The sequence below is a fragment of the Methanolobus vulcani genome (assembly GCF_900100715.1).
In the GTDB taxonomy this organism is placed as follows: domain Archaea; phylum Halobacteriota; class Methanosarcinia; order Methanosarcinales; family Methanosarcinaceae; genus Methanolobus; species Methanolobus vulcani.
In genome coordinates this window covers 57,672-115,342 of record NZ_FNCA01000007.1, presented here as the reverse complement: position 1 = coordinate 115,342, position 57,671 = coordinate 57,672, and the positions used below count along the sequence as shown (strand labels likewise).

63 protein-coding genes (2 of these 63 cut by a window edge) are annotated in these 57,671 nt (G+C 41.4%); 25 read left to right on the top strand and 38 right to left on the bottom strand.

From position 1 onward, the window contains the following. The 7 genes from BLP52_RS10890 to BLP52_RS10860 all read right to left on the bottom strand — a co-directional run. Positions 1–261, bottom strand: the beginning of a protein-coding gene (locus BLP52_RS10890) for a methanogenesis marker 17 protein (protein ID WP_091710507.1). Its footprint begins 336 nt before the window's first position; only the first 261 of its 597 coding nucleotides appear in the window; it begins with the start codon at positions 259–261; its stop codon lies off the left edge, out of view. 4 nt (positions 262–265) lie between these two features. Continuing rightward, complete coding sequence (locus tag BLP52_RS10885) at positions 266–1,507, bottom strand: methanogenesis marker 15 protein (RefSeq protein WP_091710506.1); 1,242 nt, start codon at positions 1,505–1,507, stop codon at positions 266–268. After that, a complete protein-coding gene (locus tag BLP52_RS10880) occupies positions 1,504–1,974 on the bottom strand; it encodes a methanogenesis marker 5 protein (RefSeq protein ID WP_091710505.1) in 471 nt (156 codons plus the stop codon). Before BLP52_RS10880 ends, BLP52_RS10885 begins: the two co-directional genes overlap by 4 nt. A gap of 9 nt (positions 1,975–1,983) precedes the next feature. Further along, entirely contained in the window at positions 1,984–2,418 is a 435-nt protein-coding gene (locus BLP52_RS10875; protein ID WP_091710504.1) for a methanogenesis marker 6 protein, read from the bottom strand. Positions 2,419–2,420: 2 nt separating this feature from the next. After that, positions 2,421–3,929, bottom strand: a complete 1,509-nt coding sequence (mmp3, locus tag BLP52_RS10870; protein ID WP_338011380.1) for a methyl-coenzyme M reductase-associated protein Mmp3 — start codon at positions 3,927–3,929, stop codon at positions 2,421–2,423. Between the two features lie 68 nt (positions 3,930–3,997). Continuing rightward, positions 3,998–5,611: a methyl coenzyme M reductase system, component A2 gene (gene atwA / locus BLP52_RS10865; protein WP_091710502.1), complete on the bottom strand. Its 1,614-nt coding sequence runs from the start codon at positions 5,609–5,611 to the stop codon at positions 3,998–4,000. 249 nt (positions 5,612–5,860) lie between these two features. Further along, a complete protein-coding gene (locus tag BLP52_RS10860; RefSeq protein ID WP_091710501.1) occupies positions 5,861–6,679 on the bottom strand; it encodes an HAD family hydrolase in 819 nt (272 codons plus the stop codon). Positions 6,680–6,788: 109 nt separating this feature from the next. Here BLP52_RS10860 and BLP52_RS10855 point away from each other — a divergent pair, with 109 nt between their 5' ends. The 6 genes from BLP52_RS10855 to BLP52_RS10830 all read left to right on the top strand — a co-directional run bounded on the left by BLP52_RS10855 (position 6,789) and on the right by BLP52_RS10830 (position 11,710). Then, positions 6,789–7,514, top strand: coding sequence for a matrixin family metalloprotease (locus BLP52_RS10855; RefSeq protein WP_091710500.1), 726 nt, complete (start codon positions 6,789–6,791; stop codon positions 7,512–7,514). Further along, entirely contained in the window at positions 7,507–7,872 is a 366-nt protein-coding gene (locus tag BLP52_RS10850) for a methylated-DNA--[protein]-cysteine S-methyltransferase (RefSeq protein WP_091710499.1), read from the top strand. Before BLP52_RS10855 ends, BLP52_RS10850 begins: the two co-directional genes overlap by 8 nt. Before the next feature lie 61 nt (positions 7,873–7,933). After that, positions 7,934–9,667, top strand: a complete 1,734-nt coding sequence (locus BLP52_RS10845; protein WP_091710498.1) for an aldehyde ferredoxin oxidoreductase family protein — start codon at positions 7,934–7,936, stop codon at positions 9,665–9,667. Positions 9,668–9,816: 149 nt separating this feature from the next. Next, a complete protein-coding gene (locus tag BLP52_RS10840; protein ID WP_091710497.1) occupies positions 9,817–10,200 on the top strand; it encodes a translation initiation factor IF-5A in 384 nt (127 codons plus the stop codon). Between the two features lie 42 nt (positions 10,201–10,242). Then, positions 10,243–11,112 carry an agmatinase gene (speB, locus tag BLP52_RS10835; protein ID WP_091710496.1) on the top strand — a complete coding sequence of 290 codons (870 nt, stop codon included), beginning with the start codon at positions 10,243–10,245 and terminating at the stop codon, positions 11,110–11,112. 67 nt (positions 11,113–11,179) lie between these two features. Beyond that, positions 11,180–11,710: a GNAT family N-acetyltransferase gene (locus tag BLP52_RS10830; protein ID WP_238380804.1), complete on the top strand. Its 531-nt coding sequence runs from the start codon at positions 11,180–11,182 to the stop codon at positions 11,708–11,710. On the opposite strand, the gene BLP52_RS10825 is transcribed toward BLP52_RS10830, so the two are convergent. The 11 genes from BLP52_RS10825 to BLP52_RS10775 form a co-directional block, all read right to left on the bottom strand. Beyond that, positions 11,702–12,250 (bottom strand): winged helix-turn-helix transcriptional regulator, encoded by a 549-nt coding sequence (locus BLP52_RS10825; RefSeq protein WP_091710495.1) that lies wholly within the window; start codon positions 12,248–12,250, stop codon positions 11,702–11,704. The two genes, BLP52_RS10830 and BLP52_RS10825, sit on opposite strands and share 9 nt — an antisense overlap. 7 nt (positions 12,251–12,257) lie before the next feature. Beyond that, entirely contained in the window at positions 12,258–12,527 is a 270-nt protein-coding gene (locus BLP52_RS10820) for a hypothetical protein (RefSeq protein ID WP_091710537.1), read from the bottom strand. 106 nt (positions 12,528–12,633) lie between these two features. Then, positions 12,634–13,344, bottom strand: coding sequence for a polysaccharide deacetylase family protein (locus BLP52_RS10815; RefSeq protein WP_091710494.1), 711 nt, complete (start codon positions 13,342–13,344; stop codon positions 12,634–12,636). Continuing rightward, entirely contained in the window at positions 13,319–14,446 is a 1,128-nt protein-coding gene (locus tag BLP52_RS10810; RefSeq protein WP_091710493.1) for a glycosyltransferase family 4 protein, read from the bottom strand. The genes BLP52_RS10815 and BLP52_RS10810 overlap by 26 nt, the downstream gene beginning before the upstream one ends. Further along, positions 14,422–15,345 carry a lysylphosphatidylglycerol synthase transmembrane domain-containing protein gene (locus BLP52_RS10805; protein WP_238380807.1) on the bottom strand — a complete coding sequence of 308 codons (924 nt, stop codon included), beginning with the start codon at positions 15,343–15,345 and terminating at the stop codon, positions 14,422–14,424. The genes BLP52_RS10810 and BLP52_RS10805 overlap by 25 nt, the downstream gene beginning before the upstream one ends. 107 nt (positions 15,346–15,452) lie before the next feature. Continuing rightward, positions 15,453–16,421: an ABC transporter permease subunit gene (locus BLP52_RS10800; protein WP_091710491.1), complete on the bottom strand. Its 969-nt coding sequence runs from the start codon at positions 16,419–16,421 to the stop codon at positions 15,453–15,455. Beyond that, positions 16,414–17,352 carry an ABC transporter permease gene (locus BLP52_RS10795; RefSeq protein WP_091710490.1) on the bottom strand — a complete coding sequence of 313 codons (939 nt, stop codon included), beginning with the start codon at positions 17,350–17,352 and terminating at the stop codon, positions 16,414–16,416. The genes BLP52_RS10800 and BLP52_RS10795 overlap by 8 nt, the downstream gene beginning before the upstream one ends. Then, complete coding sequence (locus BLP52_RS10790) at positions 17,349–18,173, bottom strand: ABC transporter ATP-binding protein (protein WP_202905782.1); 825 nt, start codon at positions 18,171–18,173, stop codon at positions 17,349–17,351. The genes BLP52_RS10795 and BLP52_RS10790 overlap by 4 nt, the downstream gene beginning before the upstream one ends. After that, positions 18,163–18,846: a thrombospondin type 3 repeat-containing protein gene (locus tag BLP52_RS10785; RefSeq protein WP_154717854.1), complete on the bottom strand. Its 684-nt coding sequence runs from the start codon at positions 18,844–18,846 to the stop codon at positions 18,163–18,165. Before BLP52_RS10785 ends, BLP52_RS10790 begins: the two co-directional genes overlap by 11 nt. Positions 18,847–19,037: 191 nt before the next feature. Next, entirely contained in the window at positions 19,038–19,424 is a 387-nt protein-coding gene (locus tag BLP52_RS14605) for a PepSY domain-containing protein (RefSeq protein ID WP_202905781.1), read from the bottom strand. A gap of 178 nt (positions 19,425–19,602) precedes the next feature. After that, entirely contained in the window at positions 19,603–21,900 is a 2,298-nt protein-coding gene (locus BLP52_RS10775) for a PAS domain S-box protein (RefSeq protein ID WP_162272976.1), read from the bottom strand. A gap of 212 nt (positions 21,901–22,112) precedes the next feature. Here BLP52_RS10775 and BLP52_RS10770 point away from each other — a divergent pair, with 212 nt between their 5' ends. The 5 genes from BLP52_RS10770 to BLP52_RS10750 all read left to right on the top strand — a co-directional run bounded on the left by BLP52_RS10770 (position 22,113) and on the right by BLP52_RS10750 (position 28,494). Continuing rightward, positions 22,113–22,778, top strand: coding sequence for an HVO_0476 family zinc finger protein (locus BLP52_RS10770; RefSeq protein ID WP_238380803.1), 666 nt, complete (start codon positions 22,113–22,115; stop codon positions 22,776–22,778). After that, positions 22,745–23,404 (top strand): protein-L-isoaspartate O-methyltransferase, encoded by a 660-nt coding sequence (locus BLP52_RS10765; protein ID WP_091710487.1) that lies wholly within the window; start codon positions 22,745–22,747, stop codon positions 23,402–23,404. The genes BLP52_RS10770 and BLP52_RS10765 overlap by 34 nt, the downstream gene beginning before the upstream one ends. A gap of 104 nt (positions 23,405–23,508) precedes the next feature. Next, the gene (locus tag BLP52_RS10760) at positions 23,509–27,147 is read left to right on the top strand and encodes a hydantoinase B/oxoprolinase family protein (protein WP_091710486.1); all 3,639 of its coding nucleotides are present in this window, start codon (positions 23,509–23,511) and stop codon (positions 27,145–27,147) included. A gap of 70 nt (positions 27,148–27,217) precedes the next feature. Continuing rightward, the gene (locus tag BLP52_RS10755) at positions 27,218–27,676 is read left to right on the top strand and encodes a bifunctional nuclease family protein (protein ID WP_091710533.1); all 459 of its coding nucleotides are present in this window, start codon (positions 27,218–27,220) and stop codon (positions 27,674–27,676) included. Positions 27,677–27,786: 110 nt separating this feature from the next. After that, complete coding sequence (locus BLP52_RS10750; RefSeq protein WP_091710485.1) at positions 27,787–28,494, top strand: DUF1614 domain-containing protein; 708 nt, start codon at positions 27,787–27,789, stop codon at positions 28,492–28,494. A 6-nt stretch (positions 28,495–28,500) separates the two neighbouring features. On the opposite strand, the gene BLP52_RS10745 is transcribed toward BLP52_RS10750, so the two are convergent. Beyond that, entirely contained in the window at positions 28,501–28,803 is a 303-nt protein-coding gene (locus BLP52_RS10745) for a hypothetical protein (protein WP_091710484.1), read from the bottom strand. A gap of 399 nt (positions 28,804–29,202) precedes the next feature. Between BLP52_RS10745 and hisF the strand changes: the two genes are divergently transcribed. After that, entirely contained in the window at positions 29,203–30,024 is an 822-nt protein-coding gene (gene hisF / locus BLP52_RS10740; protein ID WP_091710483.1) for an imidazole glycerol phosphate synthase subunit HisF, read from the top strand. Between the two features lie 19 nt (positions 30,025–30,043). After that, complete coding sequence (locus BLP52_RS10735) at positions 30,044–30,331, top strand: MazG nucleotide pyrophosphohydrolase domain-containing protein (RefSeq protein ID WP_091710482.1); 288 nt, start codon at positions 30,044–30,046, stop codon at positions 30,329–30,331. A gap of 21 nt (positions 30,332–30,352) precedes the next feature. Here BLP52_RS10735 and BLP52_RS10730 read toward each other — a convergent pair whose 3' ends face one another. Beyond that, the gene (locus BLP52_RS10730) at positions 30,353–31,249 is read right to left on the bottom strand and encodes a cation diffusion facilitator family transporter (protein WP_091710481.1); all 897 of its coding nucleotides are present in this window, start codon (positions 31,247–31,249) and stop codon (positions 30,353–30,355) included. A 249-nt stretch (positions 31,250–31,498) separates the two neighbouring features. Here BLP52_RS10730 and BLP52_RS10725 point away from each other — a divergent pair, with 249 nt between their 5' ends. From BLP52_RS10725 to BLP52_RS10700, 6 genes are all read left to right on the top strand, one after another. Then, the gene (locus BLP52_RS10725) at positions 31,499–32,485 is read left to right on the top strand and encodes a DUF7490 domain-containing protein (RefSeq protein WP_091710480.1); all 987 of its coding nucleotides are present in this window, start codon (positions 31,499–31,501) and stop codon (positions 32,483–32,485) included. Further along, positions 32,482–32,784, top strand: a complete 303-nt coding sequence (locus BLP52_RS10720) for a DUF8060 family membrane protein (RefSeq protein ID WP_091710479.1) — start codon at positions 32,482–32,484, stop codon at positions 32,782–32,784. The genes BLP52_RS10725 and BLP52_RS10720 overlap by 4 nt, the downstream gene beginning before the upstream one ends. A 127-nt stretch (positions 32,785–32,911) precedes the next feature. After that, on the top strand, positions 32,912–33,619 hold the full coding sequence (locus tag BLP52_RS10715) for a class I SAM-dependent methyltransferase (RefSeq protein WP_091710532.1): 708 nt from the start codon (positions 32,912–32,914) through the stop codon (positions 33,617–33,619). 74 nt (positions 33,620–33,693) lie between these two features. Next, entirely contained in the window at positions 33,694–36,174 is a 2,481-nt protein-coding gene (locus tag BLP52_RS10710) for a U32 family peptidase (RefSeq protein ID WP_091710478.1), read from the top strand. Further along, positions 36,171–36,590, top strand: coding sequence for a nucleoside 2-deoxyribosyltransferase (locus BLP52_RS10705; RefSeq protein ID WP_091710477.1), 420 nt, complete (start codon positions 36,171–36,173; stop codon positions 36,588–36,590). The genes BLP52_RS10710 and BLP52_RS10705 overlap by 4 nt, the downstream gene beginning before the upstream one ends. Before the next feature lie 50 nt (positions 36,591–36,640). Next, positions 36,641–36,886 (top strand): pro-sigmaK processing inhibitor BofA family protein, encoded by a 246-nt coding sequence (locus tag BLP52_RS10700; RefSeq protein ID WP_091710476.1) that lies wholly within the window; start codon positions 36,641–36,643, stop codon positions 36,884–36,886. Here the strand turns inward: BLP52_RS10700 and BLP52_RS10695 are convergent. Together BLP52_RS10695 and lysS are read right to left on the bottom strand one after the other, a co-directional pair. Next, positions 36,883–37,563, bottom strand: a complete 681-nt coding sequence (locus tag BLP52_RS10695; RefSeq protein WP_238380802.1) for a class I SAM-dependent methyltransferase — start codon at positions 37,561–37,563, stop codon at positions 36,883–36,885. The genes BLP52_RS10700 and BLP52_RS10695 overlap by 4 nt on opposite strands. Continuing rightward, positions 37,560–39,152 (bottom strand): lysine--tRNA ligase, encoded by a 1,593-nt coding sequence (lysS, locus tag BLP52_RS10690; protein ID WP_091710475.1) that lies wholly within the window; start codon positions 39,150–39,152, stop codon positions 37,560–37,562. The genes BLP52_RS10695 and lysS overlap by 4 nt, the downstream gene beginning before the upstream one ends. A gap of 206 nt (positions 39,153–39,358) precedes the next feature. Between lysS and BLP52_RS10685 the strand changes: the two genes are divergently transcribed. After that, on the top strand, positions 39,359–39,592 hold the full coding sequence (locus BLP52_RS10685; RefSeq protein WP_091710474.1) for a hypothetical protein: 234 nt from the start codon (positions 39,359–39,361) through the stop codon (positions 39,590–39,592). Positions 39,593–39,603: 11 nt separating this feature from the next. On the opposite strand, the gene BLP52_RS10680 is transcribed toward BLP52_RS10685, so the two are convergent. The 7 genes from BLP52_RS10680 to BLP52_RS10650 form a co-directional block, all read right to left on the bottom strand. Further along, complete coding sequence (locus BLP52_RS10680; protein WP_238380801.1) at positions 39,604–40,389, bottom strand: C15orf41 family protein; 786 nt, start codon at positions 40,387–40,389, stop codon at positions 39,604–39,606. Then, positions 40,373–41,005, bottom strand: a complete 633-nt coding sequence (locus BLP52_RS10675; RefSeq protein WP_238380800.1) for an endonuclease III domain-containing protein — start codon at positions 41,003–41,005, stop codon at positions 40,373–40,375. Before BLP52_RS10675 ends, BLP52_RS10680 begins: the two co-directional genes overlap by 17 nt. 16 nt (positions 41,006–41,021) lie before the next feature. Next, positions 41,022–41,507: a hypothetical protein gene (locus tag BLP52_RS10670; protein WP_091710473.1), complete on the bottom strand. Its 486-nt coding sequence runs from the start codon at positions 41,505–41,507 to the stop codon at positions 41,022–41,024. A gap of 24 nt (positions 41,508–41,531) precedes the next feature. Next, on the bottom strand, positions 41,532–42,380 hold the full coding sequence (locus BLP52_RS10665; RefSeq protein ID WP_091710472.1) for a ribose-phosphate diphosphokinase: 849 nt from the start codon (positions 42,378–42,380) through the stop codon (positions 41,532–41,534). Positions 42,381–42,470: 90 nt separating this feature from the next. After that, positions 42,471–42,947, bottom strand: coding sequence for a cyclic pyranopterin monophosphate synthase MoaC (moaC, locus tag BLP52_RS10660; RefSeq protein ID WP_091710471.1), 477 nt, complete (start codon positions 42,945–42,947; stop codon positions 42,471–42,473). A 14-nt stretch (positions 42,948–42,961) separates the two neighbouring features. Beyond that, on the bottom strand, positions 42,962–43,144 hold the full coding sequence (locus BLP52_RS10655; protein ID WP_091710470.1) for a hypothetical protein: 183 nt from the start codon (positions 43,142–43,144) through the stop codon (positions 42,962–42,964). Continuing rightward, positions 43,144–44,622, bottom strand: a complete 1,479-nt coding sequence (locus BLP52_RS10650; RefSeq protein ID WP_091710469.1) for an NAD(P)H-hydrate dehydratase — start codon at positions 44,620–44,622, stop codon at positions 43,144–43,146. The genes BLP52_RS10655 and BLP52_RS10650 overlap by 1 nt, the downstream gene beginning before the upstream one ends. 116 nt (positions 44,623–44,738) lie before the next feature. Here BLP52_RS10650 and BLP52_RS10645 point away from each other — a divergent pair, with 116 nt between their 5' ends. The 4 genes from BLP52_RS10645 (at position 44,739) to hisE (ending at position 49,244) form a co-directional block, all read left to right on the top strand. Further along, positions 44,739–46,208, top strand: coding sequence for a DHH family phosphoesterase (locus BLP52_RS10645; protein WP_091710468.1), 1,470 nt, complete (start codon positions 44,739–44,741; stop codon positions 46,206–46,208). A 413-nt stretch (positions 46,209–46,621) separates the two neighbouring features. After that, positions 46,622–47,332 carry a YkgJ family cysteine cluster protein gene (locus BLP52_RS10640; RefSeq protein WP_091710467.1) on the top strand — a complete coding sequence of 237 codons (711 nt, stop codon included), beginning with the start codon at positions 46,622–46,624 and terminating at the stop codon, positions 47,330–47,332. An 84-nt stretch (positions 47,333–47,416) separates the two neighbouring features. Beyond that, the gene (locus tag BLP52_RS10635; RefSeq protein ID WP_202905784.1) at positions 47,417–48,697 is read left to right on the top strand and encodes a 3-isopropylmalate dehydratase large subunit; all 1,281 of its coding nucleotides are present in this window, start codon (positions 47,417–47,419) and stop codon (positions 48,695–48,697) included. Between the two features lie 247 nt (positions 48,698–48,944). After that, positions 48,945–49,244, top strand: coding sequence for a phosphoribosyl-ATP diphosphatase (gene hisE / locus BLP52_RS10630; RefSeq protein ID WP_091710466.1), 300 nt, complete (start codon positions 48,945–48,947; stop codon positions 49,242–49,244). 79 nt (positions 49,245–49,323) lie between these two features. Here the strand turns inward: hisE and BLP52_RS10625 are convergent, their stop codons facing one another. Together BLP52_RS10625 and BLP52_RS10620 are read right to left on the bottom strand one after the other, a co-directional pair. Continuing rightward, the gene (locus BLP52_RS10625) at positions 49,324–49,704 is read right to left on the bottom strand and encodes a DUF302 domain-containing protein (protein ID WP_238380799.1); all 381 of its coding nucleotides are present in this window, start codon (positions 49,702–49,704) and stop codon (positions 49,324–49,326) included. A gap of 138 nt (positions 49,705–49,842) precedes the next feature. Beyond that, the gene (locus tag BLP52_RS10620; RefSeq protein ID WP_091710464.1) at positions 49,843–50,718 is read right to left on the bottom strand and encodes a CBS domain-containing protein; all 876 of its coding nucleotides are present in this window, start codon (positions 50,716–50,718) and stop codon (positions 49,843–49,845) included. A 193-nt stretch (positions 50,719–50,911) separates the two neighbouring features. Here BLP52_RS10620 and BLP52_RS10615 point away from each other — a divergent pair, with 193 nt between their 5' ends. Next, entirely contained in the window at positions 50,912–51,916 is a 1,005-nt protein-coding gene (locus tag BLP52_RS10615) for an NOG1 family protein (RefSeq protein ID WP_091710463.1), read from the top strand. A 137-nt stretch (positions 51,917–52,053) separates the two neighbouring features. On the opposite strand, the gene BLP52_RS10610 is transcribed toward BLP52_RS10615, so the two are convergent. The 7 genes from BLP52_RS10610 to BLP52_RS10580 form a co-directional block, all read right to left on the bottom strand. Beyond that, a complete protein-coding gene (locus tag BLP52_RS10610) occupies positions 52,054–52,848 on the bottom strand; it encodes a hypothetical protein (RefSeq protein WP_154717853.1) in 795 nt (264 codons plus the stop codon). 398 nt (positions 52,849–53,246) lie between these two features. Then, complete coding sequence (locus BLP52_RS10605) at positions 53,247–54,368, bottom strand: pyridoxal phosphate-dependent aminotransferase (protein WP_091710527.1); 1,122 nt, start codon at positions 54,366–54,368, stop codon at positions 53,247–53,249. A 13-nt stretch (positions 54,369–54,381) separates the two neighbouring features. After that, positions 54,382–54,990, bottom strand: a complete 609-nt coding sequence (gene hxlB / locus BLP52_RS10600; protein ID WP_091710461.1) for a 6-phospho-3-hexuloisomerase — start codon at positions 54,988–54,990, stop codon at positions 54,382–54,384. Positions 54,991–55,007: 17 nt separating this feature from the next. Further along, a complete protein-coding gene (locus tag BLP52_RS10595) occupies positions 55,008–55,532 on the bottom strand; it encodes a hypothetical protein (RefSeq protein WP_091710460.1) in 525 nt (174 codons plus the stop codon). Between the two features lie 17 nt (positions 55,533–55,549). Then, on the bottom strand, positions 55,550–55,912 hold the full coding sequence (locus BLP52_RS10590; RefSeq protein WP_091710526.1) for a DUF2073 domain-containing protein: 363 nt from the start codon (positions 55,910–55,912) through the stop codon (positions 55,550–55,552). A 5-nt stretch (positions 55,913–55,917) separates the two neighbouring features. Next, positions 55,918–56,553 (bottom strand): Era-like GTP-binding protein, encoded by a 636-nt coding sequence (locus BLP52_RS10585; protein ID WP_091710459.1) that lies wholly within the window; start codon positions 56,551–56,553, stop codon positions 55,918–55,920. Between the two features lie 133 nt (positions 56,554–56,686). Continuing rightward, positions 56,687–57,671 carry the 3' portion of a phosphate uptake regulator PhoU gene (locus BLP52_RS10580; protein ID WP_091710458.1) on the bottom strand. 14 nt of this gene lie beyond the right edge of the window, so 985 of the gene's 999 nt are visible here — the last part of the coding sequence; its start codon lies off the right edge, out of view — the gene reads right to left on this strand; its stop codon occupies positions 56,687–56,689.

The window sequence follows — 57,671 nt, the reverse complement described above, 5'->3', positions numbered from 1 at the left end:
TTCAATTGAAATGGTTATTTCCTTAGTAATATGATTTGTAACATCAACACTGCCCATATCAGATACTTTAACAGTTGGCTGGCTGCCTCTAAGGATTATAGCCATAAGGAAAAGAGAATCCTCTGGTCTTACTCTCACTTTTATTCTTCCGATAGCACCGCCAAGTACCAGTTCAGTGATTATGTCCGCAACTATGCTCTTGTAGGCATCGCCCTCTTCCGGTACCGTGGACTCTACAATGAAAGTCTCAAGAGGTTCCATAGAATTACTCCTCCACGTATCCTGAAGCCAGTAAAGCACTTCCTACAGCACCGATAAGGTGAGAGTTCGGTGGTACAAGGACATTGATATGCAGCAGTTCACCAAGAGCTTTTGGAACTCCTTCGATAAGGGATGAACCTCCTACAAGGATAAGTGGCTCCTTTACATCGACTTCCTGAAGCTGCTGTTCGAATATCTGCTCAACGACACTGTGGCATGCTGCTGCTGCAACATCCTCAGGTGTTGAACCCTTTGCAAGTGAGTTGACAAGTGACTGAATACCGAAAACGATACAGTAACTGTTCATATCGACATTCTGTTCCATACCCTTAACTGCAAGGGCACCCAGTTCTGTAATATCGACACCAAGCCTCTTTGCAGTCATATCAAGGAAACGGCCTGATGCACCTGCACAGATACCTCCCATGGTAAACATTCCGGGAATACCATCATCAACAGATATTGCCTTGTTGTCCATACCACCGATATCAATTACAGTTGCATGACCTTTCTGGGTATCAGCAAGATAAACAGCACCCTTTGAGTTGACAGTGATCTCTTCCTGTATGAGTTTGGCACCAAAGTGTTCACCGATAAGGAAACGTCCGTAGCCTGTAGTGCCGATCGCCTGAATATCCTCCTGCTTGACACCGGCCTCTTCAAGTGCCTGATTGAAAGCCTCTGTGGCGCTGTCAATTACCTTGATGGTCGGTACCCAACCGGAACCTATGATCTCATTGTCCCTCATTATAACAGCTTTTGTGGTCGTGGAACCGGAGTCAATTCCTGCGGTGAGACCACTCTGCTTTTCTCTTGCAAGCAGATGCCTGCGCCTTGCGATAGTTGTGAGAGCTTCCATACGTGTCAGCAGTGTTGCTGCAGTTGTACGCTCTGTAAATGAATAACTGATAACCGGAAGCTCAGAATGTTTATTGATGTAACGACGGACTTCATTTCTGACAATCGCCGCTTCTGCACATCTGAAACATGAGGTGATAAAAACACCATCTACATCAGAGAGACCTTCCACAACAGCCTTTGACCTTGCCATCATCAGGCGAAGATCAGGACTGGCAGCCTCAATACCAAAATCCTTGCCAATATCATCCAGTATGTCAATCTCAATTTCAGGATAGACAAGTTTGGCATTAACACTTGAAGCCACAGATTCCAGTTCCCCGTGCACACCTGCGTATTCGGAACCACACGATACAAGTGCCACTTTTACAACAGCTTCATCATTCATTCTGTTGCCTCCTCTGATTCTCCTTTGACTTCATCAAGTGATTTCAAAAACTCTGCGATCCTGTACACAAATTCCTGGCCTTCATCATCATCTTTTGGGAATTCCAGTTCCAGAAGTGGCATTTCACGGCTTCTGATAAGATACTTGGTAAGTTCGTTTGTACGGGCACATCCCATGCAACCAAAGGCCATTGGAGATTCCCCTACAATGATACCGGCCTCAGCCTCTTCGATCATCGGGCCTACTATAGCCATCCTGCCTCTGACACCTGCAGGAACTTCAACAGCTGCATACTTCAGACCGTGCTTTGGTTCCTCTGCTGTAATATTCATAGGTGGTGAATCAACACCAACGGTCGTGACCTTTTCCTTTATCTTTTCCATCATTGCCAGTGGTGTGTGACCGAACCTCTGCACCAGGTCAGAAAGGATCAGACTGTTTGTAGGGTATATGATAACTTTAGCCATGGTATTGCCTCATAAGCTGGATTCAACTATATCCTGAAGATCTTTAACTTCAAGTTTTTTCTTGTGTTCTATCTCTTTAAGCGGAACATGCTTATCGTATTTGTCAAGCGCCTTGCCTATCATCGGAAGCATCATTGCCTCTTCCTTGAGGAAATAGAAACCTGGCCTTGAACCGCCTCCACGTGAAGCACGGCAACGCCTGTCATCACCAGGAGGGAAACCTCTCTCTTTTACGAAAATATGATTCTTATCAAGATCTACGATCTCTTTTACTACTTTATTCACAGCCTCTCTCGGACCTGTGACCATTGTCCCGAAACATGTTTCCTTGATGACGATATCAGTACTGGATTCATATATCTTCATGGCAGCATCGATAGGCAGCACAGTGTCAGAACTTGTGACAACAAGTTTTGTTATGACATCATTGTTCTCTTCAGCCATTCTCATTCCTCCTTGCTGCTCTCTAAGACATACATTAGGTCGCCATCCTTGAAATGTTTGAGTTTCTCAGGGTCCAGTATCTTTCCGATAATGTTGGTGTTTCCAAGTCTCTCGCCGGTCGGACCGAACAGGTCATCATCAGCTAACTTCACACCTATCATTCCAGCTCTCTTTGCAGCCTGATTTGTAACACCTATCTCACCTGCAATTGTCTTTGCAGGAGTGTTCTCCGGGAAGATCTCCTTATAGGATTCCGCTGGCTTTTCAGCCTTGAAGATATAGGTGTTCTCGTAGGTCATCATCACAGGAAGTAGACCTACAGGGTCGTACTGAAGACCCACTGCATGCCTGAAGAAATCAAGGGTCTTTGGGGCAAGATCATCATAAAGCTCTATCTTTACAAGCATCTCAGGGTCAACGCCCTGCACTGTTACTTTCTTTTCATACAGGATCTCAATAGTAGTTGATGGAGACTGTTTTACAATAAATCCATCATCACCAGTGTAGCCGTCCCTGGTAATCTCAATATCCTGCCGTGCCATTTCCGCTTCTGCCTCTGCATTGGTCATTCCAAGAAGCATTATCTGGTCAGGAACGGACTCGAGCATGACCTTCTGGCCTTTTTCTGCAATCCTTGCAAGCTCAATTCCCTGCACAACATGACCTATTACAGAATGCATAATAGATGAGGTGCGGGCATCGGTTGAAATAAAGAGTTTTCCGGCACCGTATCCCACGGTTCTCACAAACACTGAACCTGTTGAGCGTGCCTCAAAATTCTCGTAAGTTACCAATTCACCCTGGAAACGGTGATCGGATATAAATGAAGTTGAAAGATAATCAATATGGAATGTTCCATCCCTTGTTACTGCAAAGAAGAACTCTGCACCTTCGGGAGCAAGAGAGTCTATTTCAATCTTTATGTAAGTGAAAATGCGATAACCCTCTTGAAGTTTTGTTGAAAGGTCTGTGGTAGAGATGTGCTCTCCTACTTTTTCCCATTCGACAACCGGTTCGACAGATAATATCCTGTCACCCCTGTCAAGGTCTGAAATTACATGTTTTCCGCTTATCAGCCTTGCAAACACACCTTCTTCAGGTGCACCATATTCTGCGGAGTGACGTGTTTTACTCACGATAAGGTGGGTATTCGCAGCATCGCCACCACCTGCACCAAAAAGCATTGTGAACCTTTCCATATCGGAATTCTCACGTGCAGGTTCCATATCAGTACTGAAAGGACCAAAAGCAAGAACATCCTTGTTTGTCCAGCGCACAGGAAGTTCTGTAAGGTCTTTAAAAAGAGAGATCCAGCGTTTAGAAGAGGGAGAGACTTCATTGAGGAGTTCTATTTTAAACTCACCTTTTGAGGTCTTCACAAGATATTCCTTTGAAGCCTGTGACCTCTGATCTTCCTTTTCTATAAGAATACCAATTGCTGTACCCTTTTTGTAAGGGGCGTTTGACACCTTGATGGCGTCCTCAAGGGTTGAACTTTCGGGTAATTTCAGTTCCTGTCCGTTGATCTCTACCGTTATTTCGCCACTCGTGCCAAACTCCTCCGTATATGTCTAAAATATCATGTCTCTGCTGCTTCCAGACGCTCTTGTTCGGTAAGCTCTGCCAGAACGGTCTTTGGTTCCCCTACACTGACGATCTTGCCATGCCTCATAAGAGCTACACGATCACAGATCTCTTCCAGGAAGTCCATATCATGTGATACGATGACGAATGTGTCACCCATTTTCTCACGTGCTTCCAGAATGGATTTTGTGACCTCTTTCTTTGTGAACGGGTCCATTGTTCCCGTTGGTTCGTCCATTATGATGATATTAGGTTCCTTCATCAGGATCTGGGCAAGTGCAACCCTGTGCCTTTCACCTTCACTAATCTCATCTGACATCTTTGATAATATAGATTTTGCCTTCTCTTCAGTAAATCCGGTCGCTATCAGGGTATTGATAGCTTTTCTGACAGCAAGCTCGTATGGAAGGTCAATTCCTATGGATTCAGTAAGGTTGTCAATGATAGTCCTGTGTATGTAAAGACCATATTCCTGGTGCAGAATACCCATGTACTTTACAGCACGTCCTCTGCATTCAGGTCCGGGTTTTCTCATATCCACCCATTCCTCACCGACGCGTACCTGTATGTCACCACTGGTTGGCTGCACGATACCCATAAGGACTTCTGATGTAGTTGTCTTTCCGGCACCGCTTGTACCTGCAAGGCCGAATATCTCTCCTTCTTTTACATCAAAGGAAATATCGTTAACGGCGTAAACAACACCTCTGCTTACAGAAATATACTTCTTCACAAGATTATCCACCTTGATAAGAGGGTCACCTACAACAACGTCACACTTCTTTTCCACAGTGCAGATCATCTGCATGAACTCTTTTGCAACTTCAGAAGGTGCGCCTTCCTTGACGATTGCACCATCTTCAAGAATGATAGCTTTGTCCGCAAGGTCTTCAACTACTTCAGACCAGTGGGAAGTAATGACCATTGTCATGTTATAGTCCTTTACTGCCTTTGCAATGACATCGTGGACTATTTCTGCTGTCCTTGGGTCAAGTGTACCGGTTGGCTCATCAGCAATGAGAAGCATCGGATCTCTTACAAGCTGACGGGCAAGTACTACTCTCTGCTTTTCTCCACCACTGAGGTCACGTGCCACATGCATCATACGGTGTGAGAGTTGAACCTTTTCCAGCAGCTCAACTGCACGGGAAACAGCGGTCTCGCTGTTAACACCGATCTCTGTCAGTGAATTTACTACATTGGTTATAACCCTGTCATCACCATAAAGCGCAAATGTACGCTGGAGCATGATAGCGATCCTCTTGGTGATCTCACGTCTGTCAGAATCATGCAAGGAAAGTTTAATGAAATCAGCTTCGAAAGGTTTGAGGGTATCTTTACCACACATTGGACACTGCTGTCCTGCTTTGCTTGGCGGTTCCATATGTCCGCACTTTTCACATCTTGCAAGATGGTATATTACCTCTCCACTGATACCTTCGTACTCTTCAACACCACGCAGGACGTGCATCAATACTGTTTTGCCCGAACCGCTCCTACCAAGGATACCGAGAACTTCTCCCTCGTTGATGGTCAGGTTTATATCTTTGAGAACTTTGACACCATCAAATTCAAGTGTCAGGTTTTTGACTTCAATGAATAATGCCATTTGATTTCCTCCGCCCAGGGGTGCATAGGAGTCCTGTTTCACTAATAATGATATGCATATCTACTCAAATTACTTAACGGTTTTGCAGACTACACACAAAACTAGCTCTGCTGGAACCCATGCAGACCTGATAACAAGTTTTTAGCGATCTTTTTAAAGAATAACTGTTGGATTATTGAACTCAATACATAAACATAACGCATCTGCTTCGCGGTGTTAACTTCTAAAAAGAGGAGACACTACCTGATTTTATGAAGTGATGAGTTCTCCCATATTCTTTATAATGTTTACTACGTCGATGATATTGCCTATGATAATGTCCGCAGAATCCTTCAACACCTGAGGACGCTCATCTCCCTGCTGAGAGGTCAGAATTCCAATATCAGCTGCCCTTAATGCAAGTATATCGTTCATCCCATCACCCACCATGACAACAATATCATGGTCATTTTTCAGGTTTTTGACTATCCTCTCTTTATCATGGGTTGTGGCAACTGGAAAAACATCTTTCATAGGGATCGACAATGAAGATGCTAGAACCTGCAGGTTTTGTGCGTCATCTCCTGAGGCTATGAAAATATCAACACCAAGTTCCCTGACAGTATTGATAGTCTCTAAGGTGCTGGAATACATCCTTCCGCCTGTGCTAAGAACATAAGGAACCTGAGATTCCAGGGAATCAACTACAAGACCTGCTGCAAGATAGGAGATTTCAGGACAGCGGCCCTTCACGTGTGAAACCACATCATAGATATCCCTCACTTTTACAGTATTCCCACGGATGACACGGTAAACATCTTCCAGTTTGAAAGGGCTGCTTGAACAACTTATGCCCAAAGGAATATTGTACATATCTATGAATTCCCGAAGCTCAAGGTCATGGGAGCATTGCCATAAATCATCAAAGCGGGTACGCAGGACCACAAGTGCCCTGTTAGCTTTTTCAGCAACTAAAAGAGTTGTCTGTATATCTTCAAGTACCGAACCATCACTCATATCCTTTGCAACACGATACATATGCAACAGTGTCCCGGCACTGTCAAAGACAACAGCAACACGTTTTTTCATAAATTGTGATAGGATTAATCAAATATACGTTTACTCCTTTACTGCAGATTCATAGCAATACAGACTGCCAAATAACTAATAAACAAACAGAAACAATTTCAGAACACCAATGAGCAGAACTAACCTTATCATAAAAGTCCTGATAGTTATTGTTTTGCTGGCTCTTGCTTTTGAGGGTATGCGCCATACGGATTATAATGAACCAGCAATAGTGTCACAACCGTGGGACCACAGCCCTATTACAGTTTATATTGATGACACTGACGTACCGGAACATTACAGTCCCAGTTACAAAGAAGACGTTCTGAGTGCCCTTGAATACTGGGAAAAAGGAGGGAACGGACAGCTAGGATTCCAGCCTGAATTTCAGATAGTTGATACCGATAACGCTGATATACTGATAATGTGGGTGGATAATCTTGAGAAGGATGCAGGCTCAGCAAATGGAATTGCAGGATTTACAAGACCATATATCGTAAGCGGTAAATTTGAAAGAGTAGATATTGTCCTTGAAGCAGGAAATTACGAAGGCTATGCATGGAGACAATATGGAGACAGTTCCATGGAAGACATAGCCGCACATGAAATTGGACATGCGCTAGGACTTGGACACAGCGATGACAGAAGCGACATCATGTACCCGAAATATGACCGTCGGGATAATCTTGATCCACTTCTCTTCAACTCCACCCGCTATGTTCTTCTGGCTCTGCTGATCGGAGCGGTATTTATAGTTTCATATCATGGCACCGGATGGCTCCGGTACAGAAAACAAAGAAGAAAGCTGGAAAAGGATGTTTTCAGTGATCCTGACGGAGAGAGCAAAAATGAGTGATATGACCATCTTCCAGGCAATCCTGCGATATTTTGGCGGAGAGATCATTGATTTTTCAGACTACGTGGTTGATCTTACAGAGCTCACACAATTTCAGCGTGAAGTCCTCGAGGAAGTCAGGAAAATACCTTATGGTGAAACAGTAACCTATCAGGAACTTGCCTTTCGGGTTGGAAGAGAAGGTGCTTCCAGAGCTGTAGGTTCTGCTGTTGCAAGGAACCCGTATCCAGTTATCATCCCCTGTCACCGTGTAGTCTCATCTTCCGGGATCGGAGGATTTTGTGGTGAAACCTGCGGAGAGAAGGTTGAACTTAAGAGAAGAATGCTTGAAATGGAAGCAAACTGCAAAAGAAAATAAATGATGAAAAAGATAATAGATGGTTGATGGTGGGTTGGAAGAAAAACAGATGGGGTAAAACATGTACGGATGGACGGGAAGAACAGTTATCATTGACCTGGACAACAACTCGATCATAGAAACAAAAACTAAAAATACGTATGTTGAGCAATTTATAGGAGGACGTGGTCTTGGATGCAGACTTATGCAGGACTTTGCCGACCCTGAACTTAATCCGCTGAGCCCTGAAAATCCTCTGATACTTACCACCGGACCTCTCACAGGAACCTCAGTTCCCATGTCCGGACATTTTTCTATCACATGTAAATCTCCTCTCACATCAACAATATTCAGCACAAATGTAGGTGGCCACTTTGGAGCCGAACTCAAATTTGCAGGCATTGACGCCCTTGTGATAACAGGTAAAGCCGAAAAGCCAGTCTACATCAGCATCTATGACGAAGAAGTGGAAATATTAGATGCCGAATATCTATGGGGAAAGAACACTGCTGAAACAACATCCCTTCTTGAGGAAAAAGGGAAGGTTACCTGTATAGGCAAAGCCGGTGAGACTTTTGTCAGCATGGCAAACATCGTTAATGACAGAATATATTCAAGCGGGCGCGGCGGTCATGGTGCTGTTGCAGGTTCAAAGAATCTCAAAGCTATTGTTGTAAAAGGCACCAATAAAATAGAGGTTGCAAATCCTGCTGAATTTGAAATGCTTGTGGAGAAAGCAAAGAAACTGCTAATTGCGAGTCCTCCGGCTTCCAAAGGACTCAAAAAATATGGCAGCTCCATAATTACAGACCTTCTGGATTATATGGGAACTCTGCCAGCTATGAACTTCCGTGAAAAGAAATTCCAGAAAGCAGACAAACTTTCAGGCGAGGAACTCAACAATACATTCCATTTAAAAGAGGCACCTTGCTACGCTTGTCCCATTGGTTGCAAGCGAACCGACCAGGATGGGAGACCTGTTCCAGACTATGATTCAATATGGGCATTCGGACCGAACATAGGAAATGATGATATCGGACTTGTCAGAGAACTTGATGGTATCTGCCTTGATTATGGACTGGACCCCATCTCTGTTGGAGCTGCAATTGCAGCCTATATGGAAATAAAGCCCTGGATCACAATGGAAGAGATCAAAGAAATTGTCATTGAGATCGGAGAAGGAACACATTATGTGTGTAAAGGATCACATGATTACCTCTATTCAACCGGAAAAGAGGAATGTGATACTTCAGTGAAAGGTCTTGATATTCCGGGATACGACCCCAGGGAAATCAAAGGCATGGCTATTGCATATGCAACATCAAACACTGGCGGCTCACATTTAAGTGCATTTATGGCAGGTCCGGAGATAATGGGAAAACCCATACTTCTTGAGAGGAACAAGTTTGATGGAAAAGCTGCTCTTGTATTATATTTCCAGGACCTTACAGCAGTAATTGATTCTCTGGTGATGTGTCCTTTCACAATGCTTGCGGTGGGAGAAGTTGACTTTGCTGCGCTCCTGAACAATCTAACCGGAAAGAACTATTCTGCTGAAGAATTACTGAGGTCTGGTGAAAGGATATTCAATATGGAAAGGAGGTTCAATCTGAAAGCAGGTATCACTTCGGAGAAGGACACACTTCCTGAAAGATTCTTGGAGGATGGTGGCATTGATAGAACTGAGTTTGAAAAGACCATACAGGATTATTACCACTTCAGAGGATGGAATGCAGAAGGCATACCTGAAGAGGATAAACTGAAAGAACTTGGTATTTTCGAAGAAAAATGTGAGAATGACTGTTCTGCAGAATGAAGAGGATATAAATACATATATAATGGAATCCTCTATTATTACTCCCGATTAATGCGGAATCAAAGGTTAAGTTCATATATAGCATCAGGAATTATACCCTTAGACCTTTTAAGCTCATAAATAATTGTTACGATTATGGAGGATTTTAAGTGAAAATACAAGTTGAAGTTAAAGAACTTAAAGAAGGCAAGTACGTCATAGTAGACGACGAGGCCTGCGTTATCAAGAGCATATCCAAGTCCAAACCAGGTAAACACGGTTCAGCAAAGGCAAGAATCGATGTAATCGGACTTTTTGACAACCAGAAGAGATCAATTGTAGGTCCTGTATCTGATAAGATCTACGTCCCAGTCGTCGAGAGAAAGAACGCACAGGTACTTTCCATTGCAGGCGATGTTGCACAGCTCATGGACATGGGAGATTTCTCAACATTTGAAATGAGTATTCCTGACGAATACAAGGACAGGATAGTAGAGGGTGAAGAAGTATCATACCTCACCGCAATGGGTAAGATGAAGTTCGATCTCAGATGATCGAACCAAAACTTTTCTTATCTTTTTTTCATTACTGAAATTATGTTTTACAAACCTGATATGATGGACGCACTTGCAGACTATGAAACTGCAAGGTATGTCATATTCGGTGTTCCTTTTGATGCTACATCTTCATTCAGATCCGGAAGCCGCTGGGCTCCTGATGCGATGAGAAGAGCTTCAGTGAACTTTGAAACCTATAACCAGTATTTTGATATTGATTTTGAAGATCTGCTCATTCATGATATCGGAAATTTTGAGCCTTATTCTTCTGTGGACGAAACACTTGATGATCTTTACCATGCAGTAAGACCGATCGCAAGAGATGGAAAGATCCCTATTATGATGGGCGGAGAGCACTCCCTTACTTATCCCTGTGTAAAAGCATGTGCAGAGGAAGCAGGAGAAGATATCGGCTTTGTTGTGTTGGATGCACATTTCGATCTCCGTGAAGAATATGGAGGAATCAGGAACAATCATGCATGTGTTTCCAGACACGTTCGCGATGACATCACAGATACCTATGTAACCATAGGTGTTCGCAGCGGGCCAAAGGAAGAATGGGTCTATGCTAAAGAGAACGCCGTCAAATACTACACTGCAGATGATGTCCGTGAAATTGGAATAAAACAGGTCATTTCCGAGGTCAAAGAATATCTTGGTTGCAAGAAGATCTACCTGTCACTTGACATGGATGCACTTGACCCTGCATACGCTCCAGGTCTTGGCACACCTGAACCATTCGGACTTACAGACATCGATGTTCGTGAAGTTATACGTGCTCTGGCACCAATTTCCGTTGGATTTGATGTTGTGGAAATCTCCCCTGAATATGATAATGGAATAAGCGCACTTCTGGGAACGAAACTTCTCAGGGAATTCATTGCTGCTCACGCCGCAAGTGAGAGATAAAACTACAGGAAATTAGGCACAAATTCCTGCCTAAAAACTCATTTTTACTCAATATACCGGTGATCCTGTGAAAATTTCAATAAGGAATGCTGAAAAAGATGATATTGAAGGAATAATGAGTATTGAGCATGAGTCATTCCACACCAATATAGCTGAAAACAGCGACACTTTTCTAGAAAGAATAGAAACCTTCTCACACGGTTTTCTTATCATAGTAATCGAAGGTGAGATTGCGGGGTATATTTCCTCGGAGCTCTGGGATTATTCAGAGAACATCGACACTGGAAAATTCGTTCTTGGACACAGCATTGCTGAAACTCACAGAAATGACGGGAAGGAACTTTACATATCATCCATCGCAGTTCTGAAAAAGTATCGCGGGAAAGGGTATGGTAACGCTCTTTTCTCAGAACTGGAAAAGCATATCACATGCAAATATGAAATAGCAAGCATTATCCTCATCGTTTCAGAGAACTGGCATGCTGCAAAAAGTATCTATGAAAAAAATGGATTCCGACAGGTACATGTAATTTCCGGATTCTTTGATGATGAGAACAATTCTGATGCAATTGTAATGAGGAAAAACAGATCAAACTGATTGCAAATCGTTCTTACTCTTTTTTTTATCCAGTTCCCACATATCGATGAAACTATCAAGAAGGCTATCAAGAAAACTTTCTTTATAGAGAATCAATAATTCAGCAACAAGCTCAGGATCAGTAACGGTGAAGTTACTTATCCTTCCTACCTTCTCTTTTGTAATAACTCCCGAGCCTGCAAGCTTGTTAAGGTGCCAGGAAACCGTGGAAGGAGAAAGAGCAACTGCATCTGATAATTCCTTATTGTTCATGGTGCCATTCTGAAGAAGATTAATAAGAATATGCCTGCAGGCCGTTCTCCTCAAAAATGAGAGAATATTTTGCTCATCCTCCCCGAACTTCCTGTCTTTTACAAAATAACGCACATAATCTTCATCCTTAATAGAGTATATCATATTCTTCTTCTCCATATAATGAAGATTATACTGTAAACTACCTATTACTATATCCAGCCGCCTTGTAAGTTCTCTCAGATGAACACCAGGTGAATCCCTGATAAGTTCGTAGATCCTTTTTCTAGTCTCTAGTTCAAATTCCATCGTCGATCTACTCTTTGGTTAACAAGGCAAGGGAAAACAACAGCAGAACTATGAAATTCAGGAAACTGCCCCAGAATTCAAGATAGTCCCCTGCTGCGGGGAAGAAAATATTTGATGCGCTTAAAAAGCCCATGATAGCATAGAAGAAAAAAGCCATGGAAACAAGAAACATTTTCCTTCTACGCTCTCTCTGATAAGCAAGGAAAGAGATTATAAAAAGCAGCAGTGCCAAGACACCTGATATAAGTCTGACTACCTGATCCGGCTCTGATATCATATTTAAAAGATGAAACGAGATATATAAAAGACTTATTGAAAAATAATTCATGCTATCTTAAAGGGAGCACAAAAAAGAGATGAACAAAACTCTCATTCTTACTCGTTTACACCAGATACTCAGCCATTTCCCTTATTCTGAGGAAATCATAATCCTTTGACTTGAAATGCCTGATAATAGCACGCAGATTATTCAGGGCGGTTTCACCTGTATTGAACTTACAATCATATCTGATAGGCGTCTGTGACATATCCACAAATTCCCAGGGATGTACAAACAATACAGGATCATTCATACGATCGAATAAGGGCAGTGTCATGGAAAGTGGCAATCTGATGAAAGATGAAGTTATTGTCGCAGGCAACCTTATGATTCTTCCAGTTTTATAGGTCTTACGTGGAAAAGGTGGTTTATACTTTGCAATTGAAGAATCAACTGTAAAACCATTATCCTGCAGGATCCCAACATAGCTTACAGGAAATTTTAGATTCGGAGCCCTGAATGATTCGACATCTCCCAGATCATCAAGGACAGACTTCGCCATGGAGATAGCTTCCATTGCTTTTTCCTTATTAATATGATCGAATCTTTCGTGAGCATAACCATGACATCCAAGTTCATGACCCTGTTCTGATATTGCAGAAATTGCCTCTGGATACAGTTCAGCAACCTTTCCGGTGGTGAAAAATGTAGCTTTTATGCCTTCCTGACGGAATAGTTCCATTAACTTTGGAAGTCCTTCCTCGATCCCTCTCATGGTATCAAGCATGGGCGGACAATCCTGTTCAACGTCAATTGAAATGACTATTTTTTTCATGAATTAACTCCGCATAAACATCTGATGTCAGTTTTGCAACATCCTGCCACTTATATTCATCCAGTTTACTAAAAGCATTCTCAGATAATATATCCCTGAGTTCCTGATCCTCAATAAGTCTTTCAAGATATTCCAGCATCTGACCAGAGTCCTCCACAAGAAATCCGGTCTTTCCGTGTGTAATGATATCGGAAACACCACTATTATCCCTTGCAACTACCGGTACCTTTTTTGCAAACGCCTCAAGGATAGCTATCCCAAATGCTTCATCTCTTGAAGCCATAATGAAAATATCAGAACGTTCCAGGAGGGAAAAGACCACGCTTCTGGAAACCTGGCCAGTGAATATGAAATTGTTCTCCATACCCTGATTTTTGACCTTTTTTTCAAGGCTTTTTTTCAGAGGACCGTCACCAACCATCAAAAATACAAGATCCGGATTCCTTTCGATCAATTCTGGTGCGATCTTAACAATATCGGAAACACCCTTTTTCAGCGTCATCCTTGATACAGTAGTGACCATGGTCTTTCCATTAGTATCAGGCAACACGATGGCATCATCAGTAAGCGAAGCCAATACATCAACCCCATTGGGTATCGAATATACAGGCCCTTTAAACATTACACCTGTGTCTTTTTGCACCGCAGAACTGACAGCAATAACTGCATCAGTATATCTCAAAAAGAATCTACCAGCCATATGCAAGGGAATTCTTATTAGACTCTTACCTGTCAGAGAATGATTTGTAATTACTGTCGGAATCTGAAGTAGCCTTGAGAACATAAGGGAAAGCAATGCCATTGGAGAATCCAGGCCGTGCGAATGTATTATATCGTAATTACCATGTTTTAGAATATCATAAAGCTCTTTGTAGGCGTAAGGAACTAAAAAACGGGAATCAAGGCTTTTTCCCTTCAATCTTATAACAGTAAGACCTTCAGCAGGAGTAAATTGATCAGTACCTTTTTGGTTACGTGTTATTACGTGTACTTCATGCCCCATAAGAAGAAGATTTCTCGCAAGTGAATCGAGTGCATATTCTATGCCACCGATCTTCGGGTAGTACCAGTCACTTATCATTGCGATCTTATACTTTTCCAAAATGTTAGTCCTCCAAAACGTATCAAATAAAAAGAACCGATAGCGCTGGCTATCACATAAGATATTGTTCTTTCAAGAACAACAATTGCAGAAGCAGTTATCATTGGCATACCAAAAAATCCCAATGCTGCTACAAGGCCGCCTTCTACTATTCCCAGTCCTCCCGGCGTAAGGGGAATAGAACCCAGTAACAGATACAGAACAGATATCAATAACAATACACTAACAGATACATGGAGACCTAGAGCCATTGTTATGAACTTGAGCCTCATTACATCAAGAACCCATACAGCACTGGAAAAAAAGAGAGTGGACAGGAAAGCACCACTAAGCTTTTCAGAATACTTTTTCAATGAAGTAACGAATTGCGAGAGCAGTGAGCGGGACAATCTTATGATGTAATCCCTGAATAAATATACCAGGAATATGAGGGCTACGAAAACCAGTGTCAGATAACCCAGATTAATTGCCCATTTGAAGATATTCTGGCAAAATGGCAGTATCAGATAGAACACATAGATTGCCATAAGTCCCACAGGAATTGCTTCAACTGCCCTTTCAAACAAGATAGATACAAGGGAGTCAGGATAAGTTACACCATAGTCTTTTTTCACCCAGAGCATCCTTAGGGGTTCACCACCTGCTCTGTTAGCTGGTGTCAGATTGTTTATGGGAATCGCACCGAATATGATCGGAAAGAGAGAACGTGCTTTCAGTTTGTAACCCAGTGAGTTAAGAACAGTCTTCCACCTTAAGGCAAAGATGTATACACTCAGGATATATAGTCCCAGTGCAATGACCATATCAGTCATATGTACAGTCTTTAAATATGAAAACAAAGACACAGTTGAGGAATAAATATCAACTCTGTAATGTAAAAAGGACAAAAGTAAAATCATGATGAAAAAACAACTCAATATTTGCCTGTATCCTTTCATTACTTTGCACCCCAACGTATCTAAATATTAACATTGATTTCTACTTATTTATATACTATTGGATAAAATCAGACGCTCCATGCCTCCCTATTCCTGTACATTATGAAAGCATCTGCAAATATACCTGCTGCAAGCAAGCCAAAGACCGAAACAATATTGAACCATTGATCAGCCAGTATATCCGGGAATGGCATATCATTATACTTTGTCTTGACACCGAATATCGCAAATCCGGCTCTTTCATAATGTTTTGTAACAGACAGTTGTTCTATAAAATCCCTGGTATTCTCATAACCACTGAACTTTGCCATCACAGCTTTTTCCTGTGGCTTGTCAAAGCCCATGCTCTTAAAGAACCCACCTGGAACCTGATTATCCGGATCCATTGTGTCTCCTATCTGAGGAAGTACCAGAACAAAGACCAGCCATATGGTGAAACATATCATCAAAGCGTTGGAAAGGCTTTTTTGCTGAATGGACAGGAAAAATGATAGCGTGAAGAACACCATTATATAGGCAATTGAAAGGATCACAACAGCGAGTATCTTGTAATAGTCCACTGCCGTCAGTGAGATCCCTCCTATTGCAAGGAAACTTGCAAGGATCATTGCAGCTACAAATACTATTGTCAGGCTGACAAAGAGGAAATTTCCTGTAATTTTACCAAAGACTATATCCTTTTTTGTTATCGGTTTTGAAAGGAGTAATTTCATTGTTCTTGTATTCTTTTCCTTTGCAATGCTAAGGTAGCCTAATAGGATGCCGATTATAGCTCCGATTATCTCTATATAATCCACTACACCTCTTAATAGATTAAGAGGGTACAATTGAGGTGCTGCTTCGGTTGGTGTTTTACCCATGGAAAGGAGTAATGCCAGTGAACTTTCATACTGGCTGACCTGGCTTTTGAACACCAGTGTTGAAACAAGAATGGAAGTTGCAGTCAGTACCAGCAATAATACTAATATAATGCTGAATGTCCTGCTTCGGAAGATATCCTGGAATTCTTTCTTTGCGATAGTAAGCATATTATTCATAAATATCACCCCTGGAAATATCGAATCCGGAAACTGATCTTACAGATACGCCCAAAGTAGCTAACAGCCATATTACCAGTATAGATAAGCTTATAAGCGGAGGGTATGCCACATAAGCTGTAGTTGTTGTTTGCTGCAGACCTAAAGTCAATGATGATAGCACTTTATAATGTTCCGAGATTGAGAAAGGGTACAGTACATTGTGAATTGCTGAGAGCATCGGACTGTCAAGGATATTCGTCTGCGGTAATACAGGGTTAAGTGAACTTGTAGGATAAAGAGCTGAACCCATTTCAGGTAGTGCAAATGTTATGAGCACCCATATTATGATAGGAATGAGAAGAGCGGTAGCACTTTCTTTTTTCATCAATCCAAAGCTTAGACCAAGAAATCCAAAACCCAGCATATAGACATATGAGATCGCATAGAATTCTATTAAATTCAACAACAGAGCTGAAGATATCTGTGACAGTATGGCTACGGAAATAACACTTATTATAAGAGAAACTCCCGTGATTGCAAACAGAACCATACTCATGGAGATAAGTTTACCCATAAGATAGTCCTTTTTTGTAAGTGGTTTGGAAAAGAGTATTCTTACAACACCAGCTTTCTGATCCTTGGTTCCAATAGCGTGGCCTATAGTAATAGCAAGAAGCGAACCTATAAGCACTACATAGATGATCATGTTTTTAACGATATCAAGCGGTGGAAGATTACTGAAAGGCGAAGGAGGGATGTTCTTTCCTGCTGCGGTCAATGTCAGGACCGATTGCTGGTACACACTCTCAACCGTATGCTGAGATGACCATCCTATATACGTTGAGGCAAGTGTTATGAGAATAAATACGGAGAGGATAAGGAAGAATGTCCGTTCCCTGAAAAGATGCCTCACTTCATTCTTTGCAATATCAAGGGACAGCATATTCATTCCTCTTTGCTGTTTTCAATATTCAGATAAATGTCTTCAAGAGATTTTTCATCCCTGAATCTCTTCATGGTATTTGAGAGAGAATCAAGATAGATGAGATTCCCGTGGTTCAGGACACCTATGGTTGAACAGGTCTTTGTGACTTCCTGCAGCAGATGTGTGTTCATGAAAATGGTGATACCCTTTTCCGAATTTAGACGCAGTATGACATCCCTTAATTGCTTTACACCAAAAGGATCAAGACCTGATGTAGGTTCATCCAGGAACAGTATCTCAGGCTCATGGATGATAGCCTGGGCAATACCAATCCTCTGCCGCATGCCTTTTGAAAGAGTACTGATCTTTTTATGTGCATACGTTCTTGCATCAAGAAAATCAAGCACATCCCATATGCGGCTATCCGGTTTACTAATTCCTGACAATCTGGCAAAATAATCAAGATTCTCATAAGCTGTCATTGAATCATAGAAACGGACATTTTCCGGGAGATAGCCGATCTTTCTCCTGACTTCCAGAGCTTCTTCAACTATATCATATCCTGCAACAGTCCCTGAACCCGAGCTTGGTTCAAGGAGCGTTGTAAGCATATTGATCGTTGTTGTCTTTCCTGCACCATTATGACCAAGGAAACCGAATATCTCACCTTTTTTTACCTGCAATGTCAGGTTATTAACGGCTGAAAAAACACCGTACATTTTTGAGAGATCATGAATATCAAGCACAAAAGAGGAAGAAGTTTCCTCTTTTGAAGAAGCTTCTTTTGTAATATCTTTCATTTCCTCTTTTTCAGACATATTTTCAGAGAGGAGATCAGTCTGCAAGTTCAGCTCCTCCTGCATCTTTGGTTACATCTAATGTCTGGCCCTGGTAACCTGCAGCATTCACCATTACAGATATATCTAACTGATTTTGATCCTTGTAATAGAGACTGTTGGGGTTTGCACGATAATGGTTTGTACCCTGCTGTGTATCAATGTGTATTGATTTTGTTTCCATTGGCTGCAAGGTGAAACCTTGGAGCTGCAGTTCATAAGACTGTGTACTGCTTGTGTTTACGTCATTTATAGAGTAATAGACACTGAAGTTATTTATTGCGGAATTACCAGTATTCTCAAGAATTACTTCCAGATGGTCTGGAGCATCTTTCTTAGCCACTTCATCATAATTGTTCTCCACGAGAACCTGTTTGATTACAAATCCGTTAGTACCGGATGCAACATGTGGAACTGTATCTACCAGAACAGGATTATTGTCCAGGTTGTCGTTTATTCCGTCACCGTCGGTATCAGCATTCAGAGGGTCGGTTCCCAGTACATTCTCAGCATTGTCAGGTATTCCGTCACCGTCTGAGTCAACATTATTGGTAGTAGGAGCCTGATTCTGAGACGTGGTAGCAGCAGAATTTGTGCTTGATGGTGAATTGCCTGCACATCCCGATATAGCTATTACCGCTACCATCAGCATCCCTAAGATCACCAAATTAAATCTTTTCATAATATAATCTCCCGAATAGGGATATGTTCCACTAAGTGGAACATTCCAATTTTGAAATTTTGTTGACCAACAAAAAAAATAAATACCGGAAAAGCTGACAGGGTAATTGGCTATTACGTGACAGACTTTCACGGAATTAAAGGAACTTTGTTTGAATATGGTGGTACTAATATTCAGACAGGTTCCTTCTCTTAATCTTCGTTGTTGGTATCTATACTAAGCACCTGGCCGTTTCCTGCATCAACCTTAACATCCATGTTTCCTGATGATGTAAGGATCTCTACTGAATAAACGACGTTTCCGTTCTCATTTTCCAGCTCAACTTTACCAGGAGTTCCTGGGATCTCGTTGAGTGCAACATTTACAGCTGTTTGTTGTGAAATTGTTGCATACTGTTGGAGTGCCTGAGCTTCCTGATTCTCGGTCATCGTACTATCCTGAATAACAACCGATGAAGTGTAGGCTGGTTCCTGAGCGTCCTGTCCGTCTAATCCATTGTCAGATGCAGAAGATAGCTTATCTGTGTGGAGTGCACCTGCTGTTCCAATAGCTCCTACTGCGAGGGATACTGCTAACAATGCACATGCAATCAAAGTCCATCTTTTCTGATTTTCTTTTACGTTCTCACCTCCTGAACAATGATTGTATAAGATTGTGACATATAATAGCGATTATGGTACAGCTATCGAATATTAATACAGTACTCGAACAATCATGGAATGAAGCATGTCATTCAAAGAAAAACAGTAAAAATAATTACAGTCGCTGTGGAATCGTAAAAGTAACAGTAGTTCCCTCACCAACCTTACTTACAAGGGAGATCTTACCGCCATGCATTTCCACAAGTCCTTTTACAAGGGAAAGACCAATCCCTACTCCACTGTACCTGCGTGCGTGTGACCAGTCAAGCTGGACGAATGGATCAAAAAGTGCATCCTGCTTGTCTCCAGGAATGCCGATTCCACTGTCGCTTACCTGAACGCGAATATCATCTTCATTCCTATCAAAAACAACATTTACAAAACCTTCTTCTTTGTTGAATTTGATAGCGTTTCCAATCAAATGATGAAGTATTGTCTTGAATTTTGATTCATCTGCAAGCACATATCCAATATTGAATTCAACATCAAATTCCATGGTAACATTATTTTTAGAAGCCATTGAACGGAATATCCGTTCAAGATCCACGACCATTGGTTGCAGATCGAATTTTGTAATATTGAGTTCGCGGCTTCCGCCCTCGATTTCTGCAATATATATCAATGAATTAACAATTTCGAGAAGATTCGAACCCGCATCCTTGATACTGGTAGAATACTTCATCTGCTTGTCATTCAATTCACCTGAGACTCCACTTATAAGAACATCAGAATAACCTATCACGATATTCAAAGGAGTTCGCAGCTCATGACTAATGTTGGCCAGGAACTCACTTTTTGAGTTTGAAGCGTTTTCTGCAAGCATTTTTGCTTCGATCAGCAGTTTCTCTGTCAGCTTGCGTTCTGTAGTATCAACACAAAGTGCCAGAATCGTTTTTTTATCGATCATGGCAGCTTCTACCTGCATATAATATTCAGTTCCATCTTTTTTCCGGAACAAAAATTCAGCAGATGCTTTGCCCTGCCTTTTTACACTCAGAAAATGCTCTGTTGCAGCTTCTACAGATTTCGGGCTACACAGATCAATGATATTCATATCCATCAGTTCTTCAAAAGAATATCCTGTCAGGTTGCATGCAGAAGGATTTACATCCAGAAGCATACCAAAAACATCAGTAACAAAAATAGGATGTGGGGAGTTGTCAACATAAGCACGATACTTTTCCTCACTTTCCTTAAGACGTTGCTGTGATGTCCTGATATCTGTAATATCAAGCACATTGCCAATATAATAAAGTGGGATTCCGTTTTCATCGAAGATCAGATTTGCATGAAGAAGAGCATATACAAGGTAACCGGACTTATGAACATACCTTTTTTCCATTTTAATAGAGGGAATTTCACCGGATTCCAGTTTGTTTTGTTGGTCAACATTCTCTGCCAGATCTTCAAGGAAACTAATATCACGCAGATGTCTGCCCTTAAGTTCGTGTTCTTTATAACCCAGCATATCACAGAAAGCAGCATTTGCCTGTTCAATTCTTTTATCGTGAACAGACATTCTCACAATACCAATACTACTGGATTCATACATCGTCCTGAAAAAAGCCTCACTCTCATGAAGTCTTGCTTCTGCTTCCTTCTGAGCGGAAATATCTGCCACAATGGAAAAGATATTTCTTATAGCTCCTGAATTATCACGACTTACGTTTGTGTATAACTTCACCCATACAGGATGACCTTTTTTGTGGATATATCTCTTTTCAATCTCAAATGAATCGGCCTCTCCCTCAAGGACCATTTTCACCATTTTTGATTCGTTTCCGTTCTTATCAGGATAGGTGATATCCATGTAATTCAACGAAAGTAGTTCTTGCCTTGTATAACCTACAATATCACAAAAACGCTCATTAACTTTCAGGAAATTACCTTCTATGGACATCTGGGCAATACCCACTGCTGATTGCTGGAAAGTAGCCTTGAATAGTTCTTCATCATCTGGATCAAGACAGCCCAGTGGATTGTTTTCAAAATATGTTGCCTGTTTTTTGAGATTGTCATATTTGTTAGCCAGACAGCTTAAATTTTGTCTTTTATTAATGAGAGCTTTCAAATAGGCAACTGTGACAGCTTCATCAAAAGGTTCTTCAAAATAGTCATCTGCCCCGGATTCGACCAGTTTTATTTTGTATTCCCCGGAAAAAGGAGGACCTATGAAGATTACAGGTATAAAGTGGTACTTATCTGAAAATTTAATCTCCTGACATACTTGATATGCATCCCTGTCATCAAGAGGCTCATGAATAATAATAGCATCCGGAATTAATGTTTCCAGCTTTGGCAAAATGGACTTACATGGATTGAGCTCTACTATATCGAAATAATTTTCGACCATACTTTTGAATGAACTATTTTTTTGGGATCCGTTGCTGGCTATGAAGATAACTGAACTCAATAAATTATACTCCCATGTCATCTATAAACAAAGATAATATATTTTATATACAATACACATATAAAAATGCAATTGGTACACATTAATAAATACCAGATACTCAATCAAATTATTGTTAGCCATATTGATAAAGTATCTTATTAATCTTAAATTACTGAACTGTTTTTGGATTCCCGGTCACAGATAATTATTTACATACTCCAGACAATGACATGATTGAGAGTATGAACGACGAAGTTGAAGTTGTATGTCCGGCATGTTCACCAAAAATAGCAGTGCCGCATGATGTTCTAAAAAGAGGACAGAACGTTATAGTCCAGTGTCAGGAATGTGAAAATGTCCATCCTGTAAAAATAGAGAAGGTCAAAACGTTCAATGTCAAAGTAATAATCAGTAAAGGAGAAGAGTCTTTTACAAAATCGACCCTCCTTACATCAGAAGAAGACTTGATGGTAGACGATGAGATAATTGTAGATGATGGAGAATCTGATGAAGTTTATCCTATACTTATAACTGCAATAGAATCCGGTGAAAACAGACTTAAAAAAGCCAATGCATCCGAGATCACTAGCATATGGGGCAGAGCTATTGACGAGGTCGCGGTAAAGATTGCAGTGCATCGTGGCAGGAATACTGAAGCAATGTACAAAAGAGTGCCTGGTGGATATGAGTTTATTATCGGTCAGGAAGAAACTGTTGATAAAACAAAGATACGCATTAAAAAGATAAAGATACGGGATGGAAGCCTGGAATCTAAAACAGGAGTTGCAATACCGGCTAAATTCATAAAGAGAATATTTGCTGAAGAAGTGTTCAAAAAGAGCTGGGGAGATGGGAAAACCCAATGGAGTATGAAAGGGAAAGGAAGAAGCTGGTAAATTCTCTAAGAAAATACAATATATCTGAAAGAACACTTAAAGCAATGAATAAGGTGCCGAGACACCTTTTCGTGCCTTCTATTCAAATAGCGAATGCCTATGTTGATCACCCTTTACCCATAGGCTACGCACAAACAATATCAGCACCACATATGGTGGCCATGATGTGTGACCTTCTTGACCTTCACGAAGGACTCAAATTACTTGAGATAGGTGCCGGTTCTGGTTATAATGCTGCTGTAATGGCAGAGATAATGGGTAAAAAAGGGGAAATCTATTCTATTGAAAGGCTTGAAAAGCTTGCTGTTTTTGCACGGGATAATCTGAAAAAAGCAGGTTATTCCAATGTTGAGATAATAAATGGAGACGGCTCTCTGGGTCTTCCCGAACATGCACCCTATGACCGTATATGTGTGACTGCATCTGCACCATGTACTCCGGTACCTCTTGTAGAGCAACTTAAACCGGGCGGAATTATGGTTATTCCCGAAGGTAAAAGCTACCAGCGGCTCTATCTTATCAAAAAGGATATGGATGGAAATATCATAAAAGAAGACCGTGGTGGTGTGATATTTGTACCTCTTGTAGGAAACCATGGTTTTAACATGCTTTGTGGCGACAGATAATACAATACGGCAAGAGGGGCAAAAATACTTTTATTTATATGAGTTCATTTAGCGTAGCATCTTTTGCAAAATTACGATCACAACAGCTTTTTAATGAAAATATGATGACTCAAATCGACAAAAAATGGCAATTCTGGATAGACAGAGGTGGTACATTTACAGATATCGTTGCCCTGAAACCTGACGGACAACTTGTCGCCCACAAATTACTTTCAGTTGATACCGAGCATTATAATGATGCTGCAATGTATGGTATCAGAACTATTCTTGGAATTGGTCCAGATGATATATTGCCAACTGAGAACATCGCTTCCATCAAGATGGGAACCACCGTAGGAACAAACGCATTGCTTGAGCGCAAAGGTGAACCTACTGCACTTGTAATAACCAGAGGTTTCAGGGATGCATTAAGAATTGGATACCAGAACCGGCCTGATATATTCGCACTAAAAATCGAGCTTCCTGATTTGCTTTATGATGAAGTCATCGAAATAAATGAGCGATACAGTGCATCCGGGGAAGAATTAGAAGCTGTTGACACTGAAAGTGCACGCGTAGAGCTTAAGAGGATATACCAATCAGGAATACGCTCTGTTGCCATTGTACTCATGCACGCTTACAGATATCCTGAACATGAGATTCAGCTTCGTGAAATTGCAGAGAAGATAGGATTCACCCAGATCTCGCTATCACATGAAGTCAGCCCGCTTATGAAATTAATCAGCAGTGGTGAAACCACGGTTGTTGATGCATATCTTTCTCCGGTGCTTAAAAGATATATCAATATGATAACTTCTACCCTTGAAGCAGGCGGCAACAATACAAAACTCATGTTCATGCAGTCAAGCGGTGGACTTGTAGAAGCTAGCCAGTTCAGAGGAAAGGACTGTATTCTTTCCGGTCCTGCCGGTGGTATTGTAGGAGCTGTGGAAACCTCCAGAAAAGCAGGTTTAGACAAAATTGTCACTTTCGATATGGGTGGGACTTCAACGGATGTAGCTCACTACAACGGGGAATATGAGAGGAGTTTTGAGACGGAAATTGCCGGAGTTCACCTGCGTTCACCCATGCTTTACATTCATACCGTTGCAGCAGGCGGCGGTTCAATTCTTCACTTCGATGCCGGAAGATTCAGAGTAGGACCGGATTCCGCAGGTTCTGAACCCGGACCAGCGTGTTATCGGAAAGGTGGGCCCCTTACTATTACAGACTGCAACCTCATGCTTGGGAAAATAAACCCGAAACATTTCCCTCATGTGTTCGGACATAACGCTGATATGCCACTTGATACTGAGGTTGTTAAAGAGAAGTTTTCTGTTCTGGCACAGGAGGTCAGCAAATTCACCGGAGAGAAACACAGTGCTGAACAGGTTGCCGAAGGTTCCCTGAAGATAGCCATTGAGAACATGGCAAATGCCATCAAGAAAATATCCATCCAGCGTGGCTATGATACAAAAGAATACGCCCTTTGCTGTTTTGGTGGAGCAGGAGCACAACATGCCTGCGGTGTCGCTGATGCACTTGGAATCAGCAAAATATTGATACATCCTCTGGCAGGCGTGCTTTCAGCTTATGGAATGGGACTTGCAGACCAGAGAATCATGAAAGAGCAGGCAGTTGAGAAAAAACTTGAAAGCAGCCTGATCGAAGAGCTGCAGGGTGTTGTTGCTGAACTCGAAACATCCGGCAGGGAAGAAATGAGAATGCAGGGTGTTGCAGATAATAATATCAACGCACTGCACAAGGTTCATGTGAAGTATAAGGATGCAGGAACTTCCATTATTGTTGATTTTGGCTCTGAAAGTGAGATTAGAAATGCTTTTGAGAATGAGCATAAAAGCCGTTTTGGTTTTGTAATGGAAAACAAGGAGCTATTCATAGAAGCTGTGTCGACTGAAATAATAGGTTCTGGAGAAAAGATGCATGAAGGTTCTCCTAGAAATTCATTCTCAGAAGAAACAAAAGAGAAGACAGGACTGCCTGAAACTACAATGTATACATGTGGAGAGTTCCACAGAACACCTGTTTACAGGCGAGAGGAACTGAAAATAGGTGAAAAAGTAGTTATTGGACCGGCTGTTATTGTTGAAACTAACACAACTGTAATAATTGAACCTGGATGGAAAGCAGAACTCAGAGAAGGACAGGAACTCGTACTGGAAAGAGTTGTTCCTTTGCCTAAGAGAGAATCAATAGGAACTGAGGCTGATCCTGTGATGCTTGAGATATTCAACAACAGGTTCATGTCTATTGCGCAGCAGATGGGTTATACTCTCCAGAACACTGCTTATTCAGTCAATATCAAGGAGAGACTTGATTTTTCGTGTGCCGTTTTTAACAGGTACGGAGATCTGATTGCCAATGCACCTCACATACCTGTGCATCTTGGTTCCATGGGAGAGAGTGTCAAAGCGATGATCAGGAAGTTTCCTGATATGGAAGAAGGGGATGTTTTCATGCTGAACTCTCCATTTGAGGGTGGAACGCATCTGCCGGATATTACGGTTATAACTCCTGTATTTCATTATGGGAATGTCGAGTTCTATGTAGCTTCCAGGGGACACCATGCTGATATTGGTGGAGTGACACCCGGATCAATACCTCCTGAAAGCAAACACATTGAAGAGGAAGGTGCGATTACCGGAGGACAACTTATTGTTGCTGATGGGAAGTTCCTTGAAGATGAGGTTGCAGAGTGGCTGAATTTGGGAAAATATCCTGCACGAAATCCATTCCAGAATATTGCTGACCTGAAGGCTCAGGTTGCTGCAAATGAGAAAGGTGTAAGGGAACTATTGAAGCTTGTTGAGCACTTTTCAATGGAGACTGTGCAAGCATACATGCAACATGTGATGGATAATGCTGAGGAATCTGTCAGGAGAGTTATTGAGGTTTTGAAAGACGGGGAATACTCACTTTCCTTTGATGACGGGACTATTGTATCTGTAAAAGTAGGTATTGACCATGAGAACAGGGAAGCTCATATTGACTTTAGCGGTACTTCAGGGCAGCATTCTGGAAACCTGAATGCTCCTGTAGCAGTTTGTAAAGCTGCTGTGCTCTATGTTTTCAGATCGCTTGTTGACAGGGATATTCCGCTCAATGAAGGTTGCATGAGACCGCTCAGGATAACTATTCCTGAAGGCAGCATTCTGAATCCTGAATATCCTGCGGCTGTGGTGGCCGGAAATGTTGAGACCTCGCAGTATATCGTTGATTCTCTTTTGGGAGCGCTGGGAGTTATGGCAGGCTCGCAGGGAACTATGAATAATTTCACTTTTGGAGATGAGGAGTTCCAGTATTATGAGACCATTTGTGGTGGTTCCGGTGCAGGTGAAGGATTTGATGGGACAAGTGCTGTGCAAACTCATATGACAAATTCCAGAATCACTGACCCGGAGGTTCTGGAATGGAGATTCCCGGTGAGGCTTGAGGAGTTTTCTATTCGCGAGGACAGTGGCGGCGATGGAGAATATCGTGGTGGAGATGGCGTTGTCAGGAAGATACGGTTCCTGAGACCTATGAGAGCTGCTATTATCTCCAGTCACCGGAAGTTCGCACCACGGGGTTTGAATTGTGGAGAAGATGGAAAGACAGGGAGAAATTACGTGATCAGAGCTGTAAATTTACAGATAGAAGAACTTGGTGACAGGGACATCACGGAGATGAACGAAGATGATATTTTTGTTATTGAAACTCCCGGTGCAGGTGGTTTTGGCACACGAGCGAAAAGAAAGAGTTAAGTAAGGATACTTATTAAACATCTGTGGACTTAGGGAAATATTGCTAAAAGGGAAGGCTGTTGTTAATAACATGGACACTGGAAGCGACATAAAGGAAGTTACCGTAAAGGGTGTTTACATGATAAACATCTTTGGCAGGGCTGTGCCTGCGGTGATGCTTGAGGATAAGGACGGAATGATAATGCCGATACATATCGGACAGTCTGAGGCATTGTCTATCAGTTCTGTTTTGAAAAACGAGACTATGCCAAGGCCGATGACACATGATCTTATTGTTTCCATACTTTCAAGGCTTGAGGCTGAGGTTGAAAGGATACTGATCGATGAGAAGAAGGACAATATCTATTATGCCAGAATGACCCTGATAAAAGATGGAAAGAGTATGGAATTTGATGCAAGGCCAAGTGACTGCATCGCAATTGCACTCCGCAATAATGCTCCTATTCTGATAAGCGAAGATGTGTTTAACGAAGATGCAATCAGTAAGGAGAATTTCACAGGCTCTAAGGCGATCACAGGATTTGCCTGAACTTTTTTATTCTTAGAGTCTGGATTAGTTGTTTATTTTGCTTGAGATTACTTTTGTTTTTGTAATTAAGACCCACAAAAAGTATATACTGAGAATTAGGACATTATGCTATGAGGCATCGGATATTCTATAATCCTTTTACATTTGTTTTCACTATCATACTGGCTTTTGTGCTTGCTTTCAGTATTTCCGTGCTCTTTTATGGACTGGTTAGCAGCGCTTTCAGCAAAATTGGATTCTCATGGAACGATGCTCTTATCCTGCTTCTTGCATCCCTTATTGGAAGTAGTATCAATATTCCCCTTAAAACCATTGAAACTAATGTCCCGATCGAGAATAACAAGTATGTGAAGATCTTTGGAGTTTCATACAGGGTGCCTTTCAAAGAAACTCATAAAACGAGAACAACAATAGCTATCAATGTAGGTGGTGCTCTGATACCAACTATTGTTTCCATCTACCTGCTTGGACTTTTCCCGGGTTCTGCAATTTACGTTCTCTACGCAACCCTGATGGTTGCCTTCATTACAAAAGCAGTTGCAAGACCGGTTAAAGGCGTAGGAATCGTATCTCCTGCGCTTCTCCCGCCAATTGCCGCTGCCTTTAGTTCCATTCTGATAGTCTACACCACCGGCATCCAGCACGATCTCATCTTCGCAGTAGCCTACATCAGCGGCACTTTAGGTACTCTGATAGGAGCCGACCTGCTGAACATGAAAGCTATTACAAAGCTGGGAGCACCTGTGGTTAGTATTGGCGGCGCGGGGACTTTTGATGGTGTGTTTTTGGCTGGGGTTATTGCTGTGTTGTTGGTGTGAAATCCTTTAACTCACTTTTCTACTCAGGATAACATTTTCATAAATGAACTGAATGACAATAACAACTAGCACAGCAACAAGCCCACCGATTATCAAAGCAATTATCTTGTACAGAATGCCACCTGTGAACCACAGAAGATGTGTAAGAGCCAGCCACATCGTTGCAACAGCTGCTACGAATATACTCATGATTACTGCCGTAAAAAAACCTTCAGGCATAAAAGCAACATATGAGAATGCAAAGAAGAATATTAACAAAACCCATATGTAACCCCAGTTTTGAGGTGGCATGATATTTTCATTATTCAAATTATTACCTCCATCACACGTTAATTTAAATAATAGGTCAATAAACACATAAGTATTGCGATTAATAGTCCGATTGCGCTAAATATACTCTGCAATCAGATAGAGAATTATTAACAGTGACTCAATATCATAACAAAACACTTTCATTTCGTGTACCAAAATGGATAACGACTGGTTTGTTCATCACGGAAAATTGAGGATACAACAAACAACGCCCATCGATAGCCGGAAAAATTTGTAATCTTACTCTGCTGTATATTTGGCCATTTCATTCAGAACCACAAAAGCTACAACAAGAAGTGTTAAATAAAAACTCGATATCTTCTTATTAAATACACCATCTGTCATCATTCTGGCAGAAACAAATAATCAAATGCAGTGAAAGGGACAAAATCACATATGCTCACAAAAAGGATCATACCATGTCTTGATGTTACGCTTGATGAAGAAGGCGGAACAGTTGTTAAAGGAATAGAATTCGTAGACCTGAGAAAAGCAGGAGACCCTGTGGAACTTGCTAAGAGATATAACGAACAGGGAGCCGATGAGCTTGTATTCCTTGACATTACCGCATCCCATGAAGGAAGAGGAACAATGGTCAAGGTCATCGAGAGAACTGCAAATGAGGTTTTCATTCCACTAACTGTTGGTGGAGGGATTAACTCCATAGAGGACATACGCCAGATCCTCAGGGCAGGGGCCGACAAGGTATCCATTAACACGGCAGCCGTAAAAAATCCAAATCTTATCAAAGAGTCATCCGAGATATTCGGTGCCCAGTGCATTGTTACAGCAATTGACTGCAAACGCAACCTTGATGTTGAGAACAATCCTGACAAGACTATTATTGAGCTTGAGGACGGAACGCCTGCATGGTATGAGGTTGTAATCTATGGCGGCAGGCAGCCAACCGGGATAGACGCTGTCCAGTGGGCAAAGAAAGTAGAAGAACTGGGTTCCGGCGAGATTCTTCTAACAAGTATGGATAGAGATGGAACCTATGACGGTTTTGACATCCCGATCACAAAAAAGCTTTCCGAGGAACTGGAAATCCCAATCATCGCATCAGGTGGAGTCGGCAATCCAGAACACATGTACGAAGGTTTCACAAAAGGAAAAGCCGATGCAGCACTTGCAGCAAGTATTTTCCACTTCGGTGAATACACTGTAAATGATGTGAAAGAGCATCTTAAGAAAAAAGACATTCCTGTAAGGCTCTGAGCTAAAAGGAGGAGAAGACGTGGAAATATCCGAGTTCCAGAAACGCATGTACGACCTTTACGCTCATAACGACAGGAGAAGAGGTGCAGCTGCAACAACTCTCTGGCTTGTGGAAGAAATAGGCGAACTTGCGGAAGCTATTCGCAGGGAAGATATGGAAAATATCAGGGAAGAGCTTGCAGACTGTTTCGCATGGATAGGAGCCCTGGCAAATCTCTATGATATTGACCTTGAAGCTGCATTTCTGGAAAAGTATCCAGATCATTGCCCTACATGCAAACAAAATCCGTGTATTTGCACAGACTGAGAAAACTATTTTTTAACAGCATTACATATCAGGTTCGCAATGGATGTAAAGTATACTGTCCGTTCCGAACTTTGAACGTAAGCGATTCTCAACTTCAGTACATATATCATGAGCTTCGATAAGACTTAGGTCCTTATCTACCTGGATATGTACATCAGTTGCGATGTTACTGCCTATCTTTCTTGTTTTAAGCTTGTGGAAGTCCCTGACACCCTCGGTAGAGACAATAATATGACTTATCTCTTCGACAGTATCTTTATCAAGGGCTGCTTCCGTAAGTTCATTGATGTTTGTATAAGAGATATCAAATGCAACCTTGAATATGAAAAAACTCAGAATGACCGCGGCGATAGGATCAAGAATAACCCATCTGCCTCCTAGGATTATTGCTCCTCCAATGCCTATCATTGTTCCCACAGAAGAGAAAGCATCTGAACGATGATGCCATGCATTTGCGATCATTGCATCACTTTTTATTGACCTGCCGGCATTCAGTGTATAGCGGTACAACCCTTCCTTAACAAGAATCGATACTACTGCAGCAACAAGAGCAATAGTTTCCGGTTGCTCAAGGCTGCCTCCATTTGCTACAAGAAGTATTTTCCCCATGCCACTCAGGAGGATCTCTAATCCAATTATAAAAAGAGCAATACCAACAAAGGCTGCACAGAGAGTCTCTATTTTGCCATGACCGTAGTGATGATTATGGTCAGCCGGTTTTCCAGCGGCTTTGAGCCCGAAAATTACCACGATGTCAGTAATAAAATCAGAAAATGAATGGACAGCATCAGCGATCATTGCCGAACTGTGCCCGGTAATTCCCGCAATGAATTTAAAAAGTGTCAGGAAGACATTGAAGATCATCCCATTTGTAGTCACTTTTACTGCAGTTTTGCTTCTTCCATCATCATTCTGCATACATTATGTGCTCCCTTTGAGTAAATAGAGAAGAATTGAAGTCTATTTAAGCTTTTGCAACTTTTTTGAACTCCATCATCTTTTAAAATGACCTTTAATCCTTATTCAATCCTCTAATCCGTATATGTTCAAAATGATATTTTGTAAACCTACATTGAGAAGACTAAAGACAAGTCACATACTATTTTTTACATCGATATTTAACAATAATTAAATAGTAGCGTTTTGTAGTATCATGGGGAAACATCAATGAAACAGAAAGAGAACACCATACGTTTCATTCTTATTTTAATTGTTATCGCCTTTTTCACAGTGTCCAGCGGATGTCTGCGTGACTTCGATGAACAAGAAGGCTCTAATTTGGGGATCAGAGACATTGAGATCTCAGCAGACAGTGTCAAAAGCACTTATGTCTGGCTCAATGTGACTACTTATGTAGAGAACATGGATTCTGACAGCGACAGTAATGCAACTGTTGTCCTGAAAGTATTCAATAAAAATACCGGACTTCTTGAGAAGAAACAGGAAGCAAGAATAGGACCAATAGAACAATGGGAAACAAAGGCTATCAGCCAGAGTATCAGCCTTCTGAAAAGTGAGGACTACCGAATCAGTACAACCATCATGGATGATGGAAAACTGAGCTATGAGAAGTGGATGACACTTTCCGGACTTGATACCCTGCAAAGCGACATGCAGGACACCGGAATCCAGATACAGACCATTGATTTTCTGGTGCGGGAAACAAACCCCAGGAGTGTGGTCATCCAGAATGATATTTATCTCAAAAATGAAGGACTTGAAACTTCCAGGGATTATCGCATACTTATCAAGGCCAGGGAAATGGATGCACGCCTTGTTGCAGATAAAGAATGGACAAACTCCGGCGAGATAGAACCGGAAGAAACTGCAATCATAAGCGTGAATCTTACAGTTCCCTCTGTTTATAACTACGTTGTAGAGATCAGTGTTTGGGATGGAAACACCATTGTCAAGACTGACGAGGATTATGTGCAGCTAAATCCGGAAAAAGTAATCGACAGAGAACAGCTTGTTCAGAATAAGAATATTAATACAGCCGACTTCCTGGTGGAAGAGGAAGAGGACTACAAATGGGATTCTGCCGTTGAAGAGACTGCATATGATGAAACAGCAGAAAGTCCGGGATTTACCGGCTCAATAGCTGTAATTGGTTTTATCGCAGCACTATACATGGTGAGGAGGAGATTGCAATGAGTGAGGAAAATGAAAGTGTGGAAGTGAATGAAGAGATAGTAAGTTTTGCTCCTAAAAGAGAAAAAAAGGAGAAGAAGGAAAAGACTGCTGAAGATCATTTCAGGAATGGGATGCTTGCACTTGTGGGAATTATCATTGCCATTGCAACGCTTCAGTTGTATTTCTCAGTTGGCGAAATAATCAGCACATGGTTTGAATATCAATACAGACCGATATTCAGATCACTGTACTATCTGGTAGTCATCGTTGCCGGACTTTTTGTACTTAATAGATTTTTCCTGAAAAAGGAAAAGAACTGATTTCTTTTCCTCTCTTTCTTGTTTAATCCTCACTTTTCTGCTAATTTTACAAGTGTCCTAATCAATTTGACATACCAACAATTTATTATTTGTTTAAAAGATATAAGAGGACACAGAAGGAATGCCTATGAAAGAATTACCTGAATGGTATTATGATGAATTGATCCAGATAGGAACGGATTACGGAAGTGAAAAAGAGGTCCTGAACTACGACAGGAAGATGGCAACCATCCGCAACATTGTAGAAGAAGCTAAAAACATGTGTGAACTCATCGATATTCAGCCAGATGATGAGATTCTGGAGATAGGATGCGGAACTGGTGAATTCTCCATTGAGCTTTCAAAACATTGCAAACAGGTTACTGCATTGGATATTTCACAGAGGATGCTTGATTTTGCAGAAAAGAAAGTAAAGTCAAGACAGAGAGAAAATATAAGATTCAGCAAGGCAGGATTTCTTACATTTGATTCCGGTGAGACAAAATATGATGCTGTAGTCACTCAGCTTGTACTGCACCACCTGCCAGACTTCTGGAAACTTATCGCTCTGAAGAACATCCATTCAATGCTGAAAGAGGGAGGAAAGTTCTTCCTGAAAGATGTAGTCTTTTCATCAAAGATTCCTGATTTTGATGCTTATTTCTTGCAGATATTCCAGAATATGCCACCTGAATCAGGAGATGAGATTGTCAATGAAATGAAACTTCACATCAAGGAAGAATACTCCACATTCGACTGGGTCATGAAAGGACTCATCGAACAGGCAGGTTTCAGAATTGAGAAATTTGACCATCAGAATGGGTTCATGGCAACTTATCTTTGTATAAAGCAGTAAGTTATTCTGGTGAGGTATTCTGATATTTGGTGAGAGGGGCTTTTATATACTCTCACCTCATCTGAGCGATTATCATGCTTAAAACTCCCGAACTTTTAGCTCCTGCCGGAAATATGGAATCCCTGATAGCTGCTGTTGAAAACGGAGCAGATGCAGTGTACCTTGGAGTAAAGGATTTCAGCGCCAGGGCATATGCAGGAAATTTCACCATAGAGGAATTCAGGGAAGCACTTGACTTTGCACATCTTAGAGGTGTCAAGGTCTATGTTACCATGAACACACTCATCAAGGATAGTGAGATGGAAAAAGCACTTGAGCTCATGTATACCCTTGATGAACTTGGAACTGATGCCATCATTGTGCAGGATATAGGACTTCTGGAACTGGCAAGGGAAAAAGTCCCTTCACTTCCGATCCATGCAAGCACACAGATGACGATACATAACACAGAAGCTGTGCTGGCTCTGAAAGAAATGGGAGTTAAGAGAATTGTACTTGCAAGGGAACTCTCACTTGAGGAGATTTCAAGGATTAAAAACGAGACTGGAGTAGAGATTGAAGCTTTCGTACATGGTGCCCTCTGTATCTGCTATTCAGGCCAGTGCCTCATGAGCAGCATGATAGGTGGCAGGAGTGGCAATCGTGGATATTGTGCCCAGCCATGCCGCAAACAATACAGGTTACGAAGGGACGGAAAGGAGATAATAACAGAAGGAAGCTACCTTCTGAGTCCAAAAGACCTGAATACCTCAGAGATATTACCTGAACTCATAAAATCAGGAATAGATTCTTTCAAGATAGAAGGCAGGATGAAGCGCCCCGAATATGTTGCAGGCGTTGTGAGAATATATCGCAGCCTTATTAATAGATTTGTGGAAGACCCGGACAACTATTCTGTTACTGATGAAGAAAAAGAGAATCTGGAACAGTTATTCAACCGTGAGTTCACTACCGGATACTTTGAGGGTGATCCTGCTGGAGACCTGATGAGCCGGGAAAGACCACACAATCAGGGAATTGTTGCTGGCAAGGTCAGCGGATACAATAATAAGTTTAAAAGAATGGAAATAACCCTTACAGGGGAGCTTGAAGTAGGCGATGGAATTGGTTTTGAAGGCAGCAGGGATGCCGGCACAATCGTTCGAGGAATCTACATTGGGAACATACTTGAGAAGAAGGCAGGCAATGGAGAGATTATAACTATCAATTTTGACCAGCCACCCAAAAATGGAAGTACAGTTTACAGGACTCTTGATGATTCCCTGATGAAAGAATTGCAAGCTTCCTACAGTTCTCCTGCACCGATACGTAAGGTTCCGGTTTCTATTAAGTTTAAAGCACTCATCGGGGAGAAACTCGAACTCTCACTTTCTGATACTAAAAATAATACATCAACTGTTGTTTCTGACTACATTGTAGAGAAATCCCAGAAAAGACCAACTACAGAAGACAATGTCAGAAAGCAGCTTTCAAAAACCGGAAACACTGTTTTTGAGGCTCAGGAAATTGACATTGATATGCCGGATGATGCATTCGTCCCCATAAAAGAGCTGAACAATGCAAGAACAGAAGCCACCGCTGAACTGGAAAATATCATAATTGAGAAGTTTAGAAGAACGGCATATGATAGAAGTTCTGAAATTTCAGACGAGGAAACAGAAAACGAAGCTGACACTGAAAGTGAGGAGAAAAAAATACTGCTTTCAGTTAGTGTTGATCGTCCTGAAAAACTCGTTTCTGCACTTAAGAGCGGAGCAGACCTTGTTTACATTGACGCTTCACTTAAAGAGCTTCAAAGCAATGACTGGAAATTTATGATCGAGTCTGCTTCTGATAAAAATGTCCCTGTTTATTTGCACACTCCAATCATTACGAAAGACTCAGAATTCCAGAATATGAAAGAAACAATTAAACTTGCAAAGGAACTTGGATTTGAAGGAATAATTGCAGCGAATCTAGGGGTCCTTGAAATTGCAAGGGCTGCAGGTCTTAAAATACTGACTGACAGTTCCATGAATGTGTTCAATAAACACAGCCTTCATGCACTTGAAGAAAAAGGTGCCGATGCTGTTACACTCTCAACTGAAATGAATCTTGGACAGATTACTGATATTGCAAGGTATGGAGATTGTGAATATATTGCACATGGCCAGATTCAGATAATGGAGTCTGAACACTGTCTTATAGGCGGTGTGCTCGGACAGAAAGAGGAGAATGGTTTCAACTGTGGTTCCCAATGCAAGAGTGGCAGTTTTGAGATTATTGATGAAAAGGGATTTGAGTTCCCCATCAAAACAGATTCAGAGTGTAGAACCCACATATTCAATTCAAGAGAACTCTGCCTGCTGGATGATATTCCACAGCTTATCAAAGCAGGTCTTTCCAGACTCAGGGTCGATGCAAGGAATATGGATGATTACAACGTTGGCATGGTCACAAGGGCATACAGGGCCAATATCGATGCTTACTACACAGGTGACACAAAACACATCTGGCAGGGAAGTGACGTCAGTGAGTTCCATACCAGAGGGCACTATCACAGAGGTGTCCAATGAGAATTTTCCTTTCAGCCTCCATCAGAGGTGGCAGGCAGATGCTGTCCACTTACATGGAGATGTGCAATTATCTTCAGGACAACGGCCATGAAGTTCTAAGCTGGCATGTGGCAGATCCTGAACTTGAAAAGACAGAATCACTGCTTTCTGAAGAAGAGATATACATCAGGGATATGAAGTTTCTTGAGAAAAGTGAGTGCATGATAGCAGAGGTCAGCACACCTTCAATTGGTGTTGGCTATGAAATGTGCAGTGCGCTTCAGAGAGGAATAACAGTGCTTTGTCTGCATGTTCCAGAAGCAAATGTTTCTGCCATGCTTCTTGGTGATAAGAGGATAATCTGTAAAGAGTACCATAATGTTGATGAAATGAAAGAATTAATCACTAAATTTCTGAGTGATGTAAACAAACTCTAATTTTTTAGTAATCATTAAATACTTATCATAGTAATATAAAAGTGGTGATTATGGCAATTGAAATAATAACTCTTATAGTGGCTATAATAGTCGCTATCATCCTCTGGAAGGTACTGAAGACGATAAAGAACATGGTGATAAACACAGTTCTGGGTCTTATCATACTGGTTGTTGCAAACCTTGTGCTCGGCCTCAATATAGCATACACATGGATAGTCATTCTGGTGTGTGCAATTGGAGGTGTAGTAGGTGCACTTCTAATTATTGCGCTGAACTATCTTGGAATCGCATTCTAAAGACCTAAAATTACTCTTATTTGATGGCGCCTGTGTGGTTTGCCATGAAACTTTTTTTCTGATATCAGGTCTTTTATTTCTAAAATATCAAATCCTTCAAGTAATGAATCCAGTTCATCACGTGTAAAATAGTGGTATATGATGCCATTTTTTCTGATGAAGGTGTCTTTTTCCACAGATTCGCCACCATATCTCATATCTTCTGTTCCAAAAACTTCCAGTACAAGAACCGCGCCTGTTTTCATCACTCTTTTTATCTCAGAAATTGCCTGTCTTCTTTCATTTTCCAGAAGATGTTGCAAAACTCCCAGACACAGAATTGCATCGAAAGAATTCTCAGAAAAAGGAAGCGATGTTATACTCGAAGCAAGGCATTCAGCCCTCTTGTCACTTTCAACATTACTTTTTATGAGGTAATCCCTGGCTCTCTGAACTGCAGTTGATGAGACATCAGTACCAATTGTATTGTACTTACGGGAAAGCGGCAAAAGGAATCTGCCATTCCCGCAACCAAGGTCAAGAATTAGTGAACTGGAAGAAATTAATCCCTCCAGCATCGATATAGACCTAGGACCACCCCAGGTCACATGTTTGTATTCTTCATCCCAGGCAAGAAAGTGAGATTTGCCCTGAAGTTCATTGCCCGGGAATGAATTATCCTCCATGATCAGGGTCAAGGCTTATACTCTGCTGCTTCCTTAAAGCGCATTGCAAGGAAGTCCTTCTCAAGTGATGAAAGGAACCAGCCTGCTTTTGGACCTGAAGGCTGTCCCAGAACTGAGACATATATTGCCTTGAAAAGTTCCTTTGGATTTACTTCAAGTGCGGCTGCATCAACATTCAATGATTCAGCGATCATTATGTTCAGTTCGGTGCCTGCTTCCTTTGCAGAGTATACAAGGTTATGATAATCTTCACCGTTCAGCTCACCGCTCTTGTCCAGTATGGCTGAGAAGGAACTGAGGAAAGCTCTCTGAAGATCATTGAGTTGTGCAGTACTTACAGGAAGCTCTTCCTGAACACTGAACTTTGCATTGTCAGGAGCGTACATCTCAAGCCAGTTACCAACATTGTCAACAAGCTCACGTATGCATTTCTCACTGCTGGTGTCATACCCTGCTCTCTTCACGATATTCATGATCTTATCAAAGTCACCTGCAGCAACCTGATAGATCGTTGTCATGTGCTTGAATGGAATATCTGTGTGGCAAAGCCCTGCTGCATGTGAAAGCTCGATCATTCTCTTATCATAATCTGTTGCCTTGTCACTTGAGTGCAGGCGCTCAAATTCATCTACAAGTGTAAGAAGTGGTAAAGCAGGATCGAATCTGATGTGCTTTTCAGGTTTTGTACGGATAATAAGATAACGCAGTACCTCAGGTGGCACCACCTTGAGCATATCCGCAATGGAAACAACAACGCCTGTTGATGATGACATTGCACCTTTCTGACCAAGCATGATCCATTCATAAACTATTGGGTGTGGTGCCTCATAGTCAAATATCTCTTTTGCAATAGATATACCGGTGTCATATGATCCGCCTCTTGAAGCGTGGTCCTTACCGAATGGTTCAACCGTGACACCAAGGGCCTTCCACCTTGCAGGCCAGTCAACACGCCATGTAAGTTTTCCACCGCCCTTCATCGATACTGTACCCTTGCTTCCGCATGAGCATTCATAGTCCACGGTTTCAGCATCAAGATCAAAACCAGTTACAATGGTGGTGTTTACTTTTCCACAGTCATTACATATCGGGTTGAACGGGTTCCATGTATCTACCGGGGTCTTGCCGGATTTCTTCTGAAGGATTGCTGCAATCTCATCCTTTTTCACAAGAGCCTGCTTGATAGCTTCTACGTAGACACCTTCCTTGTAAAGCTCATCTGCCCTGTAGACCTTTGGGTGGATTCCCAGGTGTTCAAGAGCTGCAAGGAATGGCTCAAGGAAGTGTTCGGAATAATTCTTGTGATTGCCGCATGGGCATGGGATCTCAGAAAGTGGTTTGCCAACGTGTGGCGCATAACTTTCATCCAGGAAAGGGTAGACCTTTCTTAATGGGTCGTATGTGTCTGCAATGTAGATGAACTCGACATCAGCATCTTTATCTTCAAGAGCCCTGAATGCTACATCTGCAGTTACGACCTCGCGCATGTTACCAATATGAATGTGACCTGAGGGTGTGATACCTGTTGCAACAAGGTGCTTCTTGCCTTTTGCCAGCACCTCGTCAGCTATGACATCAGCCCAATGTGTAATGTCTGCCATGATTTCACCGATATAATGAGAATATTGTAATGTCCGGATGCTCCGGAGTCAGTAACCTTAGATGATTGTTACTATTATAATCTTTGCTTAAGACAAAATTCCTGAAAGGAATCTAAGAAGAGTATTTTGTCCGTTTGAGGACAGATTCCCACCTCATATAATTTCAACACGAAAGGTATTAATAAAAAATTAATGTTCATTTTAATATGACTCGCATTACCGAAAATATGCACAGGATCTCATTAAGCACCTCTGAGGATATTTTCAACATGAAGAACCAGCGTGATCCGGAAAGTAATGAGCTCTGGCCATTCCTTGTGGTCCACGCAAATCATGCCACCATCAACAAGGAAGTTGTAGTATATGATGACGAAGGCGTATATCAGGTATATACAAAAAAGGTCATGTCTGAACTGAAAAAGATACAAAAAAACAAATAGTCGGTAAATAGTTACCAGTATGTCTTGAAGTTCAGAAGTTCTTCTATCGTATCACGATCCTTATCGAAGAACCTGTAATCTTTTATCAGATTCCCATTGTAACTAAGAGTATCTATATAACCGTACCAGTAAACAATCATGCCGGTACCGTAATTCTCTTCATACTCCCTGAACTGCTTTTTAATATAGTATTCATGCTCTTTCTCATCACCAAAAAGAGCCTTGCTTTCTATCCAGAAAATATCGATGCCATCGATCACAATTTCCGAATCCAGCAGAAAATCAGGAGTCTTTGAAAAACCTTCGGCCCTAAGGTCATTTTCTGACCTGTATGTTATCTCGTGTTCACCAAGCCACTCCGCAAGAATGGATTCTCCCATTTCACCTTTCTCTGCATGAAGCTCATGTGCCTTTGGAGAGAAGAAGAAATCAGAATCCATAGCCGCAATTACTTCTCTTTTAAGACGTCCGTCTGGCTGTTCATCGATATTCCTGATAAAACCTTTCTTAGGAATGCCCATTTCCTTAAGCAGCATGGAAACCATAAGAGTTGCAGGAATATCATTCTTTTTTGCTATCTCAATGATACTTTTTCCTTTTCTCCATTGCTTCAGATGCCTTGGGGACTTACTCTTTACCCTTGAGAAATTTCTCTTTACCTTTGTAACGGTTTTCTGATTCAATATTGAATGGAGGGTGCCTATGGGCTGTGAGAACTGCCGTGACAATTTCTTCACGTCATCTACACTCTCAAGGCTTTCGTATATCTTATTGTAAGTCTCAATGTCCATTCTCATTCAAATCCTTCAGAATACATTCATTACATCTTTTTTTGCCGCAATAGGCTTTTGAATATTCAACTATGAGGGCGTGGTATTCCTTATAGATATCCACGTCTTTAGGAAGTTCTGCTTCAAACCTCTGCTGCAACTGTATATAGTCGCCCTCAATACCAATACACTTCATCATGCGGGTAGTGTAGGCATCTATAACAAACTTGGGTTTGTTGGCAGCATAAAGCACAATACTGTCAGCAGTTTCATTGCCAACTCCTTTCAGAGACAATATAGTTTTTCTGAGTTCCATTACAGGCAGGGAAAAAACAGTTTCCATACCATTTTCTGCAAAAAAAGCCGCTATTCCCTTTAACCTGGAAGCTTTTTGACGGTAGAAACCACAACATCGTACAAGTTCTTCTATAAGCTCGGTGTCAGCTTCAGCAAGAGGCTCTACTTCCAGAAGACCATGTTCTTTCAGGCCCTCTATAGCCTTTTCCACATTGGTCCATTTTGTCTGCTGCGTGAGCATGGCTCCGATAACAACTTCAAAAGCCGTATCTGCAGGCCACCAGTGTTGAGAGCCCAGCTCATCCAGAAGCAGATCATATACCGTGCAAAGAATTCCAGCCGTCATGAAACATTCAGAAGAGTTAGTCCCAGAACTTTTCCTCATAATCTTCCGGAAGGTCCAGATCCATTAATTCATCCAGAGATTTTCTCTTTTTGTCTTCCTTTTGGCCATCTTTGCGAGCTTCAAAAACCGTGGTGTCCTTGTCATTAACCACAACCTCTTCCTGGTTGACAGGAGACATTGGCTCTTTAGGCGGAAGTCCGGCAATCTCTGTGGGGGCTTCCGCAGGAACTGGCTGACGCTTGAGATGCTGACGTCTTTCCGTACTTTGTTCTGGTTCAGGCCAGGACCTTCTTTCAACCGGAACTTTCTTTTGAAGCCTCATGCGCGTGCTTTGGGCATAAGTATCTTCCATAGGAGTGGATCTTGAAAGCTCTTTGTGAGTTGAGCGGTACCCGATAACACATTGTTCGTCCCCGGTACGCCACTCTACTACGTAAAGATGGCAGGCTTTTTTCTTACACTGGGAAACTCCGTCTTTGGGACAAACATCGGGCAACGTCATTATCAAACCTCAATATATTAATGATCAGATACTTCTTAAAGCATTGGCTATAAGAGGTGCCACACTGACACAACTCTGCACCTTTTCTATTGTGTCGGTAGCTATAATATCTTTTACCCCTGCATTGTACAGGCGAAGTACCGCATTTCTTGCAAGAACCGGATGCACACATGCAAGGTAGACATCCTTTGCACCCTGGGATTTCAGCAGTTTGATGGATTCTGCCATTGTTCCACCGGTTGCTATCATATCATCGATGATGATGATATCCCTGTCCATTACATCGACATTTTTAGCCTTGATAGTTACTGAATCACCGGAATGTCTTGTCTTTTCAAGATAATCATATTCCAGTCCTACATCAGCAGCTGTGTTCTCCGCAAGGGTTATTGCTCCCTTGTCAGGTGAGACAATTAGGGGGTTGCACAGGTTCAGTGACCTTATATGGTAACCCATAAGACGTGAAGCATCCAGATCGAATGCATCGGCATTGAAATAGCTCAGAACACTTGCTTCATGTATATTTACTGTGAAGATCCTGTCCGCATTAATTGTCCTTGCAATCGCTCTGGCAGTTATTGGCTCGCCACTTTTGAACTTTTTATCCTGTCTGGCATAGCCCATGTATGGTATAACCACATTAATGACAGGTGAATCCTCACAGGCGTCAATAAGCTGTAACAATGCAACAAGATCAGAATCCGTTGTTGTACTCTGGATAATAGTAACTTCATCCACGTCCTCATCAAGTATGCGTGAATACAGTTCACCGTCAGGGAACCTTGTAAAGTCACACACGGTAGGCTCAATATTAAGTTCTCTTGCAACCCTTGATGAAAGAGCCTGGGATGCTGGTCCTCCTATGATTTTCAAATAATTTACCTCTTTAAGATTTGATTAATGATTAAATTTGATAATTGATCAGAGTGATTTGAATGCTTCCTAATGCATCCCTCAAATACATTAGTTTTGGTTCATTTTGACTTTCTCAAGAACCTTTATATTTTCAATTCCAGTAGCAGGATAATTACCAGTCTCATCTTTCTCTGCAGACTTGACCATATCCCACACAGTCAGCAGGGCAACAGAGACACCTGTGAGTGCCTCCATCTCAACACCTGTTTTTCCCACAGAACGCACCTCAACAGTTGCACGAACGATGTTCTCATGAATTGAAAAGTCCACGTCCACCTTGGTAATTGGGATCTGGTGGCACATAGGAATAAGCTCAGGTGTTTTCTTTACTGCAAGAATGGAAGCCACGCGTGCGGTGGAAAAGACATTACCCTTTTCAACAGTACCTGTGCGTATCTTCTCGATGGTTGCATCATTAAGGACTATTTCCCCGGAAGCTATGGCTTTTCTTACAATTATGTCCTTTTTACTGATGTCTACCATGACCGCACGGTCGTTCTCGATATGTGTGAATGTAGCTTCCAATTGATCACCGTTTTTTAATCAATCCTAATATTTTGTCTCTGCAGGTAATCCTCAATAGTAGTATTTAGTTGTTCTTTCAGACTGCGTGCCTCATCAAGTGAAAGTTTGAGTATTTCCTCATCCTTGTCATGACTGACAATGACGCGTATCCACTTTCTTTCGATATCCACACTAATTTTTCTGCTTTCCCGCTCCATTATAATACACCTAATATAACATCGGTTATCCGGGCAATTATATCTGTCGCAAGCAACCCGTTCCCTTTTTCCTCATAGGCAAGATCACCGGCAGAACCGTTAATGAAAACAGCACACGAACCTGCACTCATGGCATCATTGACTGCAAAAAGAGCACCAGTTATTCCGGTAAGAACATCGCCTGTTCCACCAACGGTCATTCCTGAATTACCTGTCCTGTTTAATCTGGTAACCGAACCATCAGAAATGACATCGATTTTTCCTTTCAGTAAAAGGGTGACATCTTTATCCGAAGCAAACCTTCTGACGATATTCTTTTTAGAATCAAGTTCTTTAGGAACCTCAGAACCTGACAGTCTTGAGAACTCTGCCGAATGTGGCGTCAGGATGAATTTACCCTCACTTTTTACAGGCAATGTTAGTCCAAAGAGCGCGTCTGCATCAACAACAGCTTTTCTGCAAAAAGGAAGAAGCTGTTCTACAGTTTCCAGAGTTTCTCTTTCCCTGCCAAGACCTGGGCCTATCACAGCAACATCATGAGTTTCAAGGAGATTTTTAAGAACCGGAATGTTTGAAGGATTTAATCTGTCACCTTCAAGAGGAATTACAATCAGATTTGGTGAAAACGATGCAACTGTGTCTGCAACATTTTCCGGTACTGCAACTGTTACGATATCAGCACCTGTACGAAGTGCTGCCATAGCTGCCAGAGCCGGGGCACCATAGTAGGCACCTCCGCCAATTACAAGAACCCGTCCTGAATTGCCTTTATGGGAATATTTATTCCTATGTGCAAGTGACATAAGATCTCCTATACCCACATATTCTTCTGCGTCCCTGCAAACCCCTATAGGAGCAACTTTTACCAGACCTGCGTATTTTTCAGAATCAGGAAGTTCAAGACCGGTTTTCATTTTGTGAAAAGTGATTGTCGTGTCTGCAACCACGCTTTTTACGACTTCTCCGCCATCCAGATCATATCCTGATGGGGAATCGATAGAAATAATGTATGAATCTGAGGAATTGATAAGGTCAATTGCAGTTGATTCGGGCTCTCTTGGTGCACCTTTTATTCCTGAGCCCAGTACTCCGTCAACAATGATATCATTGTCTTTCCAGCCAGAATATTTTTCAAGTTCCTTTGAATCTGCTATTTCCCTTAATTCTGTAAGGCCACTGTAACTGAGAAGAGAAAAGTTCTGTTTTGATTCTTCTGTCCTTATACGTGAAGAATTTCCAAGAAGTATCAGTCTTACATCATAGTTCTCATTCATTGCCAGATGACGTGCAGCAACAAAGGCATCTCCTCCGTTGTTTCCTCTGCCTGCAACAAAAAGTACTTTACCTGAACTTAACTTAGACGTAATTTCCCGGGCAATTGCAGCGCCGGCATTTTCCATAAGCTGCAAAGGGTTCATGCCGATATATGCGCAATTAGCATCGATAGCCCGCATTTTGGAAGAAGTGATAGAAGACATAGTTACCTATTTATTCCTTAGTTTGCATTGTATTTATCAGTTGATGTATTATTTCTGTTATTTTATTGAAAATTGTTTTATGCAAATATGACCCTTAACCAGATGGAGGTTATTCTATTAACAACGTTGCAAAGGAGATTAACGCAACTGACAAAACTAAGATAAAACCCACATACCTTATTCTTGGTAGTGGGAGTTTTGGATTTGCATTAGCCAAGGAACTCAGGGAACTTGACAAGGAACTTATTATCGTTGATAAGGACGCGCAGAAGGTCGAAACACTGCGTGAGGAAGCATACGAGGCATTGGTTGGTGATGTCAGCGACCCTAACCTTTTTGACATGATAAACACCAAGAATCTTGCAGGTATCCTTATACTGAGTTCTGATCCCAAGGCAAACAAAATAGCCCTCAAAAATGTCAGAGAAAAAGTATCACCTGATATCTACTGTGTGGTAAGAGCTCCTGATGTAATTAACATGCAGGAGATGGAAACCCTTGGGGCAGACCTTGTAATAATGCCTCCAAGAATGGTGGCGAAATCACTTTCCAGATCACTTGAGCGCGCAGAGGCAATGCGTAGAGGCAACAAGCTCACACAATGGTTCGAGGAAAATAAAGCCAAGAAACTTGGCATTGTTGTTCACGATAACCCGGACCCTGATGCCATATCCAGTGCCCTTGCACTAAAAACCATTGCATCATCTTTTAATGTACTTGCAGACATCATCTATCACGGAGAGATCGGACATCAGGAAAACAAGGCGTTTGTGAACCTGCTTGGTATTGACCTTTACAGATCAGAAGATGTAGGATTTACAAATTACGAGAACCTTGCACTTGTGGATTGTTCAATGCCAGGTGCAAACAACTCCCTTCCTCTCGATACCCACGTGAATATCATTATTGACCATCATCCTCTTCCTGATGCAGATATAGATGCAGACTTTATCGATATCAGACCGCATGTTGGAGCGTCTGCTACAATCCTTACAAAGTATCTTCAGGAACTCAACATCGATATTGACAGTGAGCTTGCTACTGCACTGCTTTATGGGATAAGGACTGACACCCTTGACTTTAAGAGAAATACCGATTCTGCGGACCTTTCTGCAGCTTCATACCTCTATCCGTTATCAGACCACGATATACTGGAACAACTGGAACGTCCTTCAATGTCAATAGAAACACTGGACGTGCTTGGTGAAGCCATTAACAGCAGACAGGTGATCGGAAGCTATCTGCTTTCCAATGTCGGAAGTATCCGTAACAGGGACACATTACCGCAGGCGGCAGATTACCTGCTTAACCTTGAAGGTATTTCGACATCGATCGTTTTCGGAGTGACAGAAGATAAGATATATATCTCCGGCCGCAGCAACGATATCAGGGTCAACCTTGGAGATGTCATGAAAAGAGCTTTTGGAGAAGATGCCGGAGGCGGACATGCAACCGCTGCAGCCGCGCAGATCCCTCTTGGAGTGTTCAGTGCCTCCAAGGACCGTCAGACACTATTAAGACTTGTTAATGAAGCTGTCGTGAAAAGGTTCCTGGCAGCTGTCGGTGTGGAAGAGGCCGATGAATAAACTCTTCCGGCTCTGTTTTTAGACTTTGACGCCGTCAAATAGACTATGTTTCAGATACACAAGAATAGATAATGAAATAGATATTATTAAATATCTATTCTGGAGCCTAAACTAGGAATACAACTTCTTTTTGTGAAAAGAAAACATCCTGCTCATAACAGGCTATTTTTCTCCGGCATATCAGAAATAATACTTAAAGCCATACTGGCGAATACAAAAGATTACGTATTAACCTGCATAATATGCATGCACTTACAGGGTCATACTAACAAATATTGCATATTACTTTGTTCATACCATAGTTACAATAAAGAAAGTCCAAAGCATACACAACGCAACTGATTTTAGAATAGTGACTCCCCAAAAAGTCCAACCCCATGAAAGATAAATGATCAGAGCATTCAGACAAGCAGATGAATGAGAATGTGAAGGAGATCCTGGTCCGTGAGCTTGAAGCAGAACTTGATTCTGCTAAAAAGATAAGCGTACAGGAGATTGCAGATGAGATTCACAATATGGGATTTCAATGCCTGATATGTGGTAAATGCTGTCGCAGGGATTCTGGAGACAACCGGGTTGCAATAACCATTAAAGAGATACATAATATTGAGAATCAGAGCAATCTTACATTGGAAGAGATTGCAGAGCCTTTTGTCATGGAAACCGAATCATCGGAAGAAGAATGCAAGATAAATGCTGCGGACGAACTCATCGATGAAGATGGCAACATACATACTTTCGGATGGATGCTTCGTCGAAAAGATAACGGAGATTGTTCGTTCATCCCTGATGATACCACAGATCACAGGTGCAGTATCTACAAACTAAGACCCTTATTGTGCAGTACATATCCATTCTACATGGAAGAACTCAGGCTCAATACTTCGGAATGTGAAGGCATTGGAAAAGAAATTGGAAGTCAGGAAAGTTATGAGCTTGCAGAGCTTTTGCTGAAAAGATATATACTGGAATTAGAGGACACTATTCTTACATATAAGAACTACAACGGTTTTGAAACCGGAGAAAATGGTCAAAATATTGCTGAATCCTGCCTGAAGCAAGGATACTTAAGTTACATCGTCCATTATAGTGAGGGAAGTTACAGGATAGTAAAAAATATCTGAATTAACCCTAAATACGCTTAAAATTACACTTAATTTCAGTTTATCGATTGATTTATAATGAATAAACATTATGCAGGAATAAACATGTCCACTAACAATGAACCTATGACGATCTCTGAGAAGATCTTTTCGAAGGCTGCCGGGAAGACGGTAAAAGCCGGAGAATTCGTACTGGCCAATATAGACAGGGCAATGACCCACGACATCACAGGACCTCTTGCAGTAGATGGATTCTACGAGATCATGAGGGATAAGGAAGAGAAGAATGTATGGGATCCGAGCAAGATTGTAATTCTTTTCGACCATCAGGTTCCTGCAGACTCACTAAACGCTGCACAGAACCACATAATGCTCAGAAAGTTCGCAAAGGAACAGGGCATTATCAACTATGATGTTTACGAAGGTGTCTGCCACCAGGTGATGCCTGAAAAGGGACACGTAAAACCTGGAGACCTTGTAGTAGGTTCTGACTCACACACCTGTGCATACGGTTCACTCGGTGCATTCTCAACAGGTATCGGCTCAACTGACATGGCAGCAGTCTTTGCATCAGGAAAACTCTGGTTCAAGGTTCCTGAAACCATAAGGTTTGAGGTTGAAGGAAAGCTTCCAAAGCACGTTTACTCAAAGGACATCATTCTCCACCTGATTGGAGATGTTGGTGCAGAAGGTGCAAGATACAAGGCAGCAGAATACGCAGGTTCAGCTATCAGCTCACTGCCAATGTCCGAGCGTATGACCATCTCCAACATGGCAATTGAGATGGGCGGTAAGGCAGGTATCATTGAGGCTGATGCAGTTACAGAAGCATATCTCAAGGAAAGAATACCAGACTATGAGTTTGACCCATACTGGAAGTCTGACGAGGGTGCAGAGTGTGAGCTTCACAAGTATGATATCAGCAACCTTGAACCACAGGTTGCATGCCCACACAACGTAGATAACGTTAAGCCTGTAACAGAAGTAGAAGGCACAAAAGTTGACCAGATCTTTGTAGGTTCCTGTACAAACGGAAGATTCGAGGATATCGAAGTTGTGGCAAAGATGATGGGTGATGAGCCTGTTGCAAAAGGCGTAAGACTTCTTATTATCCCTGCATCCAGAACAGAGTACATGAAAGTACTCAGAGCAGGTTACATCGAACAGTTCATGGAAGCAGGCGCAATGGTCGAATCACCATGCTGTGGTCCATGTATGGGAGGTTCTTTCGGACTTCTCGGTGACGGAGAAGTAGGACTTGCAACATCCAACCGTAACTTCAAGGGACGTGAAGGAAGTCCACAGTCCTTCGTATACCTGAGCTCACCGGCAACCGCTGCAGCATCAGCACTCACAGGCGAAATTACAGATCCGAGAAAGATCTGATTTCCTCTTATTTCTTTCTTTTTTTCAAATGTGTGACCACAAAAGATATATTAAACAAATTTATATGATAGTTCCAGACGTTGGTATAACCAACACTATCCCGTCATATTGTGTGTGGATTACAACCAACGTCACTATAACTGTTTTTTTATCTGTTGAACTTCAAAGCTTGCAGCATAGGTTGCCCGTTTGAACTGTGCACCATAAAGATGTAATATGATTACCTTCTATCAGGAAAGGATAAATCATGCCTGAAACTGATCTCTCAATACTCAACGAGCTTTACGACATAATAACAGACAGAAAAGAGAATCCTTCTGAAGATTCATATGTATGTTCTTTACTCAATCACAGAAAAGGTATCGACAAGATACTGGAAAAGGTTGGAGAGGAATCCATAGAAACCATTCTTGCTGTTAAGAGCGAGAACAAGGAAGAGATGATATACGAATCATCAGATCTTTTGTTCCATCTTATGGTTATGTTCGTGGCTAAAGGAATAACCCTTGATGAGATTGCTACTGAGCTTAAGAAAAGAAGAAAATAGGACCTGTAAAAGCCTATTTGAATAATGGAAATAATTACCAGGCGATTGTATTTTGAAAGATAGAACTTGAAGTGTCTGATCACATATTTGATATGACCCTTTCTAACCTTTCTTTGATCTCATCTGCAATTGTAAGAAAGTCCTTATTTCCTGCAATCTTTAACATTTCCTTCGGGTCGATGGCCGAGACTACGGTTTCATCCCCGTCCACATATACAATAACATTACATGGCAGTAATAAACCGATGTTCATTTCACCTTCAAGGGCCTTTTTTGCAAAGGGAGGATTACATGCTCCCAGAATAATATAATCCGTAAAATCATAATCCAGTTTCTTTTTCAAAGTACTCTTCACGTCAATCTCAGTGAGGACACCAAAACCTTCTTTCGTCAGTTCTTCCTTAACCTTTGCAATTGCTTCATTATACCCGAGATTTGTTCGCGTTGTTATGTCATACAAAATATCACTCCCTACAAATATATCGAAACAGATGTATTTATAACTATACTCCTGTGGATCCCTTCCCATATACAGCAAACAAAGTTAGAAAAGACAGAAAATAGTTCTGTTGAACTATTTTAATTTCATTAACTATTATTAATATACCACTAGTTCGTGGAATACGTCCTTCTTGGACAGGATTCCCTTTGGCACACCATCATAGGATACCAGCAAGAAACCGATATTGTGAGTATCGAACATCTTCACAGCATCATAAAGAGAGGTTTCAGAATCAACGGAAATGAGGTCACGGGTCATGATGTCCTTGACCTTTGCAGTCATTTTTCCACTTGCTACAGCATCACCGATATCAGTGAAAGTAACCACACCAAGAATAATCTCATCCTCTATTACAGGTGCTCCATGTATGCCCTTTTCAACAAGCAAACGTGCAGTTTCCTGAATGGAGGCATTTCCACTTATTGATATCATGTTAGTACGGGCATAATTCTTGACAGGCTTCTTTGGCAGGGAGATCATCTCATTTATTGAGAAAACAAGAGTGTTTTGCGTATCGTCCCTTCCTACGATCTCACCGCGAACAACCAGTTTGTTCACAGGTGTCGGGCCTGCCTGCACAAGGTCTCCCTGTTCAAATCCCTTAATATTACCAAGTACTTTAATCATACCATGGCAAAGATCAGGATGCCTTACAGTGGTAAAGCTGATCTCAGCTACCGTTGCACCGTCCACGAGCTGATCGTTCCTGAAAATAGGAACACTCGCCTCATGATCCATTGCTGTGATACTTAAAGCTTCATAGGCCTCGCCTGTAGCTTTGTATCCACCTTTTGGACCAGGGACACCTTCAACGAGCCCGAGGACTTTCAGAGATTGCATCTGATTCCGGACAGTACCGGGATTCCTGCTAATAAGCTCTGCAATCTCTTCGCCTTTAACAGCTCGATCTTTTTCTCTCTGGAGATTGATCAATGCAATAAGAATATCTTTCTGTATAGGAGTCAGTTCCACAAAATCACCGGGTCCATAAACTCAAATATAGTTTATAGATAACTCTTAAGAGATATATAAAACATAGTATAGTATCATAATTAGTAAATCTGAAAGAAGGGATTTTTCACAAAATTACATTTTTTAAAAGATTCTATTTATAGGAATAGGGCTTTATATGTTGAAGTGATTTGAAGCCACGACAGGAAGAAACATGATCTTTGAGAAAATTAATACAGTCCAGACATCCGAGGAATTACTTGACAAGGCGTTTAGAAGAGCAACCAGAGCCATGTCCGGAAAGACTATCAGTGGAAGAAAGACAGCAATTGAAGCAAATGAGTCAATGATGCTTACCGCTGGTAACATACTTACAGATAACCTGAAGAACATTGTTAGAAGATTCCCTACTTTTGAGAATCTGCCACCTTTCTATTATGAACTTGCAGATGTTATGGTAGGCGTTGACGATATGAGAAAATCCCTGAGCAGGCTTGACTGGGCCAGCGCAAAGATACATGAAGTCACAAGGGAACACGTTGGCAAGATAAGGAAAGCAAGAGAACCTATGTCAGTTAGAAAACAGTGTTTTGGAAGATTATCATCCATTATGCGCTCAATTGATAAAGATCTGATATTCCTCAACGAATCACGTAATAAGCTCAGAAAACTGCCTTCAGTAAATGACGAGCCAACCATTGTTGTTGCAGGATACCCAAACATTGGAAAATCCAGTTTTGTTACCAAGGTTACCGGAGCAACACCTGAAATAGCCCCTTACCCATTTACCACAAAAGGAGTATCAATAGGACATTTCTTTGTAGGTAATGACAGATATCAGGTAATGGACACGCCAGGTCTTCTTGACAGACCAATGTCAGAACGTAATGAAATCGAGCTTCAGGCAATTACAGCACTGAAGAACCTTGATGCTGTTGTTCTTTTCATAATTGATGCAACTGAAACATGTGGATATGAGATAGAAGATCAGAAACGCATGCTTGAAGAAGTTCGCAGCGGATTTAAGTTACCTGTACTTGTTGTTGCTAACAAGGCAGATCTGCCACAGTTCAGAGACCTTGATTTTGTTGATATGAAAATGTCAACTGCTACCGGAGAAGGCATCGAAGAAGTTACTTCAACACTTATAGAGATGGTCAAAAAAGCTATCGCAGAAAAAGAAGTAGTTGAAGAAAATGTGATAATGGATGACTATTAAAAGTCATCACAATACTTTTTCCATTATTGATTGTCTTTTTGGAGAGAACAAGTTAATTAACTTCGAAAACCATTGGACATATCACCACAATAAAAAATGCGATGCTCCCTTATTCGGAAAAATAGTGGGGAATACATTTAGGAAGGAGCTATTTTTGAAATCGGTTCACTTATAATCACATTAACTATTGTCTTTCCTGAATTATTGATGTCGGTTAGCAACTTAATTTTGTATTCATTAGAGCCTTTGGAAATTCGTTCCTTTACATCAAGGTTAACGGAAAAATGTAATTCCTTTTTATTCAGATTATTACTTGTATTGATAAAAGAATCATACGTATAAGCCGGTTCTAAATGATAGATTCCCATGTCTTCAAAGGAAATATTCTCTGCATCAGAAAAATTACTTGCCGGAAAAAGTATGGGATTGCTTTTATCAAGTGGATTTAATCCGTTAACATGATCTACAACAATCTGGTCCCTCAAGTATATATTTTCAAGAACTGATTCATTAGTCTGAAAACACAACATGAATCCCTCCTCAGTATTGATTACGTAACTGGTCCAGTTTCCTTCAATTGCTCTGTAATCAAATGCTTCAGTTGTATTTTTGAAGTAGGGACCTTTCCGGTATTCAAGAGGAGTATGCAAGACATATTCATGAACAAACTTCTGAGATAAAGTCGGTTCTTTTTGAGCAGGCACCGAAACAAACGATCCATTGATGTTCGCAGGTATCGGAACTACTATTTTAGTGGTTTCATTTACAATTTGTCCTTCGAGGCCGGTTATTTGAACAGTGTACACATAATTATTTCTTAGATCATTGCTGCGCCATTCATGATAGTTCAAAAAAATACCATTTAATACTACAGATATTAAAATTAAAACAATAATAAAAGTGCCAATTAAAATTTTAGTAACCACTTTCATGCTCCCACTCACCAAATTAGAGTTAGTATACTTCTTAGTTGTATAAGATTTTTATTAAATCATTATTAATTTATGCAACTACACAAAATATACTAATTGCACATCTTATTAAAAAAATCAGGAAATAATGTTTAGAATTAAAGTTAAGAATTAATAGCACACAAATATTGTGAATAATGATGTTTAATCCTCTTGATAGCGAGCAAGCAGGAATTCACAAATTTTGATACAACACATCTTTCACAAAATGCTCACTATATCTTTAACGAGGTAATATTCAGAAAAACGTGAAAGCAGTCATCTACTGCGAATCATCACATTATAAACCTGCAGTTAAGAATATGCAGTTTTGAAATATAAATTCTTTAGACCTTAAATGATATTTTGAATTTCCTTTTTCAGAGGGACTTTTCCATTATATCAAGAGCATTTTTGAGATTGTCCCTGGATGAAGCGTAGGAGAGACGAATGTGCCCTTCTCCGCGGTCGCCGAAGGCCGTACCCGGAACAACTATTACTCCAGCAGCTATAAGTTTTGAAGCGACCTCCCCGGAAGTAGTTCCCTCGGGAACTTCAGGGAAAGCATAGAAAGCACCTTTTGGGTATTCACATTTTAGTCCTATTGAGTTCAGACCTTCCACAAGCATATCCCTGCGGGCCTTGAACTCATCGCGCATTGAATAGACAGAATCCATCGGGCCGGAGATTGCTGCGTATGCAGCCTTCTGGGCAATGGAATTAGCACATGCCTGTACATACTGATGGACCTTGATCATCTGCTCTGTATATTCCTTCTTTGCAGCAACGTAACCGATTCTCCATCCGGTCATGGAGAATGTCTTGGACACTGCGTTGATAGTTATCACATTATCTGAGAACTGAGCAGGACTGACATGCTCACCTTCATAGATGAAATGCTCGTACACTTCATCAGAAATTATTGTTATGTTGTGATCATCTGCTATTTCTGCAAATGCTTTCATGTCGCTCTTGCTTTGAACAGCACCGGTAGGGTTTGCAGGAGAATTAATAATAATTGCCTTTGTCTTTGGAGTGAGGTTCTCCATTACAGACTCAGGGCTTATTGTAAGATCATCTGCAAGAGGAAGAGGCGTAACTTTTCCACCCATGATATTTACAAGAGAATTATATGAAACAAAACCCGGATTTGCTATAAGCACATCATCTCCAGGATCTACCAGGGATGCCATTGCAAGTTCAAGGGCTTCTGAAGCACCGGATGTGACAATGATCTCATTTGGTGAGACTTCAAAATTGTTCTTATCTTTGAATTTGGAACTCAAAGCCTGAAGAAGTTCAGGAATTCCCGGTCCTGCGGTATAACCTGTAAAACCATCATTGATAGCATCGATTGCAGCCTGTTTGATGTGCTGCGGTGTATCAAAATCCGGCTGTCCAAGACCAAGATTAATAGAGTTTGGGCCTGCGCCCTCAAACATCTTTCTTATCCCGGAAATATCTATACCCAGGACCCTCTGTGCGAACTTCGAATCAGGCATGTTATCACTTATTTTATTCAATATTTGTGTGTCTTGACTTGAGATCTTCTTCTGAAGCACCTGTAATGAAGATAAGCTCTGCAATAACAGCATCAAGGAAAACGCTTGAAGATGTCTCAAAAGAAGTACCAAGAGGAGTAAGATAAGTATATTCACCACGCATGTGACGTTCTACATAGCCACCTGCATCATCCTTTGTCCTTCCGGGAAGAACAATTGTCGTATCTGATAACTCTCCAAGAACAGAATCCTTGTTGGATGTGATGGTAACGAGTTTTGCACCGATCTCTTTTGCAACTCTTCCCAGATTTGCAATGGAGCGTGTCTGACCAGATCCTGATATCGCTATAACAACATCATCCTTGCTGACTGCAGGAGTTGTTGATTCACCGACAACATGTGATGTGAGGCCAAGGTGCATAAGTCTCATGGCAAATGCCCTTCCAACAAGACCGGAGCGACCTGCTCCCATAACGAAGATACGCTTTGCACCCATTATGTCCTCAAGCATCTGCCTGACAGAATCCTTGTCAAGTTTGTTTGCTACATTTTCAAGGTGTTCAGCCATCAATAAAATAGAAGAAGTTAAGTATTTACATTCGGATAAGTGGATTTCTTTCATAAGAGTTCCTCAATAAATCAATCAGAAATTGTAAGATCACTTTGTTTTTCTTTTGCATCGTCCTTATAATTGATGCTTTTAAGTTTCCAGCCTTCAATATTACTCAACTCTTCATACAAACGCATGATGTCTGAGTCATCGCCGGTCCAGTAGCAGTCTAAGACAGTGTCCTTATCTTTAAGTTCTTCGGTTATGGAACCTGCAAGATGGAAAAGAGCTTTCTTGCTGGAAAAAGGAATGTGGAAAGTGGTCCTGTAGCCATCTTTTGACTTTGCATAAGACACTAGGACGTAACCGTGGCTTTCATATTCCATTATCTCATCAAAATCACATATGAGTTCAAGTTCATGAACAGCCGAATGGTCGATATTGGATATACCAAGAAGTATCTGTCCTATAACTATATCCGGTACCTGCCTTCCAAACCATATGGATATTTTACCGTAGGTACAAACTACGTTCACATCATCCCTCCCCATCTCAAAAGAGGAAAGGGAGAGATATGGTGATATTTCGTATTCCTTACTTGAATTCTGACCCATTTATTGCTTCACGCAAATTACTTGTTTGTGGAAATGAGTGCACTGATCATATTGCGGTCCTTTTTCAGGGTCTTTAACTGATCAGCGGGTCCGATAACAGTCAGACGCGTCTTAAGAGCATTCTTTTTGAGGATCTTTCCTATGAAAGAAGTATCCACTTCTGACGGGTAACTTTCCATCTCGATGCCGGAAAAACCGTCTGGCTCAATAAGAGTCATTGTCATCTCGATAAGGCTTGCCTCCTCTTCAGGACTCAGACCTTTTTCAAGGACCAGTATCTTTCCGTTTTTTACCTCATCAATAATAAACCTGACCTTTTCCACAGGTGACATTTGTGATAATCTGTGCTCTGATACAAGATCCATCTGGAAGCCCTGCATTGCGATCACCCGAACCTCTTTGCAAGTTCTTCATAGAAAGTTTCTACGTTCTTGCCTTCCAGAGCAGATATTGAAACCATTGGATGCTGTGGGAAAGCGTCTCTGATGGTTGAAGGAGATGCTTCAGGAAGATCCACCTTGTTTGCGACAATAAGAAGTGGAAGGTTCCTTGCTTCCATGTTTCCAATAACTGTCACATTGACCTGGGTAAATGGATCTTCAGTTGCGTCCATAACAAGAATTACACCATCAAGGTTCTCAAGCCATTTGACAGCTTCAATAACACCTTCTGTAGCTTCTTTTGCACGCCTCTTTGATTCTGTCTCATCCATACCCTGTTCCATGAATTCATGGAAATCGATCTTTGTAGCAAGTCCGGGAGTATCAATAATATCAAGAGTTATGGAACTGCCATTGGTATTGATGGTCACACCCTCTCTGCGCCTTGCTCGCCTTGTTTCGTGAGCAATGTGTGAAACCGACCCCATTGCATCACCGGTCCAGTCCCTCAAGATCCTGTTAGCAAGGGTAGTCTTTCCCGCATTTGGCGGGCCGTATATTCCAATTCGGGCATTCTGTTTTTTAAACAGTTTTTTAAATAGGTCTGAAAAATTCCTCTTGAACGATGTGATTACGCCCATTCATTCCCTCCGTGAAGTAGCATTATATTTAATTATGGATAATTTTAGTAGTATAAACACTCATTGGCATATAATTTTTATTATCTGAATCTGCAAATTTCCTGTTTTCATCATATTAAGCGGATCTTTCGCCTCATACATTTCTTGACATTGCAGAATTTATAGCGATCTCAGCTATATTCGAGCCATAATCGCCTGTCCTGTCGATACTGTCAACAACTGTTCCAAGGGCAACCACAGCTCCGTAAGAATTTATCTTGAGAATAGCCGCATTTAATTTGTGGATCATGGAAGACATGCGGGCAACCCTGTCAATAACCTGGTTTGCAAGTTCGACATCAGAATTATAAAGCGCATCAATTGCATCCTCAACAACCTTCCTTGATATCTCAGATGTTGACTCGATCATTTCCATAATATCGTCAGGGATTGGTTCATTAAGGGCGGTTGTGACCTTTGCAATCTTACGTGCATGGTCTGCTATGCGTTCAATAGGACCAGCCGCCATCCTGAGATCATGGTATTCATCAATTGAAGTTTCCGCCGCATCAGGCAGCCTTGCGCCACGCAATATTGAGCGGAACTGTTTTGCTATCAATAGGAACAACCTGTCAACATCATCATCCCTCTGATCTACGTCAAGTGCAAGATCTGCATCACGTGTCTTGATGGCTTTTATTGCGTCAATATGCATGGAATTGGAGATGAGGTACATTCGCCTTACACTCTTTTTAATGGAGATTTCATCAGGATTTAAAAGATCCTGAATGACCACTTTTTTTGCAGTTTCTTCGATTATCTCAGGTCCTATAAGCTTGTAACACATGCTGCGGATAATGTTCTTCTGTTCCGCCAGGATTCTGTCTGCTTTTACTTCAATAATATCTGAACCTGCGAGATAAGCTGCTATCATATCCCTGGTCAGCGCATCCCCCATGCTTCCGGTAACATCGATCTGTATCTTCCTTACCGGAGGAGCATCATGTATAGGATCTATTACCAGTTTCCCATCAGGCTGAGGCTGCAAAGTTACTCTACTACCCGTTTTTATGCCAACTTTGTCTGCCCAGGTTTTTGGAAGAGAAATAATATAAGTGGAACCACCTGTTTGCTGAACT

Coding starts and splice junctions, on each gene's coding strand:
- speB (WP_091710496.1), top strand. CDS start 10,243: ATGTTTTACAAACCTGATATGATGGACGCACTTGCAGACTATGAAACT.
- BLP52_RS10765 (WP_091710487.1), top strand. CDS start 22,745: ATGGAGTATGAAAGGGAAAGGAAGAAGCTGGTAAATTCTCTAAGAAAA.
- BLP52_RS10800 (WP_091710491.1), bottom strand. CDS start 16,421: ATGAATAATATGCTTACTATCGCAAAGAAAGAATTCCAGGATATCTTC.
- BLP52_RS10595 (WP_091710460.1), bottom strand. CDS start 55,532: ATGGGTCAGAATTCAAGTAAGGAATACGAAATATCACCATATCTCTCC.
- BLP52_RS10725 (WP_091710480.1), top strand. CDS start 31,499: ATGAAACAGAAAGAGAACACCATACGTTTCATTCTTATTTTAATTGTT.
- BLP52_RS10590 (WP_091710526.1), bottom strand. CDS start 55,912: ATGCAGGGCTTCCAGATGGATCTTGTATCAGAGCACAGATTATCACAA.
- lysS (WP_091710475.1), bottom strand. CDS start 39,152: ATGGCAGACATTACACATTGGGCTGATGTCATAGCTGACGAGGTGCTG.
- BLP52_RS10675 (WP_238380800.1), bottom strand. CDS start 41,005: ATGACGGCTGGAATTCTTTGCACGGTATATGATCTGCTTCTGGATGAG.
- BLP52_RS10605 (WP_091710527.1), bottom strand. CDS start 54,368: ATGCCTGATTCGAAGTTCGCACAGAGGGTCCTGGGTATAGATATTTCC.
- BLP52_RS10815 (WP_091710494.1), bottom strand. CDS start 13,344: ATGAAAAAAATAGTCATTTCAATTGACGTTGAACAGGATTGTCCGCCC.
- BLP52_RS10715 (WP_091710532.1), top strand. CDS start 32,912: ATGAAAGAATTACCTGAATGGTATTATGATGAATTGATCCAGATAGGA.
- BLP52_RS10680 (WP_238380801.1), bottom strand. CDS start 40,389: ATGAGAATGGACATTGAGACTTACAATAAGATATACGAAAGCCTTGAG.
- BLP52_RS10845 (WP_091710498.1), top strand. CDS start 7,934: ATGTACGGATGGACGGGAAGAACAGTTATCATTGACCTGGACAACAAC.
- BLP52_RS10635 (WP_202905784.1), top strand. CDS start 47,417: ATGTCCACTAACAATGAACCTATGACGATCTCTGAGAAGATCTTTTCG.
- BLP52_RS10650 (WP_091710469.1), bottom strand. CDS start 44,622: ATGTCTTCTATCACTTCTTCCAAAATGCGGGCTATCGATGCTAATTGC.
- atwA (WP_091710502.1), bottom strand. CDS start 5,611: ATGGCATTATTCATTGAAGTCAAAAACCTGACACTTGAATTTGATGGT.
- BLP52_RS10700 (WP_091710476.1), top strand. CDS start 36,641: ATGGCAATTGAAATAATAACTCTTATAGTGGCTATAATAGTCGCTATC.
- BLP52_RS10685 (WP_091710474.1), top strand. CDS start 39,359: ATGACTCGCATTACCGAAAATATGCACAGGATCTCATTAAGCACCTCT.
- BLP52_RS10770 (WP_238380803.1), top strand. CDS start 22,113: ATGATTGAGAGTATGAACGACGAAGTTGAAGTTGTATGTCCGGCATGT.
- BLP52_RS10850 (WP_091710499.1), top strand. CDS start 7,507: ATGAGTGATATGACCATCTTCCAGGCAATCCTGCGATATTTTGGCGGA.
- BLP52_RS10880 (WP_091710505.1), bottom strand. CDS start 1,974: ATGGCTAAAGTTATCATATACCCTACAAACAGTCTGATCCTTTCTGAC.
- BLP52_RS10885 (WP_091710506.1), bottom strand. CDS start 1,507: ATGAATGATGAAGCTGTTGTAAAAGTGGCACTTGTATCGTGTGGTTCC.
- BLP52_RS10750 (WP_091710485.1), top strand. CDS start 27,787: ATGAGGCATCGGATATTCTATAATCCTTTTACATTTGTTTTCACTATC.
- BLP52_RS10655 (WP_091710470.1), bottom strand. CDS start 43,144: ATGGAGCGGGAAAGCAGAAAAATTAGTGTGGATATCGAAAGAAAGTGG.
- BLP52_RS10825 (WP_091710495.1), bottom strand. CDS start 12,250: ATGGAATTTGAACTAGAGACTAGAAAAAGGATCTACGAACTTATCAGG.
- BLP52_RS10860 (WP_091710501.1), bottom strand. CDS start 6,679: ATGAAAAAACGTGTTGCTGTTGTCTTTGACAGTGCCGGGACACTGTTG.
- BLP52_RS10795 (WP_091710490.1), bottom strand. CDS start 17,352: ATGAATATGCTGTCCCTTGATATTGCAAAGAATGAAGTGAGGCATCTT.
- BLP52_RS10785 (WP_154717854.1), bottom strand. CDS start 18,846: ATGAAAAGATTTAATTTGGTGATCTTAGGGATGCTGATGGTAGCGGTA.
- hisE (WP_091710466.1), top strand. CDS start 48,945: ATGCCTGAAACTGATCTCTCAATACTCAACGAGCTTTACGACATAATA.
- BLP52_RS10585 (WP_091710459.1), bottom strand. CDS start 56,553: ATGGGCGTAATCACATCGTTCAAGAGGAATTTTTCAGACCTATTTAAA.
- BLP52_RS10610 (WP_154717853.1), bottom strand. CDS start 52,848: ATGAAAGTGGTTACTAAAATTTTAATTGGCACTTTTATTATTGTTTTA.
- hxlB (WP_091710461.1), bottom strand. CDS start 54,990: ATGAAAGAAATCCACTTATCCGAATGTAAATACTTAACTTCTTCTATT.
- BLP52_RS10710 (WP_091710478.1), top strand. CDS start 33,694: ATGCTTAAAACTCCCGAACTTTTAGCTCCTGCCGGAAATATGGAATCC.
- BLP52_RS10820 (WP_091710537.1), bottom strand. CDS start 12,527: ATGATATCAGAGCCGGATCAGGTAGTCAGACTTATATCAGGTGTCTTG.
- BLP52_RS10760 (WP_091710486.1), top strand. CDS start 23,509: ATGACTCAAATCGACAAAAAATGGCAATTCTGGATAGACAGAGGTGGT.
- BLP52_RS10855 (WP_091710500.1), top strand. CDS start 6,789: ATGAGCAGAACTAACCTTATCATAAAAGTCCTGATAGTTATTGTTTTG.
- BLP52_RS10705 (WP_091710477.1), top strand. CDS start 36,171: ATGAGAATTTTCCTTTCAGCCTCCATCAGAGGTGGCAGGCAGATGCTG.
- BLP52_RS10720 (WP_091710479.1), top strand. CDS start 32,482: ATGAGTGAGGAAAATGAAAGTGTGGAAGTGAATGAAGAGATAGTAAGT.
- BLP52_RS10670 (WP_091710473.1), bottom strand. CDS start 41,507: ATGACGTTGCCCGATGTTTGTCCCAAAGACGGAGTTTCCCAGTGTAAG.
- BLP52_RS10875 (WP_091710504.1), bottom strand. CDS start 2,418: ATGGCTGAAGAGAACAATGATGTCATAACAAAACTTGTTGTCACAAGT.
- hisF (WP_091710483.1), top strand. CDS start 29,203: ATGCTCACAAAAAGGATCATACCATGTCTTGATGTTACGCTTGATGAA.
- BLP52_RS10640 (WP_091710467.1), top strand. CDS start 46,622: ATGAATGAGAATGTGAAGGAGATCCTGGTCCGTGAGCTTGAAGCAGAA.
- BLP52_RS10755 (WP_091710533.1), top strand. CDS start 27,218: ATGGACACTGGAAGCGACATAAAGGAAGTTACCGTAAAGGGTGTTTAC.
- BLP52_RS10615 (WP_091710463.1), top strand. CDS start 50,912: ATGATCTTTGAGAAAATTAATACAGTCCAGACATCCGAGGAATTACTT.
- BLP52_RS10805 (WP_238380807.1), bottom strand. CDS start 15,345: ATGATTTTACTTTTGTCCTTTTTACATTACAGAGTTGATATTTATTCC.
- BLP52_RS10730 (WP_091710481.1), bottom strand. CDS start 31,249: ATGCAGAATGATGATGGAAGAAGCAAAACTGCAGTAAAAGTGACTACA.